Below are 57,290 nucleotides of genomic sequence, written 5' to 3' on the forward strand. Positions count from 1 at the left end.
CCAGGTTGTACTTCTGCATCTTGTGATACAAGGTCTGTTTCGGCAAGCCGAGCACTGTGCTCACTTCGCTGACGTTGCCGGAATATGCGCGCAATTCCTGTTCGATCAGCGCGCGTTCGAAGCCGTTGACCTGTTCCGCCAGCGACAGGGGACTGGCCAGTCCGGCCGCCAGCAGGCTTGAGGCGCCACCGGCGATGCCCAGCACGAAGCGGTCGGCGATATTGCGCAACTCGCGCACATTGCCGGGCCAGGAATGCGCCATCAGGTTGCGCATCTGCGCGCTGGAGACGACGGGCGCGGCGCGGTTGTAGCGGGCGGCGGCGGCCAGCACGAAGTGCTCGAACAGGATGGGAATATCCTCGCGCCGCTCGCGCAGTGGCGGCAGATGCAGCACGATCAGATTCAGGCGGTAGTACAGGTCGCTGCGGAATTTCTGTTGCTGCGACAAGTCTTCCAGGTCCAGCTTGGCTGCCGCGATGACGCGCACGTCGACGGGCGTGGGCACGTTCGAGCCCAGGCGCTCGATATAGCGTTCCTGCAGCACACGCAGCAATTTGACTTGCAGGGACAGGGGCAGGCTTTCGATTTCGTCGAGGAAAAAAGTGCCTTGATCCGCGTGTTCGATCTTGCCCACCTGCCGCTTGGCCGCGCCCGTAAACGCGCCCGGTTCGTGGCCGAAGACTTCGCTTTCAAATATGCTTTCCGGAATCGCGCCGCAGTTCACGGCGACGAAGTTGTGCTTGCGGCGGTGGCTGAAGTCGTGCAGGCAGCGGGCCACCATTTCCTTGCCTGTGCCCGTGTCGCCATAGATCAGCACGTCGGCCGGTTCGTCCGCAACGTCGAGGATCAGGCGCCGTATGTCGCGCATTGCCACGGAATTACCCAGTAACCGCGATTCGATGCCGCCGCCGTCTTCCAGTTGCCGGCGCAAGCTGTGCACTTCCAGGGTCAGGCGCCGCGTTTCCAGCGCGCGCAGGATGACGTCGACCAGTTGCTCGGACGAATACGGCTTTTCGATGAAATCGTAGGCGCCCGTGCGCATGGCGTGCACGGCCATCGTGATGTCGCCGTGGCCCGTGACGAGGATCACGGGCAGGTTGGCATCGAGTGTCTTGACCGCTTGCAGCAATTCCAGGCCGCTCATGCCGGGCAGGCGCACGTCGCTGACCACGATGCCGGGAAAATCCGGCGTCAGCAGTTTATAGGCCAGCTCGGCCGAGTGAAACGCCAGCACGTCCAGGCCGGCCAGCTGCAGCGCCTGCTCGCTGCCCTCGCGTACGGTGGGGTCGTCCTCGACCAGCAAGACCTTCAAGCCGTCAAACATGTTTTTCCTCCTGCGTTGCAATCTGTAGTTCGATGGTGAAGATGGCGCCGCCGCCGGGAGCGTTTTCGGCGCGCAGCACGCCGCCGAACTGGCGCGTGATCTGTTCGGAAATGGCCAGTCCCAGGCCCAGTCCCAGGCCTTGCGGCTTGGTGGTGAAGAACGGTTCGAACAGGTGTTCGCACACTTCCGTGGACAAGCCGGGCCCCGTGTCGGCCACGTGGATCAGCACGTGCTCGGGCGTGCATTCGACGGCCACGCGCAGGCTGCGCACGTCGCTGCCATTCATGGCGTCGAGCGCATTGGCATACAGGTTCACCAGCACCTGCTCCAGGCGGTTGCTTTCGCACATGGCGAAAATGTCTTCGGGCGGCAATTGCAGGGTGAAACGCACATTTTCCACCTGCAGCCGGCGTTCGACGAGGAACAGGGCGTTGCTGATCGCCGTGGGGATCGAGACGGAGGTCAGGCTGGTGGTCGACTTGCGCGCAAAAATCTTCAATTGGCCCGTAATGGTCCCCATCCTGGCCGCAATTTGCGAAATCTTCGCCAGATTGCGCCGCGCGTCGTCGAGCCGTCCCCGTTCCAGCAGGATGACGGCATTGTCGGACATGGTGCGCAGCGCCGTCAGTGGCTGGTTGAGTTCATGCGTGATGCTGACCGACATTTGTCCCAGTACCGCCATCTTACCTGCTTGAAACAGTTCGTTTTGCGTGATGTGGAGTTTTTGCTCGGCCTTGCTGCGCACCTCGATTTCCTGGCTCAGGCTTTGCGTCATGGCATTGAGTTCCGAGGTGCGCTCCTCGACCATGGCTTCCAGGTTGTCGTAGGCATGCTGCAGATCTTCGCGGGCGCGCAGTTTTTGCGCCACGGCCGCGCGGCGCTGGCGCAGGTAAAAGAACAGCAGCATGAAAAAGCCCAGCAGCACGCAAGAGAAGGCGGCCGCAGCGCGCGCGCTGGCCTTCGCTTGCGCCAGGTCGGACAAATAAATAAAAGTCCAGCCTTGCGGGGACTTGAGCTTGATCTGCGTCATGACGCTCGAGCTGATCTTCGGTGGCGTGTCGGCATGTTCCTGTTCGCGCACGCTGATCACGCGCGCGCCATTGCCCAGCTGGCGGTCGGAAACGAAGGGGATGGCTGCGAGCTGCTTCGAATAATACTGGCGCGTGCGGTTGAGTTCCTCGACGATCGCGGGCGACAGCGGCGCCAGGGTCTTGTACTTCCAGTCCGCCATGGAGCTCAGGAAGATCACGCCATGCTCGTCGGCCAGCATGACCTTGTCGGCGCCTTGCACCCAGCGTTTTTCCAGGTTTTCCAGATTCACCTTCACCGTTGCCAGGCCCAGCATGTGGCCATTCTGGTAGATGCCGTGGGCAAAGAAGTAACCGGGCTCCAGCCGCGTCGTGCCCACGCCATAGAAGCGGCCCGGCGTGCCGCGCAACGCGTCCTGGGCGTAGGGGCGGAACGAGATATTGTCACCAATAAAGCTGTCGGGCTGCTGCCAGTTGCTGGCGGCCCGCGTGTTGCCGTCGAGGTTGCTGATGAAAATGGTCGAGGATTTTGCTTGGTCATTCATCTGCTCGAGGTAATGGTTGACCGTATCGACCAGCACCGGGTCTTCCGGGTGCTGCAGCAGGCGAATCACGTCGCGGTTCAGCTCCAGCGTCTTGGGCAGGAAGTCGTATTTCTCCAGCGCATTTTCCAGGCTGCTGACATACACTTCCAGGCGTTGCGCACCGCTGGCCTGCAGCTTGCCGATGGCGATGCGTTCGGTCCAGAAATACACGAGCCAGACGGTGGCCAGGCAGGCGGCCAGCACCACGCCCCAGGCCAGCGTTTCGCGGCCCGACCGTTGCGACAGGCGCTGGCGCCAGGAAAGGGAGGGTTTCGTAGTACTGCTATTCATAAAATCAGCTGCCAACTTGCAAGAACCCACAGTATCGCATTTAAATATTGCGTAAAAAGAAAAAGCCGCCGGATATGCATCCGGCGGCTCACACTTCTATGTCACGGACAGCTCGACGTCCTTAGAAGGTATGGCGCATGCCCAGGTTGAAGCCGCTGTTGCCGGTGCCATTGTCGGTGGCATTGCCGACGACGAAGGTGGCGCCGTTCTTGTTGCTGATGTGGCCGTAACCGGTGTACAGGTCGCTGCGCTTGGACAGGGCGTAGAAGGCGCCGATGGCCCACTGCTGGGCGTCACGGTTGGCATTGCTCTTGTCGTTGTGGCGGATGTAGGACGCGACCAGCTTGGTGGCGCCGAACGGTGCGCTGAAGCCAAGCAGGATGTCGTTGCTCTTGCTGTTGTCGAGGGCGCGGTTGTCGGCGTAGCCGAAGTTGCCTTGCAGCACGCCAAAGTCGTAGCGCGTGGCCAGCAGGGTGTTGCGCGTTTGCTGGGTCGCCAGCGCATTTTCCTTGCGGTGGTGCGTCAGGGTCACGTTCAGCGGACCGTCGATGTAGTGCACGGCGCCGCCCATGCTGCGGTTTTTCGCATTGTCGCCAGCCACTTCGCCAAAGCCATACGCCAGGTCGGCCGACAGGTGGCTATAGGTTGGCGTGGTGTATTGCACCATGTTGTCAACGCGGATATTCGTCGCCATCAGGTTCGATGCCGTGCCGGCCAGGCCGATGACAAACGGATCGGCCACGTCGCGCAGGGCCAGGTAGTACGGAGAATATTGGCGGCCCAGGGTGACGGCGCCGGCGCTGCCGGTCAGGCCGACATATGCCTGGCGGCCGAACAGCAAGCCGCCCTGGCCCGAGGTGCCGGTGTCGATATTGAAACCGCTTTCCAGCACGAAGGTTGCGGCCAGGCCGCCGCCCAGGTCTTCCTTGCCTTTGAAGCCGATGCGCGAGCCCGAGGCGACGCCGGAAGCGACGCGGTTCAGGCGGTCTCCAGCCGCATCCTTGTCGAACACCAGGCCGGCGTCAGCCACGCCATAGATGGTCACGCTCGATTGGGCCAGCGCGCCGCCGGAAGCTGCGCCAAGGGCCAGCAGGGTAAACAGGACTTTTTTCATGAAAATCTCTCTAATAAGTTGGGATGACTACTGATCGCACTACCTGACTGCTTGTTACTCAACATGGACAACAAATAAATGGCCCGCTTGTGGCGGGCCATGGCGCTATCAGGCTTTGCTAGCGTGATCCGCTTCGCCCCAATGGCTTTCCGTGTTCTGGCTGGCCGCGTTGGCCGCGGCTGCTTCTTCCTCGGTGGCCAGGCCACCTTCCCACTTGGCGACGACGGCCGTGGCGACGGCATTGCCGACCGCGTTGGTTGCCGAACGGCCCATGTCGAGGAATTGGTCGACGCCCATCAGCAATAGCAGGCCCGCTTCCGGAATATTGAACTGGTTCAGGGTAGCGGCAATCACCACCAGCGAGGCGCGCGGTACGCCGGCCATGCCTTTCGAGGTCAGCATCAGCAGCAGCAGCATGGTGATCTGGGTGCCGATCGACAGGTCGATACCATAGGCTTGCGCAATGAACAGCACGGCAAAGGTGCAGTACATCATCGAACCGTCCAGATTGAAGGAGTAGCCCATCGGCAGTACGAAGCTGGAAATCTTGCGGTCCACGCCGAACTGGTCGAGCGCCGTCAGCAGTTTCGGATACGCCGCTTCCGAGCTGGCCGTCGAGAATGCCAGCAAGAACGGTTCGCGGATCAGGCCGACCAGTTTGAAGATGCGTGGGCCGATGACGACGAAGCCGGCGCCGATCAGCAGGGCCCACAGGCACAGCAGGCCTACGTAGAAGCCGCCCATGAACTTGGCAAACGTGACCAGCACGCCCAGGCCGTGGGTGGTGATGACGGAGGCCATGGCAGCGAACACGGCCAGCGGGGCCAGGTTCATGATGGTGCCGGTGATGCGCAGCATGACTTGTGCCAGTTGGTCGACGACGGCCGTCAGGGTCTTGCCCGATTCGCCCAGGCCGGCCAGTGCGCCGCCGAAGAAGATCGAGAACACCAGCACTTGCAGGATTTCATTGTTGGCCATGGCCTCGATCGGCGACTTCGGCACCAGGTGCGTGAAGAAATCTTTCAAGGTGAAGGCGGCCGTTTTCAGATTCGTCGACGCGTGGATGTCCGGCAATGGCAAACCGAGGTTGGTTCCCAGTTGCATCAGGTTCGACAGCACCATGCCCAGCGCCAGCGACACCAGCGAGGCAACCACGAACCAGCACATGGCTTTCAGGCCGATGCGGCCCGCCGTCTTGCCGTCGCCCATGTGGGCGATGCCGACGGTCAGGGTGGAGAACACCAGCAGCGCAATGATCATCTTGATCAGGCGCAGGAAGACGTCGGTGACGATGGAAATATTGCCAGCGATTTGAGCGCTGAGCTTGGCATCAGGGAAAGCGGTGTTGCATCCATAGCCCACGGCAATGCCGAGGATCATGGCAATCAGGATGTACAGGGTTAATGGCCGTTTCTTTTTCATTTTGACTCCTCCGGTGAAACGCCGCTGTGAGCGGATTATTGATAGCGAGCAACTCAAGCTTGGAGTCAATATTTCTCAAAAACAAGCCCTTGCGTGCCAGCGATTATTTGCAGCAAAACCTGTACATAGCAAAGGATATGCCTGAAATGGGAATTTGGAACCTAACTTCTTAAGTTGTTGATTTAAGGAAGCTTTTTTGTTGTTTAGATGTCGCAACTTGGCGTGCTTGCGCGAAATATTGGACGCGGCGGGATATCGCTGTATGACTTTTCATACGCTAGTCGCGGCAGGGCGGCGGTACGCCAAAAAGACAAGATTGGCAGGACAATAAAAAAGCCCCTCCGAAGAGGGGCTTGATGTGACGCAATGCGTGTTCTCTTGACGTTAGAACTTGATATTCGCCGTCAGGCTGAACGAACGGGGCTGGCCCGGGGTGTAGCGGAAGCCGGATTTGTTGATGGCCGCCACATAGGTCTTGTCGGCCAGGTTGTAGGCGTTCAGCTGCAAGTCGAGGTTCTTGTTGACGGTATAGGTTGCCATGGCATCGAAGACCCAGTAGGCATCCACGCGGGCCGGCGTGCCGACGGCGCCATCGGTGCCGCGCAGCATTTCACCCACGTAACGCGCGCCGCCGCCGATTTTCAGGCCGAACGGCAGGGTGTACGAGGTCCAGCTGGTGAACGCCTGTTTTGGCGTGTAGCTGAGGTTATTGATGCCGCTGGCCGTGACGACCTTGCCCGACTCGACCTTGGTATTCATGCGCGTGTAGCCGGCGCTGACCAGCCAGTTTGGCATGATCTCGCCCACCACGCCCAGTTCCAGGCCTTCCACGCGCTTCTTGCCGGTCTGGTAATAAATGGTCGGGATGACAGGGTCCTGTTCCACTTCATTCTTGACGGTGGTCTGGTAGACGGCGGCCGACAGCGACAGTTTTTGCTTCAGGAAGTCCCACTTGGTGCCGATTTCCTTGGTGATGGTTTCCTGCGGGTCATAGTTCGGGTTTTGCGCGCTGCTGGCGCCCGTGCTCAGGGCGAAGTTGACGCCAGGCGGCGCTTTCGACGTGGCCAGCAAGGCGTACACGCTGCTGTCCGGCGTCGGTTTGTACATGGCCGAGATCTTGCCGTTGGCCAGGGTGTCGCTCAGGGTCAGGTGGGTAGGAATCGGCGTGCCCACTGGCAATGGCTGTACCGCAGGCGCAGTCACGGCCGTTTGCAGGGTGATGGCGTCATACGTGGTATTGAAATGGTCAAAGCGCACGCCGCCGTTGAACAGCCACTTGTCGCCGAACTTGATGGTGTCGAAGACATACAGGCTTTGCGTGTTGACTTCGCCTTCCGTGAAGGCGCCGCTGCGCACGGGGTTATGGCCGGTGACGGTGTCGCGCGGATTCGGGTTGTACAGGTTCGCTGCCGGCAAGGTACCCAGGCTGGCGGGTACATAGCTGTAGTTGGTCTGTTTTTCGCTGGTGAATTCGGCGCCGGCCACCAGGGAGTGCTTCAGCACGCCCGTGTCGAATTGCGCGCTGACCACGGTCTGGTTGGTCAGGATCGTGTTTTCCTGGTCCTTGACGGTGCGCAGCGAGCGCGCCAGGGTCCAGGTCGATGGATCGGTGGCGACCGGTGTCTTCAGGTTGGCGGTGTTGGCCATGAAGGCCGTCAGCAGATAGTCCTGCTGGGTCTTGCCATAGCGCGTGGTGTTCTGGATTTGCACGTTGGGCGAGAAATCATGGTCGATGCGCAAGGTGCCCATGTCGGCCTTGATCTTGTCGTAGTCCGAGGTGGAACCGTAGAAATTCTTCGGATCGACCTTGGCCGCGCCGTTCAGGAAGGTGCGGATGACCTTGTTCGTTGGCGTGATGGTGTCCGGCGTCGAGTAGCCGGGCAAGCCGATGGTCGGCACGCCGCCGTCGGGCACGTTGTTCTGGTCCACGTGCAGGTAGCTGGCCGTGATGCGCGTCGGCTTGCCGATACCGAAGGTGACGGTGGGCGCGAAGGCCCAGCGCTTGTTCTTGACTTCATCGCGCGCCGCGTTGCCGCTGTCCTGCGTCATCAGGTTCAGGCGCAATGCCGTGCCGGTATCGCTGTCGAGGATGCGGTTCCAGTCGGTCGTGGCGCGTTTCTGCTTGCCGCTGCCCGCCGTCAGCAGGGAATTGAATTTGTTTTCCATGGTGGCCGTCTTGCTGACCAGATTGATCGAGCCGGTCGGCGAACCGCGGCCGCTGTCCGTGCCCGCCGGGCCCTTCAATACGTCGATCTGTTCGATGTTGAAGACGTCGCGCGAGATGGAACCCACGTCGCGCACGCCATCGACATAGATGCTGCCGGACGAATCAAAACCACGCATGTAGACGGCGTCGCCCGTGTTGGTGTTGCCGTTTTCACCGAGGAAGAAAGTGCCGACGCCCGGCGTGTTGCGCAGCGCGTCCGTCAGGGTCAGCGCGCCTTGCTGTTCGATCAATTCCTTCTTGATCACGACGATGGTTTGCGGCGTATTGACCAGCTCTTCCGTGTATTTTGGCGACGAGGCTTTTTCGGCCTTGAAGTCGTTTTCCTTGGAACCAATGACCTTGACTTCGTTCAGGGTTTGCTGCGATGCAGGCGCGCTTTGGCCGGCCGGATCGGCGGCCTGGGCGGCGACGGGCAGCAGCATCACGGCCAGGGCGGCGCCGATGTGCTGGTTGAAACGGGTTGGGGCGTGTTTGCGGCTCTTGATTGCCATCTTGCTCTCTCGATAAGGTCAGGGTAGTGGTTCCTGGCTGGCTCTGCGCCGCTATGCTTGGGCACGCGGGCAAGTGGCTGGCGATGGAGACGGAAGGCCGTATTGTAATAACTGGGCGCTATTTCGTAAATGAGAATCGTTATCAGTATCGTTTGCGCAACGAATTGGGTGTGCCGCAAAAAAAACACTGTCATGGCCCATGAATGCTTGCTTTGCGGCCTGGCCGCTGCTATGCGCGCAGGCGTCCGCCGGCGGGAGTATGATGAGCAACCTTTACAAATTTCCGCCAAGCATGCTGCAAACTCCCGAAGCCTTTGTCCCCCTGATCGATGCGCCCGAACCGGCCCCGGCGGCAGCCGACACGCTCACATTCGTCTTTCACCGCGGACGTTTATTGTTGCGCACGTCCGAGCTGTCCTTGCCCAATGCCGCCGAGGCGGCCGCGCTCGATATCGACCTCAGCCGCGCCCAGCCCGTGGGCCTGTGGCAGGGCCGTTATTGCCAGACCGTCTGGACGGATGAGGAGTTGTTGCCCGCCGATAGCACTCTGGCCTGGCACGCCATGCGTTCGCTGTTTAATGCCATCGACGATGCTTTCCTGGGCTTGGCCAGCCGCGCCGCGCAACTGGCCGAGTGGGCGCGCACGCACCGCCATTGCGGCGTATGCGCCACGCCCATGCAGCGCACGCCTGGCGAGCGCTGCTTCACATGCGCCGCCTGCGGCATGCTCGCGTATCCGCGTATTTCGCCAGCCATGATGGTACTCATCCGCAAGGGCGACCAGGTACTGCTGGCCATGCACAAGCATTCGCCATCGCAGCGTTTCAGTCCGCTGGCCGGCTTCCTGGAAGCGGGCGAATCGATCGAGGAAGCCGTGCACCGGGAAGTGATGGAAGAGGTGGGCTTGCGCGTGCATAACTTGCAGTACTTCATGAGCCAATCCTGGCCGTTTCCCCATTCGCTGATGATCGCGTTTACGGCCGACTACCTCGATGGCGAGATTCGCCTCGACGAGAATGAAATCGCCGAGGCGCGCTGGTTCGGCCCCGGCGATGCGTGGCCGGAAGCGAGTTCAAGCGTGTCGATTTCCGCGCTGCTGGTCGGCGCCCACCGTCCGCCGGCAGTGTCGTAAAGCGGGGACTGCTCGGGCAGCTTGCCGCATTTTCTATATACTGGCGGCAATTGAAAATTTTAGGGTGGTTTAGCATGTCTCAAGAAGAATTCTCCGAAAACGACTGGCGCCGGTTGATAAGCAGCCTTGGCGAAGATCCGCAGCGTCCTGGCTTGCTGGAAACGCCGGCGCGCGTGGCAAAAGCCTGGAAACACTGGACGTCCGGCTATGGCCAGGATCCGGTGGACTTGCTGAAAGCCTTCGAAGATGGCGCGGAACAGTACAACGAGCTGATCGTCGTGCGCGGCATCCCCGTCTACAGCCATTGCGAACACCATCTGGCGCCGTTCTTTGGCAAGGCCACCATCGGCTACGTGCCGAACGGCAAGATCGTCGGCCTGTCGAAACTGACGCGCCTCGTCGATTGCTTCTCCAAGCGCCTGCAAGTGCAGGAACGCATGACAATGCAGATTGCCAATGCCCTGATGGAAGTGCTGGAACCGAAATCGGTGGGCGTGGTCGTACGTTGCCGCCACCTGTGCATGGAAAGCCGCGGCATCCGCACGCCGGGCGAAGAAACCATCACTTCGGCCATGCTGGGCGAGATGCAGCCGAACCTGGCGCTGCGCACGGAATTTCTGGCGCTGGCGCGCGAAGTCTGATTTTCAGCGACGATGCAGGATGAAGGCGGCATATGCCGCCTTTTTTTATGCGTTTTATATTCTCTTGGATTCCCGTTCCGCCAGGTAGCGCGCCGGCGGCTTGCCCACGGCCTTGCGGAACATGGTGACGAAACCGCTGGTATTTTCATAACCGAGTTCCAGCGCCACCGCTTTCACGCTGCGCCCTTGCGCCAACCGTTGCAAGGCCAGGATGACGTGCAATTGCCGGCGCCAGCGGCCTACGCTCATGCCCATTTCCTCCAGTGATTGCCGGGTCATGCTGCGCTCGCTCATGCCGATGCGGCTGGCCCATTCGGCCAGGGTACTTTTATCGGCAGGCTGCGCCAGCAGCAGGGAAGCCAGGCAGCGCAAGCGTGCATCGCGCGGCATCGGCAGATGCAAGTCTTCCACGGGCGCGGCCGCCAGCTCGTCGAGCAAAGTGAGCACGAGGCGTTCCTGTGCGCCCTGCAGCACGGTCAGGGTGGGAAAACCGGCCGCCTTGGCGATCAGTTCGCGCAGCAAGGGCGAGACGGCCACGGTACAGCAGACGGCGGGCAAGGCTGGCGCCATGGCCGGTTCGATAAACAGGCAATAACATTCCGCCTCGCCCACGCCCTGCGCAGCATGCATCAGGCCGCCTGGTATCCACACGGCGCACTGCGGTGGCACGATCCACACGCCGCTTTCCACCTCGCAATGAATCACGCCCCGCGTGGCATACAGCAACTGCCCCTTGCGGTGCTGATGCGGCGCCTGCTCCGCATCCTCGGGCACGCTGGCCAGGCCCACGGCCAGCAAGGGGCGCAGCACGCCATCGACGTCGAAATCGAGGATGGAGGCGTCGTCGTCCAGACCCAGGTGGGACGTCAGCATGCTGGGCAAGAGGGGATGGGGCATGGGGTTACTTTGGCTGGATTGAATAATATTGTGGCTATTTTATGCAATGACGCGCAGCGCTGCCAACGCTATCGTATGGGCATCCGCCGCCCCGCTTCAACGGCAACCGCCGCCGCCCGTGTTCTGATGAAGGTGAGGAGGAACGGCAACCCCCTTGAAGGAGTCATTACCATGCAGCTTGATCTATCCACTTTCCCCCTCGTCTGGATGCGCCGCGAGGCCGCGCCTGTCCAGCCCGATATTCTGTTTGCCCAGTTCGACGCGCTGCTGGCGCGCCGCCAGGCGTTTGTCATCCTCAGCGAAGAAGGCTTTGACGAAGATGGGCATGAACACCCGCAGGAAGAGCGCAAGCGGGCTTCACTATGGATGAAGCAGAACAAGGCGGCCATCCGCGCGTATATCCAGGGCATGGTGCTGGTCGAACCGAGCGCCGCCAAGCGCCTGGCCGGCAAGGCCTTTGCCGTGATGTTCGGCAAGTTCTGGGGTTATCCCCTGCATTTCGGCACCAGCCGCGACGACGCGCTCGACATCGCCCAGCATTTGCTCAGGGCGTGGCTGCCGCCCCACAATGATCCGACAAGGCGTCGCGACGCTTGACCAAACCGACGCGCAGCAGGTTGGGTCAGGTGGGACTAGTAGCGATAGTCGTTGACGAAATGCTTGGTGAAGTTGTACTTGCTGCCGCCGTCGAGCAAGTCGACCAGGCGTTTCGGCGCCGAGGCCGACATGAAGGCGTCGGCCGCGCCGCCCGTGCTGCGGAACTTCATGCCGGGGCTGAGGATCTGGTTGGCGCCGATTTTCAGGTGCTGGAAGCTTTTCGTTTTTTCATTGTTGAGGATGAAGTGCAATTCCTGCTTGAACGTCAGGAAGGGAATCTTCAGCCACCAGCCTTCGTCCGTGCCATAGCTGGCGACGCTGGCAAAATGCGTGTTCTTGTCCGTCAGGGTGGGTTTGCCCAGGCGGTCGTTGATGCGTTTCATGGCTTCATTCTTGGTCATGCTGTTCTTTCGTGATTCGTCGAGTATACGGCGTGCATTTTGACACAGGCACGCCACCCCCGCCTGCCTTGCCGATGCCTATCTGCATGCTTTTTTACTGCAATGCAGCATCAATTCTCATCAATTGTCGCAACGCATTAACAACACTGGGCAAAATTCATTGCTTCCCGGCATTGTAAATATCGGTCGTTCGAGCGTATGCTGAAGCAGTCTGAACGGTGCCGCCAGAGCACCGTCGCCGCCGCATTCCTGGCTTGCAGGGCAGGAAGCGGGCCACGCCCCATCGCCGCAAATAGATAGTTGGAGACACAGCATGAAGAAATTGACGTTCCAGCAGAAGTTATGGATTCCCCTGATTTGCAGCTTGTTGTGCATCACCGTTATTTTTGTCTATAACGCGCTGGAAGTGCGCAAGATCCGCATCGAAGAGCGCAGCGCCGACCTGAGCAATGCCGCCGACCTGGGCCTGGGCGCCGTCAAGATGTTCGGCGACCTGGCCGCCAGCGGCGCCTTGACGAAGGAAGAAGCGCAGAAGCAGGCCACGGCCGTCATCAAGAGCATGCGTTTCGGTGAAACCGGCTATTTGTCCATCATCAACCTCGATGCCGTCGTCGTGATGAATCCCGCCGCACCGCAAACCGATGGCAAGAACATGTCGGATTTCAAGGATGCCAACGGCACTTATCTGTACCGCGACATCGTTGCCGTGGGTAAGACCGATGCGGGCAAGGGCTTCGTCCACTATTATTTCCCCCGTCCCGGCCAGAAGACGCCGGAACCGAAGATGAGCCGCGTGGTGGCCTACAAGCCATGGAGCTGGACCATCGTGACGGGCGTGTACATGGATGATATCGATGCTGCCTTCCGCCAGTCGCTGCTGACTTCGCTGGGCGTGCTGGTCCTCGTGTGCGCGCTGCTGGCCGCCGTCGTCGTCGTGATCAACCGCAGCTTGCGCCATGCGCTGGGCGGCGATCCCGAGTATGCGGCCGACGTGGCCGAAAAGATCGCGAATAACGATTTGAGCGGCGTCGTGCGCACGCATGCCAACGACCGCCACAGCGTGCTGTACGCGATGAAAACCATGCAAGCCAACCTCGTCGATGCGATCAGTGAAATCCGCCACAGCGCCGAGACGATTGCCACGGCATCGAGCGAGATTGCCAGCGGCAATATGGACTTGTCGGCACGCACGGAAATGCAAGCCAGTTCGCTGGAAGAAACGGCGGCCTCGATGGAGGAATTGACTTCGACCGTGACACAAAACGCGGGCAACGCCGTGCAGGCGAATGAACTGGCGCAGTCCGCTTCCGCCGTGGCCCGCCAGGGCGGCGCCGTGGTGGCGCAAGTGATCGGCACCATGGATACCATCAATGCATCGTCGCGCAAGATCGTCGACATTATCGGCGTCATCGATGGCATCGCTTTCCAGACGAATATCCTGGCGCTTAACGCGGCCGTGGAAGCGGCGCGCGCCGGCGAGCAGGGACGCGGCTTTGCCGTGGTGGCGTCGGAAGTGCGCAACCTGGCCCAACGGTCCGCTGGCGCGGCGAAGGAAATCAAGGAGCTCATCGGCGCTTCCGTCGACAGCATCGCGGCAGGCAGCACGCTCGTCGCACAGGCGGGCACGACCATGGATCAGGTGGTGGCTTCCGTTTCGCGCGTGACCGACATCATGGCCGACATCACGGCCGCTTCGCACGAGCAAAGCACGGGCATCGGCCACGTCAACCAGGCGATCACGGAAATGGATAGCGTGACGCAGCAAAATGCGGCACTGGTGGAAGAGGCGGCGGCCGCGGCGTCGAGCATGCAGGACCAGGCGGCCGTGCTGGCGCAACTGGTGGCGCGCTTCAAGCTGTCGGCGCAGGAGCCGGGGATGGGGACGTCGCCGCGCCTGGCGGCAAGTTCGGCTGGCGCGCCACGCGCCGTGGCGAAAAAGCCGCTGCGCAGCCTGGCAGCGCGCTAGGGGTTTCGTTAAGGACTTACTGGGCTGGCGCCGCCGCCTGCGGCGCCGGTTCGAATTCCAGCTTGTCATCGACGACCACGAATTGCCCGACCGGCTGGCCCAGGTCGGCTTTCGGGTCGTTTTCCATTTCCGTCAGCGCATTGCAGGTATTCGTTTCCGCCTGCCACAGCTGCTTGCCCATGCGGATATTCCAGATGCCATCGCCGGCGGCAAACAGCTCGACGGTGATGTCGGCTGGCGCATCCGTCGACAGGGTATGCAGGCGCTGGCATTGCGGCAAATTGGTCGCCATCAGCTGCACTTCCACGGTATCTTGCCAAAAATAACGTTGCTGGCGGCGCACGGTCAGGGAATGGTCCTGTCCATCGAACATGTAGATGGCGAAGTCCTGGACACAGCCTGACAGCAGGACGGACAGCGTGACGATCAGGAGTTTGCGCATGGTCGGCTTTCTTGGTTGGTGCTCGGGAATGTCGTGATGCCTGCGTGACGGCGCTAGTGAATGCTTGCGCCGTCTTGTTTTTCGCTTACGTGGCATTATATCCATGCATATCAGTTGCGGCGCGACAATAGTGATGCGGAGGCCGCCTGCCCTACTTATCTATCTGGAAAGACCACGATGATTGACCTGTATTACTGGACCACGCCCAACGGGCACAAAGTGACGATGTTCCTGGAAGAAGCGGGCATCCCCTACAACATTATTCCCGTGCATATCGGCAAGGGTGACCAATTCAAGCCCGAATTCCTCGCCATCGCGCCGAACAACCGCATCCCCGCCATCGTCGACCAGGCGCCGGAAGATGGCGGCGCGCCCTTGTCCCTGTTCGAGTCGGGCGCGATTTTGCAATACCTGGCCGAGAAAAGCGGGCAATTCCTGCCGGACGACGTGCGGGGACGCGCCGAAGTGATGCAGTGGCTGTTCTGGCAAATGGGCGGCCTTGGCCCCATGGCCGGGCAAAACCACCATTTCGTGCAATATGCGCCCGAAGCCATCGACTACGCCATCACGCGCTACGTCAACGAAACGAACCGGCTATACGGCGTGCTGAACAAGCGCCTGGCGGACCGCGCATTCGTGGCCGGCGACAGCTATTCCATCGCCGACATGGCGATCTACCCGTGGATCGTGCCGCACGAGCGCCAGCGCCAGAAGCTGGAAGATTTCCCGCACCTGGCGCGCTGGTTCGCGGCCATTGCCGCCCGTCCCGCCACCGTGCGCGCGTATGCGCGGGCGGCTGAAATCAATGTGCAGCCCACCGTCAGCGGCGACGCGAAGAGCGTGCTGTTCGGGCAGACGGCGAAGACGGTGGCGTGATCAACGGTCAGTTTCCTCGGTAAGTGGAAAAACCAAAAGGACTGAGCAGCAAGGGAATGTGATAGTGCTGGTCGGTCTTTTCCACGTGGAATTGCACGGGGATTTCCGGGAAGAAGGTTTCCTGTTTCAGGCGCGCATAGTGCTCGCCTGTCTTGAACACGATGCGGTAATCGCCCGCCTGCATGGGAGCATCCTCCGGATACATGGCCGCGATGCGCCCCTGCGCATTTGTCACGGCGCTGGCCAACTGTTGCCAGCCTTCGCCTTTCTTTTGCTCCAGGGTGACCGTCACGCCCGCTGTCGGCAGGCCGCTCTGCAAGTCGAGGATGTGCACGCTCAAGGGATTGGCGGCGGCCAGGGCCATGCTGGACAGGCTGGCGAAGGCCAGGGCGGCGGTGATCTTTTTCAGGTACGTCATCGTCGTGTCTTTCAAAGGGTGGGGGAATCGAGTTCGGGGATGGCGGCCAGGGCAGCCTGGGCGCAGGCACGGTCTTGCTGCGCGCCACCGCCACCGGCCACGCCGATGGCGCCGACCACTTCTCCCTGGGCTCGCAAGGGCAGGCCGCCGCCCAGCAGCAACAGTTCCGGCACGGTGGTCAAATTACTCATGTCCGGATTGTTGCGGGCCGCCACGGCCAGCGCATAGGTATCGCTCTTGGTGGACAGCGCTGTATACGCCTTGCGCCGGCTGGCTTCCGTGTTGTGCGGTCCGACGCCGTCGGCGCGCTGCACGGTTACGATATTGCCGCCACGGTCCAGCACCGTGACGACGATATGCCGCCCTTGCGCCTGGCAAGCGGCCATGGCCGCGTTGGCCAGCTTGTTGGCCGCCGCCAGCGACAGGTCATTGACGTTGCGCAATTGCGCGTGGGCGGCACTGGCCAGCAGGCACAGCAGGGTACTGCCGAAAAGAAGGGTTTTCATGTGGCGTCCAGGGAATCAAGTGACGCCAGTATGGCCAGTGTTGCCCTACGAGAAGATGATCGCCGCATGACATTTTTATCATCCGCGGCGCCCGGCGCGCGGCGTAGAATGGTCTTATATTCTCTTTAGAAAGTGGCCATGCGCATCCTGGTAATCGAAGACGAACCGAAGACGGGCGACTATCTGTTGCGCGGCCTGGCCGAGTCCGGCTTTACGGTGAGCCTGGCGCGCAACGGCCGCGACGGCTTGCACATGGCCGGTACGGAGTCACCCGATCTCATCGTGCTCGACGTCATGCTGCCCATCATGGATGGCTGGCAAGTCTTGCGTGCGCTGCGGCTGCAGGAGGGCGGTGCGGACGTGCCCGTGATTTTCCTCACGGCGCGCGACGAAGTGCAAGACCGGGTCAAAGGGCTGGAATTGGGGGCCGACGATTACCTTGTGAAACCGTTTGCCTTTGCCGAACTGGTGGCGCGCATCCGCACTTTGCTGCGGCGCGGGCCGCCGCGCGAGGACGACGTGATCCGTATCGGCGACATGGAAATCGACGTGATGAAACGCAAGGTCAGCCGGCAAGGCCAGCGCATCACCCTGACGGCCAAGGAATTCGGCTTGCTGCATCTATTGGCGCGGCGCCAGGGCGAGGTCTTGTCGCGCTCCATCATCGCCTCGCAAGTGTGGGACATCAATTTCGAGAGCGACACTAACGTCATCGATGCGGTCATCCGCCGCCTGCGCAGCAAGCTCGACGACCCGTTCGAACCGAAGCTGATCCACACCTTGCGTGGCATGGGCTATGTCTGCGAATTGCGCGCGCCCACCGTGCCCGACAGCGGCGCCACGCAATGAAGCTGGCGCAACTCCGCCGCTCGCTGACCCTGCGCGTCACGCTCGTGTTCGTGCTGATCGTGGCGCTCGTGTCGGCCGGGCTGGGCATGCATTTGTACCGCTCGTTCGTCGCGGAAATCGAGCGCCGCGACGATATTTTGTTGCTGGGAAAACTGCGGCAGATCCAGCAACTGCTGGGCAATGCGGGCACCCTCGACATCATCCGCGAGCGACCCCAGTATTTCCGCGACACCATGAGCGGGCAAGAGAATTCCCTGGTCCGCATCGTGCGCGCCGATGGCACGCGTTTGATCGATGTCAATCCAAACGGCGAGACGGTGGCGCATCCTGTTCCCGTGGCCGTCGATGCGCCCGTGACAAGCAGCGCCATCGTCAGCTGGACCAGCCGCGACGGTTATCCGGCCAGGGTGGTGGCGGCCAGCGCGCGCATTGGCGACCCGGCGCAGATGGCCGACATATCCGTCGCCCGGGTCTACGGCGACCGCACGGCCATGTTTGCCGCCTACCGCTGGCAGATCGTCGTGTCCGTCGCCGTCAGCGCGCTGGTGGCGGCTTTGTTGTCGAGCGTGATGCTGCTGCGGGGACTGCGGCCGCTGCGCAATATCGCCGCCCATGCGGCCCTCGTGCGGCCGGGCAAGCTGGAGCAGCAACTCGATGCGCGTGGCGCGCCGACGGAGCTCTTGCCCTTGATCCAGGCGCTGAACGCCATGCTGGCGCGGCTGCAGGAAGGCTATGCGCGGCTGTCGCAGTTTTCCGCCGATCTGGCGCATGAATTCCGCACGCCCGTCACCAATCTGCTGGGGCAAAGCCAGGTCATGCTGGCCCGGCCCCGCAGCGCGCAAGACTATGAGCAGCTGGTCTCGTCGAATGTGGAAGAGCTGGAGCGGCTGTCGCGCATGATCGACAGCATGCTGTTCCTGGCGCGGGCGCAGCAGGATGAAATGGTGCTCGTCAAGCAAGTCTTGCCCGTGCAGGACGAGTTTTTAAGGCTGGCGGATTTTTTTGAAGGCTTGGCCGAAGAGCGCGAGCTGGCGCTGGCTTGCCACGGTAGCGGCGCGGTGACGGCCGAACCGCAACTGCTGCGCCGCGCGCTGGGCAATTTGCTGTCGAACGCGATCCGCCATGCGGCGCCAGGCAGCACGATACTGCTGCGCTCGCATGCGACGAACGAGGGTGTGGAATTGAGCGTGAGCAACCTCGGCCCCGCCATTCCCGCGCGCCACCTGCCGCACCTGTTCGAGCGTTTCTACCGCGCCGACCCGGCCCGCAGCGACTCGGCCGCCTCTACCGGCCTGGGCCTGGCCATCGTCACGGCCATCATGCAGCTGCACGGCGGCAGCGCGACCGTGGCGTCCGATGCGGCCGCCACGACGTTTACCCTGGTTTTTCCGGCGTAATTGACTGGGGTGGTGTCGGATTACGCTACGCTAATCCGACCTACGCCGCATTCCGGCACAGGGTAGGTCGGATTAGCGAGGCGAAGCCAAGCGTAATCCGACAAGAGCCGTCAATAATATTGTCGGATTACGTGGTCCCGTATGGTCTCGGGGCCGTCAGCCCATTTCCACCAAAAACTCATGCATGCCCGTATGCGCCAGTTGCGCACACGCTGGCGCAAAGTGCGGCAACTGCCCCCACAGCAGCGGGTTGCCGACGATGTACACGTAATGCTGCGCGCGCGTCAGGGCCACGTTGAGCAGGTTCGGCGTACTGGCCGCCCATTGCGCGGCGCCGGCCGTGCTGTCGTCGGCGCCGAGGACCAGCATCACCACGCTTTGTTCCTTGCCCTGGAAGGTGTGCACGGTGCCTACCATCTGGCTGCTCCACTGGCGCAATTCGCGCGCCGTCGGCGCCTTGCCGTAGCCAAGGCGGCGGTCCCAGTCCAAGTCCATGATGCGCGAGCGCAATTCGTTGCGCACGGCCTTGAACGGCGTGATCACATACATGTCGGGCAGCTTGCCGTCGCGGCGGTACAGTTTCAGCAGCACTTCCAGCACGAAGTCGAGCTGTACGGGCACGACTTGCTTGTAGCTGACGGTGCCGACGGCGTCGATCCAGCGGCTGGGGCCACGCGTCAGGCCCCGCGCGCCATCCGGCGGCGTGCGGTCGCTCAAGCCATATACCATCTTGTCTTCGTAGGCGATGCTGTTGGCCAGCGAAAACATCGGTTCCACGCAGCGGCGGTGCACGCGCAGGGGGCTGCCGATCCACAAGGGTTTTTCGCCGTTGGCGCCGACCACGGCGCCGTAGCGGTTGGCCTTGTCGGCCAGGGTCTGCACGGAAACGGAGGTTGGCGCGTAGCTGCCGTCCTGCGTGTGCGGTGACAGGGCGGACAGGGTCTGCACCAGGCGGCCCGGCACGGTGAATACGGGTTCGATCTGCAGCGGGTCGCCCACGACGACGGCGCGCCTGGCGCGCCACAGGCTGCCCAGCGCCGTTTGCGGTGGTGCTTGGCCCGCTTCATCGATGAACAGCCAGCCCAGCGATTCGGGGCCCATGCCCTGGAACTGGCGCGCGAACGAGGCAAACGTGGTCGACACGACGGGTACGACCATGAACAGGCTGTGCCAGACCATGGCGATGTGCGACTGGTCGTAGGCGCGCTTGTTTTTCAGCAATTTCGACACGGCCAGCAAGTTGCCGCCAAAGCCGGGGCCGCCTTTTTTTGCCACTTCCGCCAGCCATGCTTCATGCAGGGCCAGGGCCTTGGCGAACAGGCGCGAGCGCAGGCGCGCCAGCGCCGGTTCATGCCACAGGCCGCCAATTTGCAGGGCGTCGCCGTCCAGCTCGTCCAGGGTGGCCGGCGCGATGATGGTGGGGAAACGCATGCGCGCGCGGCGCAGCAGTTCCGTGCTGTCATCCCATTCGCGCTGGCGCGATTGCGCCGTGCGCAGGGCGATGTGCAGGCTGTTGCGGGCGCGCTCGCAGCGCGGCTCCAGTTCGCCTTTCAGCAGCAGCTTGATGGCGGACACGTCGCGCGCGGCCTGGCGCTGCGCTTCCGCGTTGGCGACAACGGCATCCTTGAAGGCGCGCGCGGGTGCCGTGCGGAACAGCCGGGCAAAGAAGCCCGGCTGCGTCAGCGCCACCAGGCGTTCTTCTTCCAGCAATTCCTTCTTGCTGGCGAGTAATGTCTCTTGCTGCGCCAGCGCGGAGGTCAGGGCGCCATTTGCCGCGTCCATCTCTTGCTCGGCAGCAATCAGCGCTTGCTGGCTGGCCTGCATGAAGTCTGCTTCCGTGCAAGTGCCCACGGCTTGCCACAGGGCGGCATATTGGGCGTGTTCGGCCAGGGCCTTTTCCACCACGTGTTCCGTCTCGCGAAACTCGCGTGCCGCCTGCGCGAAGCTCACGCCCTGGTAGCTGGCCAGCCACTGGCGGATATTTTGCGCATTCGGCGTCTTGCGCGCCGTGGTCTTGTCCCAGTCGTCGTCATAAAAATTGCTGACGAAGCGGCGGCGGTTGGCGCTGTTTCCCAGCGCACAGGACATCAAGCCCCATGGCGCTTCCGCCTCGGCCAGGGCGCGGTTGGCGCCATTGCCGTCGGCCACGACCCGGCGCGCCACGCTTTCAAAATAGCGCGTGCGCGCCCATTCCTTGCCCAGCTGCTTCGGTTTCGGGAGGTCGCCGGAAATGTTTTCCACCGCCGCGTTATTCGACGAAGCGACGACCATTTCAAAGCCCGTCAGTTCTGGACGCAAGCGGGCGATGGTAATCGGGTCGCGCACGCCTTCGAAGGCCACGGCCACTTTGCCGATGAAGGCGTCGCCGGCGCGGTCCAGGCAGGACAGCACGCTGGCGCGGCGCACGATGTTGTCGGCGAACAATTCGCGCAGCAAGGTCGTCTTGCCCGTGCCCGGCGGGCCGTTGACGGAAAAGATGCCCCGTTCGTTCAAGCCCGTGCGCGCGCCGTGGATGGCGAACTGTTGCATCAGGCTCATGGCATAGCTGGCGTCTTCCAGCCAGTGTCCCCGGTTCATATTGGCCGGATTGAGCATGGCGGCCAGCGCCTGGCGTCCGGCAGGGCTGTACAGGTCGATGCGCTCATCCTGTGCCAGCGGCGTCAGGTAGGCGGCCACCGTCGCGGGTAGCTTGCCGCCACGCAAGGCGCGGATGATCTGCTCCAGGTCGTCGAGGTAAAAACTGTTGAGGATATCGATCGATGGTTCCACCGCGTCGCCGAAGTCCAGGCTGCGGTTCTGGCTGGACTCCAGCGCATCGGCTTCCGTCACGGCGGCGCGTTTTTTGCGCGTGCGCAATTCCAGCACGGCCAGCGGCTGGCCTGCCGACGGGTGGAAGCCAGCCCAGTCGCGCAGCAGGTCGGCCAGGGCCGCGATTTCCATGCCGGACAGGGGCGACGAGACATTGCCTGCCTCGTCCGTCACTTGCTGCGGGGCGCGGCTTGCCGCGAAGTTGCGCAGGGTGTCTTGCAGCGCCAGCTGGCTGTCGCTGAAGGCGTCCAGGCTCAGGCCGGACCAGTCCGGCGTGCGGGCGCGGCCCAGGGCCCACGGCAACGTTGACACGGAAACGGGGTCGAACTGCGGCTCGCCCAGCGCATTGAGGTTCAGGCGGGCAAAGCACGAGCGTCCCAGCAGTTCTGTTTTTTCTGTTTCGGCAATATTTTCCGGGCCATCGGCCGGCGGACAGGCCTTGTTGATTTCGGCCTTGTCGAACACGCCGAGGAACAGCGAGAAGCCGTCGATCTCGCGGTCGGACGGCACTTGCCATTGCGTGGCGAACTGCAGCGGCAATTGCGCCAGCTGTTCGCGGTGCAGGAGGCGCACGGTGGACTGGTCTTCAACGTCCGTGATTTGATTCAGGTCAAACGGGATAAAGAATTCGATCTTGTGCCAATACTCCAGGATAGCCAGGAGGCGCTGCTGTTCTGCCTGATTCATGATGACCAATATTTTGTAAAGCGAGCGAGGATTGTAAAGCGTATGCGCGGTGCACGTTTTGCACTTTTGCCTATTGCGCGGGCTTTGCCGCAAAAAAAGTGGTGATTGCGGACGAAAAAAAGCCAGGCAGCAACTTCCTGCCTGGCTTTCCCGTGGGGAGGACGTTGCTATTGGTTAAAACTCTTCCCATTCGCTCTCGGCGGCAGCATTGCTGCGGCGTGCCGGCGCGGCCGCGACAGCCTTGCGCGCGGGTGCTGGCTTGGCGGCGGGGCGTGCGATGGCGGGCGCTGCTGGCGCGGCGCGCACAGGCGCCAGCTTGGGTGCGCTGGCGACATGGTTGCCGGTTTTAAAGAAACCCACCACGTGCGCCAGTTCGCCCGCCTGCTCCTGCATGCTTTGCGAAGCGGCCGCCGCTTCTTCCACCAGGGCCGCGTTTTGCTGCGTCACTTCATCCATCTGGGCAATGGCCATGTTGATCTGCTCGATGCCGATGGTCTGCTCGTGCGTGGCGGAAGTAATCTCTCCCATGATATCGGTCACGCGCACGATGCTGTCGACAATGTCGCCCATGGTCTGGCCCGCTTCATTGACGAGGCGCGAACCCGTGTCCACGTTGGCGACGGACGCGGCGATCAATTCCTTGATTTCCTTGGCGGCCGAGGCCGAACGGTGCGCCAGGTTGCGCACTTCCGTTGCCACGACGGCGAAGCCACGGCCCTGCTCGCCCGCGCGTGCCGCTTCCACGGCCGCGTTCAAGGCCAGGATATTCGTCTGGAAGGCGATGCCGTCGATGACGCCGATGATGTCGACGATTTTCTTCGACGACTCGTTGATGGTGCCCATGGTGTCGACCACTTGCGAGACGATGCTGCCGCCGCGTACGGCCACTTCCGACGCGCTTTTCGCCAGCTGGTTGGCCTGGCGCGCATTGTCCGCGTTCTGCTTCACGGTCGAGGTCAGCTCTTCCATGGCCGACGCCGTTTCTTCCAGCGAACTGGCTTGCTCTTCCGTGCGGGACGACAGGTCGAGGTTGCCGGCGGCAATTTCGCTCGATGCCGTGGAGATCGCATCCGTGCCGTTGCGCACTTGCGCCACCACGCCCAACAGGCTGTCGTTCATGGCTTTCAGGGCGCCCAGCAGGCGGCCCGTTTCATCGCTGGAATTGACGACGATGTGCGACGACAAGTCGCCCGAGGCCACGGTTTCGGCCACGCCCACGGCTGCATTGATGGGGCGGGTGATCGAGCGAGTGATGATCCAGGCAACAAAAGCGCCCAGCAGCACGGCCACGCTGCCCAGGGCAATCATGGAGGCGCGCGCGCTGGCGCTCAGCGTCTCGGCATCCGTCGCCGCCTGCGCCGCCTGCTCGCCTTCATACGCGACCAGGCTGTCGAGTGCGCCCAGCACGCGCTTCAGGCTCGGTGCCGCCTGCTGCGTCAAAAAGGCGATCGCTTCTTCCGTCTGGCCCGCATTGCGCAGCTCGATGACCTTGTTGTTCAGCGGCGCGCCCGATTTCAGGGCAGCGTCCAGCTCGGCCATCAGTGCCGTTTCCTTGTCCGTCGAGATTTTCTTTTGCAAGGTTTCCTTGGCGGCACCATATTTCTTGCGCGCCTCGCCGATCTTTGCCAGCTCCGCCTGCACCAGCGCTTCCGTCGGCGCCACCACGATGCTCGTGATCGCCAGCGTAATGTTGCGCACGTTGTCGCTCATGGTATTGGCGGCCGCCATCTTGACGTTCTTGTCGGCCACGATGTCGTGCGTGCGCGCGCTCAGTTGCCCCATGGAATACAGGCCGACGAGCAAGACGGCCACCAGCAGGCCGAGGACGACAGCAAACCCGATCCCGAGCCGGGTGCCGATTTTGAATTGTGTGAGTGACATGATTGCTTTCGTGTTGCGGAAGTGAAGGAAAACGTCGACAGGCCCGGGCTACGGGTTTATACGTAAGGGCGGCCAGCCTGTAATTGTTCCTCAAAATTCCGCACTGCAATACAAAAACTTGTATCAAGTCCCCGAAAAGTTAAAAAATTGGTAGCAAATTAAATAAGTTGTCGTGTGGAAACAACGAGCGCGGCGCTGGAGGCGGCTCAGTTTTCCGGAAACACGTGCGTGGCCAGGAAATCGATGAAGGCGCGCAGTTTCGGCGTCAGGTGGCGGCTGCTGGGCCACAGGATGCGAAAGGCGCCGTCGTGCTGGCGGTGCGCGTCCAGCACCGGCTGCAAGCGGCCTGCGGCGAGCGCCGTGCGCACGGCAAAGTCGGGCAGGGCGGCGATGCCCAGGCCGCTTTCGGCAAAGTGCAGCAGGGTGTTCACATTGTTGCAGTTGAGCAGCGCCGGCAAGCCGGCTGCCTGCAGGCTATTCCACTCGGGCAAGGGCCAGGCTTCGACCTTGCCGCTGCTGGGAAATTTATACAGCAGGCAAGTGTGCTGCGCCAGGTCGGCGGGAAGCAGCGGCGTGCCATGTTGCGCCAGATAGGCAGGCGCGGCCACCAGTTGCAGCTGAAACTGGCCCAGCTGGCGGCTCATCAAACGGCTGTCGGCACTTTCTCCCGCGCGCACGACGGCGTCATAGCCTTCCTCGATCACGTCGACCCGGCGGTCGCTGAAATCGAGGTCGAGTTCCACCTGCGGATAGGCGCGCGCAAATGCGGCCAGCACGGGATTGAGCAGGCTGCCCACCTGCGGCAGGCTGACGCGCAGGCGTCCTTGCGGTGCGCTCTTGCTATTCGATAACTCCAGCTCGGCCGCCTCGATCTCGCCCAGGATGCGCCGGCAGCGCTCGAGAAACACAGTCCCCTCGCTCGTCAGCGCGATGCTGCGCGTACTGCGGTGAAACAGGCGCACACCGAGGCGCTCTTCCAGCCGCGCGATGCTCTTGCCCACGGCCGAGGCGGAAATACCCAGCACCCGGCCCGCCGCCACAAAACTGCGCGTTTCGGCCGCCTGCACGAAGGCCGTGAATCCCGCCAGGTTATCCATTTTCCACCCTTTATTGCGGATGCAAATGTCCGCACAGACAGAAACTATAGCCTGTTTTTCTTTGATCGTACCTGGCTTACCTTGGCAGTCTGATCATTTGAAAGGTTACGTCATGATGTACAACTTCTCTCCCGCGGCCCTGTCCGCCCGCATCGATCCCTTGCTCGATGCCGTCTTGCGCCAGCAGCGCCTGGTGGGCGCCGTGGTGCTGGTGCGCCAGCGCGGCCAGGACGTGTACTGCCGCGCGGCCGGCCACCTGGACCGCGAGGCGGGCACGCCCATGATTGAGGACGCCGTCTTCCGCCTGGCGTCCGTGAGCAAACCCATCGTCTCCACGGCCGCGCTGGCGCTGGTGGGACAGCACCGCCTGAGCCTGGACGACCTGGTGACGCGCTGGCTGCCGTATTTTGCGCCGCGCCAGCCGGACGGCACGGTGGCGGCGATGACCGTGCGGCACTTGCTCACGCACACGGCCGGGCTCGACTATGGCTTTTTCCAGCCGCCGGGCGGCGCGTATGCGCAGGCGGGCGTGTCGGACGGCATGGATGCGTCCCGTATTTCCCTGGCAGACAACCTGCGCCGCCTGGCCACGGTGCCGCTCGCATATGCACCGGGCGAGCGCTGGGCCTACTCGATCGCCACCGACGTGCTGGGCGCCGTGATCGAAGCGGTGACTGCTTTGCCGCTGGCGCAGGCCGTGGCACAGCTGGTGACGGCGCCGCTGGCCATGCGCGACACGGGTTTTTTGGCTGCCGACCCGGCGCGCCTGGCCGTGGCCTATGCGGACCGCGCAGCGGGAGAGTCCCGGCCGCGCCGTTTGCTGGACGAGGGCGAAGACCATCTGCCGTTTCTCGACGGCATGGCAGGTTTTGCATTATCTCCGGCCCGCGCCCGCGATGCGCACGCGTATCCGTCCGGCGGCGCCGGCATGGTCGGCTCGGCGCCCGACTTCATGCGCTTGCTGGAGACCCTGCGCCTGGGTGGCGCGCCGTTGCTGCCGCCGGCGCTGGCGCGCCAGATGGGAGCAAACCAGACGGGCGGCTTCGACTTGCCGTTCTGGCCCGGTCGTGGCTTCGGCCTGGGGTTTACCGTCTTGACGGACCCGCTAGCCGCCGCCACGCCGGAGTCCGTGGGCACGTGGCGCATGGGCGGCACGTATGGCCATTCGTGGTTTGTTGACCCGGCGCAAGAATTGTCGGTGGTGGCATTCACGAATACGGCGCTGGAGGGCATGGCGGGGCCATTCGTGACGGAACTGTGCCAGGCCGTGTATGGCGCCAAGGAAATGCCATGACGCGCCCGCACCCCATCGTCTTTCTGGCGCTGGGCCTGTTCGGCGTGTATTGCATCGAGTTTGGCGTCGTCGGCATCTTGCCGATGATCATGCAGCGCTACGGCGTGACGGCCGCGCAGGCGGGCTTATTGGTGAGCCTGTTCGCGCTGGTGATCGCCGTGGGCGGCCCCTTCCTCGTGCTGCTGGCCACGCGCTGGCGCCGCAAGCGCGTGCTGATCGTTTCCCTGCTGGTGTTCGCGCTGGCCAGCGTGGCATCGGCGTATGCACCGCGCTTCGGGCTGCTGCTGGCGCTGCGCATCGTGCCGGCCCTGTTCCACCCCGTGTATTTCTCGCTGGCCATGGTGGCGGCCGTCGCCCTGTATCCGCCGCAGCAATCGGCGCGGGCCGGCGCGCATGCGTTCACGGGCACCAGCATGGGCATGGTGCTGGGGATTCCGCTCACTACCTGGATTGCCGCGCAATATGGTTACGAGGCATCGTTCCTTGCCTGCGCGCTGATGAATGCGCTGGCGGCGCTGGGTTTGACCCTGTTCTTGCCCGACACGCCGCAGGAGGCGCCCATGGCATATGGCCGCCAGCTGGCCGTGCTGCGCAAGCCTGCTCTGTGGTTCAATATTGCCGCTGCCGTGCTGGTGTTTGCCGCCATGTTTGCCGTGTATGCGTATGCGGCCGCGTATCTGCAACAGGAAGCGGGCTTGTCGGCGCGCCAGACGGGGCTGGCGCTGGTGGTGTTTGGTATCGGTGGCGTAGCGGGCAATCTGTTCGCGGGGCGCCAGCTGGGCACGCATGTGCTGCGCACGGTCTTGCTGCAGCCGCTCTTGCTGGGGCTGGCGTACTGGTTGTTGTACCAGTATGCGGGTGGCGATATCGGCTGGGCGGCGCTGGTCGTGCTGCTGCTGTTCTGGGGCGCCGCGCACACGAGCGGGCTGATCGTGACGCAAGTGTGGCTCAGCAGCGAAGCGCGCGAGGCGCCCGCGTTCGCCATCGGCGTGTATATTGCCGCCATCAACCTGGGCGTGACTGTAGGCGCGCTGGCCGGCGGCGTCGCCATTGAGCACTACGGCATGCAGGGGGCGCTGGCTTGCGGCGGGCTGCTGGGGGCGGTGGCGCTGGGCTTGATCTTGCTCAAGGCGTGGCTGTACCGCCCGTCGTCAGTCGGCAATATGGTTGGGGATGCGAAACAGTAGATCCGTGTCGCCGATGTCCACGCCCGCTTGCGACAGCAGGGTGCTGGCCTGGCCCCGGTGGTGCGTCTGGTGGTTGAAGAAATGCATGAGCAGGCTGAAAAACTCGCGCCGGTTCGGCCCCTTGCTATTGCGGTAGTCGAGCAAATGGTCGAGGTCGGCTTCCGTGATCGAGGCTGTCCAGTCGATGATGAGCTGGTCCAGCCATTGCCGGTGCGCGTGCATGGCGGCAAAATCGTCGGCCGCGAACAGCGGGTGCGTGAGCGAGGCGGGCGGGGTGATGGCGCGGATGGGGTCGAGCAGGGGAAAGCCGGCCGGGTGCTTCGCATAGCGCTGCAGCCACAGCGTGTCGCCCACCATCACGTGGTTCAGGGTGGCCAGCAGGGAGCCGAAGAAGGCGCCCCGCTCGCGCTGCAGCTCGCCGGGTGGCAGGCTGGCCGCCGCCGCGTACACCTTGGCATTCATCCACTGGTTGTAATCGGCCATCAGGCAAAGGTGGGCGCAACGGCTCATGGTGATGAATGTTCTATTCAGACGGATTTCAAAAACGCGCGTATGCCGGCCAGCAGCATTTCAATGGCCATCGCCGTCAGTATCAAGCCCATCAGGCGTTCAAACGCCGTCATGACTCTTGGACCCAGGGCCCGCTGCAAGCGTTCGGCGCACAGGAAGACGGCCAGCCAGACGACGGCCACGGCCGTCAGCCCCGCCACGTGGGCAATGACTTCGTTCATTTCATGCGAGGAAAACAGCAGCACGGTGGCCAGCGCCGACGGGCCGGCCAGCGCGGGGATGGCCAGCGGCACGATGAACGGTTCGCCGCCCATCTCGTGGTCGCTATTGCCGGCGTTGGGCTGCGGAAAGACCATGCGCATGGCGATCAGGAACAGGATCACGCCGCCGCCGATGCGCAGCGCCACTTCCGACAATTGCAAGGCGTTCAGGAAATGGCGGCCGAAGAACATAAACAGCAGCAAGATGCCGAAGGCGATCAGGCATTCGCGCACCACGACTTTCCAGCGCCGCTCGATGGGCACCCGTTTCAGGGCATTGACGAACAGGGAAACGTTGCCGAACGGATCGGTCACGAGCAGGAGCAGGATAAATGTCTGGAAAAAATTCTGTGTCATGGTGATGTGATTGAGGTCAACACCGCTGCCAGGATGGGCGCGGTGCGATAAGGCTTGCGATGATAACAAGAGCGGCGGCTATCGCCCATGATTATTGATGCATAGCAGCATTTTTTTTACGCAGCGATGACTTTTGCCTGGTAAAACGCGCTGGGCGTGGTGCCGAAATGCTTCTTGAACATGGCCGTGAACGCACTCTGGCTCGTGTAGCCATTGTCCATGGCCACGTCGATGACCTTGCTGCCGTGCGCCAATTGTTCCAGCGCCCGCAGCAATCGCGCCTGCTGGCGCCACTGGCCAAAGCGCATGCCCGTCTGTTTCTGGAACAAGCGGTGCAGGCTGCGCTCGGTGATCGCCAGTTCCTGCGCCCAGTGCGCCACCGTCTGCTGTTCGCCCGGCTGCGCCATCAGCCGCGCGCAAATGCCGCGCAGGCGCGCGTCAAAAGGCAGCGGCAGATACAGGGGCAGCACGGGCAGGCTGTCGAGCTCGTGCAACAGCAATTGCAACAGATGCCAGTCGCGGCTGCCTTCCGTGAAATCGGGCGCGATGTCGACGGCCGCCACGATCAATTGCCGCAACAGGGGGCTGATGTCGAGCACGCAGCTGTGGCGCGGCAGCAGCGGTGAGCTGGCGCAGTCGATGAAGACGGTGCGCATTTTCACCGCGCCGCTCATGCGTACCTGGTGCGCGATGCCGGGCTGCAGCCATACGCCGCGCGTGGGCGGCACCACCCAGCGCCCGCCTTGGGCCTCGATGGTCATCACGCCCTCGATGGCATACAGCAATTGTGCATGCGTGTGGCGGTGCACGGAAATCACGTGTCCATGCGCATAGTCGACGGCCAGCGCCATGGCGCGCGCCGTGACGGGCAGCAATTCCTGAAAGGCGGGGGAGGTGCAATCCATGAAAATGATGTCAGTTTTGCGATAGGTCCAGACATTTTAGCGCGAGAAGGCGCGGCGCACCTGCGGCATGATGGTTTCCCGCAACTATTACTGGAGCTTCGCATGCCTGTGCGCGCCTATCTGTATCCGTTTCTGGCCATGCTGCTGTGGGCCGGCAACGTCGTCGTCTCGAAGCTGGCCGCGTCCAGCATCGCCCCCACCGCCATCACTTTTTACCGCCTGGTGCTGGTCTTGCTGGTGATGACGCCGTTTATCGCCCGCCCCCTGTGGCGCAACCGCGCCGCCATCCGCCGCCAGTGGTGGCAGCTGGCCCTGTGCGGCGTGATGTCGATGGCGCTGTTCCAGAGCCTGTCCTACCGCGCCGCCGAATCGACGACGGCGACGAATATGGCCATCGTCACGGCGCTGGCGCCGCTGATGACGGCCTTGCTCAGCGTGCTGCTGCTGGGCGAGCGATTGACAGTCGGCATGGCGGCCGGCGGCGTGCTGTCGTTTGGCGGCTTGCTGTACCTGGTGGGGCGCGGCGACGTGCTGGCCTTGCTGCATCAAGGCGTGCATGCGGGCGATGCGCTGATGCTGCTGGCTTGCCTGAGTTTTGCCCTGTATGGCGTGCTGCTGCGCCGTTGGCGTTTATCCATTCCCGCCTGGCAAGCCATTTATTGCCAGGCCTTGGCAGCCCTGGCGTGCATGCTGCCGCTGTTCCTGCTGCTGCCGGCCGGCAGCGCCAGGCTGGACGCTACGACCTTGCCGCTGATCGGCTATGCCGGCATCGGCTCGTCCATCGTGCTGTCCTACCTGTGGATTGAAGGGGTAAAACTGCTGGGACCGAACCGCTGCAGCATTTACGTCAACCTGCTGCCCCTGCTGACGGCCTTGCTGGCCATCGTCTGGCTGCACGAAAGCATGCATGTGTACCACTTGGTCGGCGGCGGCATTTCGCTGCTGGGCGTGCTGCTGGCGCAGACGGTGCAGCGGCCCCTGTGGCGCCAGCGTCCTGGCGTGTCCGGTCTTGCCTGAACGGCCATGCATAATGGCGGTTTTCAGGCAGTGGAGTTGGCATGCGGCAAACATTTTGGATCAGCACGATGGCGGCGCTGCTGGCGCTGGGCACCTTGGCGCCGGTGCAGGCGGCAGTCCGGTTCTACGAGGGTAAACCGATGGCCACCGCCAGCGTTGTCGAGCGCCGCGATGGCGGCGTGGTGCTGGCCTTCCTGCGGGAAAATGGCGAAGTCAACGGCTACTATTGCCAGTGCAACGGGGATAGCGAGAAGCGCATGAACCTGGACAAGTATGGCAAGGCCAGCATCGCGGCCGTGTTCCAGCTTGACCTCGACAGCGAAGGCGAAACCACGTTCGTGCTCAGCCGCAGCAGCGATAAGCTCTTTGGCTTGCATGCCTACCGCTATGAGCGCAGCGGCGGCAGGATGTTCAAGGTGGCCACCCTGCAGCCGACCCTGGATGCCATCATGCGCGGCGCGAAAACCATGGACGAGGCGCGGGTGCGCGCCGCGCTGGCCCGCTTGCAGCTGATCGACTACAGCATCGCGTACGCACCCACGGGCGTGGCCGAGTTCGACGCCATCGAGCATGGCCACGGCACCCTGGTCGGCTATTTCAATATCGATGGCGAGTTATTGCCCGGCAAGCCGACGGACGCCCCGGCGTTTGCCTATAAAAAAACTTTCCAGGAAAAAGAGGGCCATTTCCTCACGGTGACCTATCTGCTGGGCAAGGGCTGGGAAGGCGGGCGCGCGCCCAGCTATCACGTCAAATGGATCACCTGGGAAACGCAGCCGCAGCGCTTTGCCGCCAGCCAGGATGGGCTGCTCATCGAATACGACGTGAATTGCTGCACGGGCAACGTGTATGCCCGTGGCCGGTATGCGCAAGGCAAGCGCACTGGGCAGTGGCACTATGAAGAGCCGCTCACCATCCGCTCGGTTGGCGCGTTTGTCGACGACAAGGCCGAAGGGCCGTGGACGTATGAAAGCGGCGAGGAAACGACAACGGGCATGATGCAACGGGGCCAGCGCACGGGCCGCTGGGAAGTGAGCCCGGGCGTGGACGAATGGCGCGACGAGGGCAAGGGCAATTACGAGGGTTTCGATACCTACGTCAAAGACAGGCTGGACGGCCCCAGCGAGCGCCGTATCGGTACGCTGGTGCACTGGCAGGGCAACTATGTGAATGGCAAGAAGCAGGGCCAGTGGATCGAGCCGGGCGGTGGCGGCCTGTATGTCGATGACATCAAGCAGGGGCCGTGGAAGAAGGCGACGCCGGATGGCGGCTGGCAAGTGCTGACCATGCGCGATGGCGAACCGGAAGGCAAGCTGGAACAATATGCGGCCGGTGGCCAGCTGGAACTGGTCGAACATTACCGCTTTGGCGAGCTCGACGGCCCGATGGAGAGTTTTTATCCGGGTGGCAAGCGGCGTTACCAAGGCGCGTTTGCCAGCGGCAAGCGCGATGGGGCGGAAACCCTGTTTTATCCCGATGGCGAAGTGCCGCAATTTCACCGCAACTGGCACAAGGGCGTGCTGCATGGCGTCAATATCGAACATTTCCAGAACGGTAAACCAAAGCGGATAGGCGCCTACAACATGGGCATGAAAACGGGCCGGTTCCAGTATTTCCGCGACGATGGCCAGCTCATCGAAGAAACCATGTATTAACTTGTTAGCTAGCATAAATGGCATTCCCACGCGACCTTGCACGGCAGCGGAATGCCAGTTCTGCGCAAAAAACATCATCCGCTTGTTACAAAGCGTGAAAATCAATACTGGATGTTGCTACTAGTAAACTTTCCCTGTATCTTGCAGTCAGGAAATTAAAAGTACAGGAAACCTCGACCTCGTTGCCCTGTATTGCACTCCTGACGATATGCGCGGGCCGCCTTCCCCCCTGCCGCCTTACACGCCGTATCGATCTGTCCTGAACAATTCACGTGACCCGCCCATCTGGCGCTTGTTGCTATCCCGTTTGGTGAGCGCAGGCATGGTTACGCCCCTACCAAGGAAACTGCATGCTGTCGAACATAACAATAAAAATGCGCCTGATTGCCACCATGAGTGTGCTGGGCTTGCTGATCGCCGTGTTGGGCGTCATGAGTATCATCAGTCTGAAATCGGCCAACCACAACCTCAACGAGGTCTACAGCAATCAGCTGGTATCGACGCAAGCCATCGGCGAGTCGCAGATTCTGCTGGGCCGCGCCCGTTTCACGATGGACCGCGTGATGGTGCATCCCGATGCGGCCGACGCCAAGGATATCCTGGCCCGTGCCGAACAATTCATGGAAGCCTCCAACAAGTCCTGGAAGGTGTACCTGGCCTTGCCGCAAAGCACGGACGAAAAGCGCCTGTCCGACGACATGGACAAGAAACGCAGCGATTACATGAGCAACGGCTTGCTGGTCATGAGCAAGGCTTTGCGTGAAGGCAACGTCGCTCAAGCGGACGGTTTGATGATGACGGGGCTGACGCCGCTGTACCGCACCCTGGACCAGGCAGCCGAAACATTGACGCAATACCAGGCCACGTCGGCCGCCGCGATGTATGCGACCAGCCAGTCCAGTTACCGCACCCAGGTGGCCATGGCCATCGGCGGTATGATAGTCGGCGCCTTGCTGACGATTATTTCCAGCATCTTGCTGCTGCGCGCCATCTTCGGCCCGCTGGACCAGGCCCTGCGCCATTTCGGCGCCATTTCCGACGGCAACCTGGCCAATGACATCGTCATCACGCGCAACGACGAGATGGGCGCCTTGCTGACGGGCTTGCAGAAAATGCAGGAACGCCTGTCGAACACCGTGCGCGGCGTGCGCGACGGCAGCGGCGCCATCGCCACGGCCAGCAATGAAATCGCTTCGGGCAACCTGGATCTGTCCAGCCGCACGGAGCAGCAAGCGTCGAGCCTGGAAGAAACGGCTTCCTCACTGGAAGAGCTGACCTCGACCGTCAAGCAGAATTCCGACAATGCGCGCCAGGCAAACCAGCTGGCCGTGTCCGCATCGGACGTGGCCGTCAAGGGTGGTGCGCTGGTGGCGCAAGTGGTCGATACCATGGGCACCATCAGCGAATCGTCGAAAAAGATTGCCGACATTATCGGCGTGATCGATGGCATCGCCTTCCAGACCAACATCCTGGCCTTGAATGCGGCCGTGGAAGCGGCGCGTGCCGGCGAACAGGGACGTGGCTTTGCGGTCGTCGCCACGGAAGTGCGCAACCTGGCGCACCGCTCGGCCAGCGCCGCCAAGGACATCAAGATGCTGATCGAAGCGTCGGTACAGAACGTGGGCGCCGGTAGCGAACTGGTCAGCCAGACGGGCACGACGATGGACGAGATCGTGGCCAGCATCCGCCGCGTGACGGACATCATGGGCGAAATCAGCGCCGCCGGCCGCGAGCAGGAACTGGGCATCGGCCAGATCAATCAAGCCGTGGCGGAAATGGATACCGTGACGCAACAGAATGCGGCGCTGGTGGAGGAAGCGGCAGCCGCTTCGGAATCTATGCAGGAGCAGGCGGCCGCGCTGGCCGAGATGGTCAGCATTTTTAAACTCGACGCCAACCATAGCGGTCCGGCAGCGGCCAAGCCTGCCTTGCGCAAGCCTGTCGTGGCCGCCGCCAGCACGGCCTTGAAACGCCCGGCGCTGCGCCTGGCGCCGGCCCGCGCCGCTGCTGCACCTGTCGCTGCCGCAAAACCGCGTCCCGCCAAGCCTGCTGCCGATAACAGCGGCGAGTGGGAAGAGTTCTAAGTTACTGCGCTTCCAGGGCAACTTTGCTGCCCTGTTCCTGCAAGCGCGCCGCCTCGGCCAGGGCCTGGGCGCGCGCTTCTTCCGCCGCCTGTTCCGCTTTCTCATGCGCATCATGGCGCGCCTGCAAGGCCGCCCTGGCACGCACGAAGACGATCTTGATGGCCGCCATCACGGGCACGGACAGGAAGATGCCGACCACGCCACCCAACTGGTCGCCGGCCAGCAAGCCGACGATCACCATCAGCGGGCTTACTTCCACGCCTTCGCTCATCAAGTATGGGTTGACCACGTAATCCTGGAACAAACGGTAGGCGGCAATAAAGCCGATCAGCCAGAACACGTGCTCGAAGCCGCTGAAACCGGCCACGACCACGGCGATGACGGCCGCCGCCAGCGGGCCGGCAAACGGGATGAATTCCAGCAAGGCGGCCGCGCCGGCCAGGAGCAGGCTGTACGGCACGCCCATCAGGGAAAAGGCGATGCTGTAGGACACAAAAGTGGCGATCGACAACAGGAGCAGGGCGCGCACATAGCGCGACAGCAAGATGTCGAGGTCATCGATGATGGCGCCCCAGAGTTTCTTGTTCGGGCGGTTCAGCAGGGAGAGCAAGCCGTCGCGCATGTCCGGGCCTTCCTTGATCAGCAAAAAGCTCAGCACGGGCACCAGCACCAGATAGATCAGGTTGCTGGCCGCATGCATGACGGTCAAGCCCAGTTCTTTCGCCAGCGGCATGGCTTGTCCCGTACCGCTGCTCAGCTGTGTCTGCATGAACGACAGCAGGCGCGCGCGCAACGGTTCCATGAATTCCGGCAAAGGAATGCGCTCGGCAAAATTATTCCCCTTGAGTAAGGTCGGCAATTGATCGCTGAGCTTGATCGCCTCTTCCTCGATCCGCGCCCCGAAGATCGACCCCAGCACCGCCACCAGCAAGATCACCACCAGGAAGACGATGCCGATACTGGCCGTGCGCGGCAGGCGCTTCGGCCCATACCGCTCCAGCAGCCCGATCAGCGGATACACGAGGTAGCTGAAGAACACCGCGAACACCACCACGATCAGGGTCGACGACACCTTGTACGTGATGAATAACAAAAAAGCGACGAGAAAAGCCGTCCACACCATCTTGGCGACGCGCAAGTTAAAACCGAACATATGAATTCCTTAGGGCAGGATGCTACGCAAGCGTGACTGGCTTGAAGGACAGGGTGGGCAAGGCAGGGATCGGGCCGCGCCGCACGGCCGGAAATCATACCGCAAAATGCCAAAATGCCATGCCCTTGTGCGGAATGGCAATGTTTTCCCTGCTCATCCCGCTTATTTTGTCCGCCAGCTGGCCACGGTGATGAACACACTGTCTTTCTTGCCCTGCTCGCGCAGGGTCACCGTGTAGCGGCCGCTCGTATCGCTGCCCGTAAACACCACCTTGTCGTCATGGCCCTTTACTTGCGCGCCCTTGGCCAGCTTGGCGTAGGTGTTGAGCACCCAGTGGAAATCGGCATAGCTGCGCAGGGTGATGCTGGCATCGGGCATGGGCTCGTCGCCGGCCTCGGCCATTTCCGTGGGTGTGCGCATGGGCAAACCGGCCAGGCCCGCTGGCGCGATGAGTTTGCCGCCGCTGGAACTGCTGTTGAGTTCCGCATTCGGCAGCAGCAGGTGCAGCAAGCTGGCGGGAAAGCCGGGCGGCACGTCGCGCTGTTCCCAGCCGGGCTGGTCGGGGCGGGTGGTGATGTATTCCACCACAGCAATGCTTTGCCGCTGTTCCGGCGCAGCCTGTGCCAGCATGGGCGGCAGTTGCCGCGCCCAGACCAGCAGCGGCGCGGCCGTCTCGTCCTCTGCGCCTGGCGGCACGAACACCGTCAGCACGGCATGCGTGGACGGCAGGCAGGCGGGCGCGGCGTCGCCGATGGCGGCCTGGCAATGGCCATTGACAAGGCCCAGCGCCAGCAGCTTGCGTTGCGGATCGAACAGCATGGCGGCGCGCCATGCACCGTCGGTGCTGGCATCGATGGAGGCCAGCACCGAGCGCCCGTCGGGCAGCATGGTGCGCGTGATGTTATCGAGCGAATGCATGCTGTCGAGCACCTGGCGCGCGACCAGGGTATCGCCCTGCGTATAGTCGCCACGCGCATAGCCGAGCAGCTTGAAGACGTCGGCGCGGATTTCGGGATGCGCGCTCAGGGGCAGCGGTGGCGATGGCACGGGCACGGTGGCGGCCACGAAGGCGGCATCCTCGGCAGGAATGGCTTGCGCCATGCTGGAAAGCGGCAGGCACAGGGCGGCGCACAGCGACAGCATGCGAAAAGTGATGTTTCCTGGGGTGTTCAATGGCTATCCTTGTCGAGACGCCATGCCGGACGGCTTGCCTGCATGCGCGGGCAGCGATCTTAGCATTTCAGGAATAAATCTCTTTCTGCTAAGCTTGGCTATTGAATCACTGTTCCCGTTGCCATGGCCCAGATTACTATTTCCTGCAGTATCCCTGTCGACGATGCTGCAGTGACCGAGTTCCTGCACAAGTACGTGGTCTACTCGCGTCTCGGCGCGGCCAGGAAATTGCACATGGGAGAGAAGGGCTGCTTCTATGCCTGTTCTTTGTACCAGGAAGACCACGCCAAGGTGAGCCGTTTGCTCCGCCGCATGGTGGCCTTCTTTGAGAGCAAGGACATCCCCTTGACGATCCTCAAGATCGGCGCGCAGGACAGCTGGTACGAGGTAGATCCCAAGCAGCGCGATCCCTGGAAGATTTCCCCCCAAGCCTTGCTGGCGCTGCTCGATGCCAAGCAGGACGCCAATGCCTAGGCGGCGTTGAGCACGTAGCGGTTCTTGCCGTTTTTCTTGGCCTGGTACAGGGATTCATCGGCGCGCCGGTAGCTGTGCGACAAGTCCGTCTCCTTGATCAGTTCCGCGATGCCGATGCTGACGGACACCTTGCGTTCCGGCACAAAGGCCGCTTCGACGGCATCGACCAGTTGCGCGGCAAAGGCGCAGGCCGCGTTCTTTTCGCCCAGGTAAATGACGGCAAACTCCTCGCCGCCAAGGCGTCCGCACAGGTGCTCACCCGCTAGCCCTCCGATGACCTCGGCGATCTTTTTCAGCACCTCGTCGCCCACATCATGGCCATACACATCGTTGATCTGCTTGAAGTCGTCGATGTCGATCATCAGGAAATACGCGGGTGTGCGCGCCGTGCGCTGCAAGGTGCGGGCGCTTTGCGTGAACATGCGCCGGTTGTTGAGTCCGGTCAAGCCATCCTTGTAGGCCATGGTCGCCAGTTCGCGCTGGGAACGGTAGTTATGGATGCGCAAGACGAGAAAATAGATGTTCAGCGCCAGGCCGATGATCACGTTGATGGTGACGGCCAGCACGGGCCAATGCTGGTCAGCCTGGCCCGCATGCACGGGAAACTGCCCCAGCCCAAGGATGGCCCACACGCACAGTGATACGCCCAGGTAGTACGCGATGCCGCTGAAGATGGGCGCCGTCGTCAGGGTGATCATCACGCCCAGCGGCAATACCCAGAAAGCGGGATCGTCCGTCCCCAGCATCAGCACGCGAAAGCTGAAAGCGATGAACAGCACGCTGATCGTACCGCTGACGATGATCGCTTGCAGCGACTTCGCATACCTGGTCAGCAGCAGCCCGACTACCATGCCCGTCACGCCCAGCGCCGCTTGCGCATGATCGAGCGAAGCGCGCGACAAGGTCAGGCTGAACGTGACCAGCCAGCAAGCCAGGCCAAACGTCAGGATCGCTATCGAAATGAAATGCAGTTCCTTGAAAAAGCGCTGCTGCTGCTCCCGTTCTCCTGAAAAGAACAGGTAATAGAAGGCAGGAGACAGGCTGCGCGAAGTGAACATGACATTTGTCCAGGCAGACAACACGCCTTGCGGCAGGGGCGCCTCCCGGCAACGGCAGGCGGCATGGCGCGCGCACAAAATTAGTTGCGCTCAGGAACTAGTGTACTGGTTTTTGAAGAAGGATGGCAAGGCATGTGAAGGCCTGATTTTAATGATATTAAGGCAATAATTCTGATTTTATATTTCCCCATCGCACAACCGTCAGATTTGCCAAAAAATAAAATGCTACTTTTGCAATTTTAGAATTTTTACGGCATGAATTTATATTGCGGTTGAAGGTAGCGATTGCATGAAAATGGCAATCACTGATGTAACGTTTTCTCATTAAGTAGTTATAAACCTATCTAATATGAATTATTCGGATATATTTTTTTAAGCCTAGATCGCATCGACTTCCAGCTTGAAAAATTCAAAGCCAATTTGCAACAGAGTGTAATTGCGAAAAATAGAAGAATGCTAAGTGGAGCGAAAAATACCCTTTGCGTGTAAAGGGAATTTTTGATGAATTTTTCGTCATTGCCTTTATTTATGGAATTGCATATTAACTCAATATCTTTTTTTTCTAATTTTGTCGCATGCTCTGTTTTTTCGTCAGGACTGATGCAGCTTTCCTTGTCGAGCGTAGTGTATGACTCTGAACTGAAAAAAATTATACGTCTTGCACTGTCGTTACCAAGTAGAATCCAATTTTCAGAGGCGGTAATTTTGAGAAGGGCTCTGTTCGTAAAGGAAAAATAAGTAGTGGGTATTAACGTAAAGCAAAAAGCTGAAAATGCTAGAGGCAGGATAAAGATATACATTGCCATCATTTTCTTATTTAGTTTCTTCAGATCTGGTATTTCAAGATCAAATAAGTGACCACATTTTCCTACGTCTCCAAGATCCTCGCTGTTTTTGTTTGTCCATCGGATTAATGGTCCTATTTGCTTTCTTAATCTGATTGGTATTCCAGTGGTAAAGCGGAATTGCATTAGTGCCGACCTCGAGTCAAGTATTTTATTTATTTCAACATCATCGTAAACTACATTTCCATTAAATATTCTCCAGAATCTTGACATTATGGAGTGTGTTGATCTTGTTCTTATGTACACCAAGAAAAATAGAGAACATATGAATAATAGAAATGGTGTTATTGTTCCCACATCTAAAACTTGCCCTATATTTAAGAAGTCATCCTTGTTTTCCATAGTATTTATGCTTTCGATTAAGTCTGGTTGATATTTCAATCATTTTGGATTTCAAGGATATTTTGCAAGAATAATCGTTAAGAAATCCATGAGTTGAAAGAATGGCAGTATGAAATAAAAAAAGCCAGCTTTGCAGGCTGGCTTTTTGATGCTGACTAAATAAACTAGGAATTACACGTCAATATTCCCCGCCCGCAGCGCGTTGTTTTCGATGAAGGCGCGGCGTGGTTCCACGTCGTCACCCATCAAGGTCGTGAAGATCTGATCCGCCGCAATGGCGTCTTCGATCTGCACTTTCAGCAGGCGGCGGACGGTTGGGTCCATCGTCGTTTCCCACAGCTGGTCCGGATTCATCTCGCCCAGACCTTTGTAGCGCTGTTTCGAGACGGTGCGCTCGGCTTCGTCGCGCAGCCATTGCATGGCCTGGTGGAAGTCGACCACGGCGATTTCCTTGATGCGCTCGCCTTCGCCGCGGCGGACAAACGCGCCTTCGCCGATCAAGCCTTCGAAGGTGGCGGCGCCGCTGCTCAGTACGGCGTAGTCCGGGCCTTGCACGAAGTCGGCGTCGATGGCGCTGACTTTCACGTTACCGTGGTGCATGCGCTCGATGCGCAGCATGTGTTTTTCCGACAAGTCGTCGGAACGCACGTGCACGCGCACGGCGCTGTCGTTGATGGCCGTCTGCAGGGCCAGGGCGGAGGTTTCCGCCAGGTCCAGAGTCGACAGGTCCAGCTGCACGCCCGTCATGATGGCTGTCAGGGCGGCGCGGTCGATGACGCGCGTCAAACGCGTCATGATGGTGTTCGACAGGTTGAACTTGCGCACCAGTTCCGTCAGGGTTTCGCCGGAAATGCCTTCCGCGCCTGTGCGCGGCACCAGCACGGCCGTGTTCAGCGCCACGGTCATCATGTAGCTCGCTTCCTCGGCGTCATCTTTCAGATAGCGCTCGTCGCGGCCGGCTTTCACCTTGTACAGCGGCGGTTGCGCGATGTAGATGTGGCCGCGCTCGACCAGTTGCGGCATCTGGCGGTAGAACAGGGTCAGCAGCAAGGTGCGGATGTGGGCGCCGTCGACGTCCGCATCGGTCATGATAATGATGCGGTGGTAGCGCAGCTTTTCGACGTTGAATTCGTCCGGTCCGATCGAGGTGCCGAGCGTGGCGATCAGGGTGGTGATCTGCTCCGACGACAGCATTTTCTCGAAACGGGCTTTTTCCACGTTCAAGACTTTACCGCGCAGCGGCAGGATGGCCTGGAACTTGCGGTCGCGCCCCTGTTTTGCCGAGCCACCTGCCGAGTCACCCTCGACGATGTACAGTTCGCACAGGGCGGGGTCTTTTTCCTGGCAGTCGGCCAGCTTGGCCGACAGGCCCAGGCCGTCCATGATGCCTTTGCGGCGCGTCAAGTCGCGCGCCTTGCGTGCGGCTTCGCGCGCGCGCGCCGCTTCGACGATCTTGCCGCAAATGATCTTGGCGTCGTTCGGTTTTTCCTGCAGGTAGTCGGCCAGGGTCTTGGCGACGATCTCTTCGACGGGACCGCGCACTTCGCTCGACACCAGCTTGTCTTTCGTCTGCGACGAGAATTTCGGTTCCGGCACTTTCACCGACAAGACGCAGGTCAGGCCTTCGCGCATGTCGTCGCCGCTGATTTCCACTTTCGCCTTCTTGGCGAACTCGTGTTCATCGATGTATTTGTTGATCACGCGCGTCATCGCCGCGCGCAAGCCCGTCAGGTGGGTACCGCCGTCGCGCTGCGGGATATTGTTCGTGAAGCACAGCACCTGTTCGTTGTAGGCATCGTTCCACTGCATCGACACGTCGACCGAGATGTTCGTGCCCTGGTCCGACAGGCGTTCGCCCGTGGCTTGGAAAATGGTCGGGTGCAAGACCGATTTGGCCTTGTTGATGTATTCGACGAAGCCGCGCGTGCCGCCTTCGAAGGCGAAGATTTCTTCCTTGCCCGTGCGCTGGTCGGACAACTTGATGTTGACGCCATTGTTCAGGAAAGACAGTTCGCGGATGCGCTTGGCCAGGATTTCGTAGTGGAATTCCACGTGCGTGAAAATCTCTTCATCGGCCCAGAAATGCACGTCGGTGCCGCGCTTGTCCGTGTCGCCGATGACCTTGATCGGCGAGGTGGCGATGTCGCCGACCATGACGATCTGGCGGTCTTGCGGCACGCCGCGCACGAATTCCATGTGATGCACTTTGCCGTCGCGGCGGATGGTCAGTTTCAGCAGTTTCGACAGGCCATTCACGCAAGACACGCCCACGCCGTGCAAACCGCCCGAGACTTTGTACGAGTTCTGGTCGAACTTGCCGCCCGCATGCAGCTCGGTCATGACGATTTCCGCCGCCGAACGCTTCGGATCGTGCTTATCGTCCATTTTCAGGCCGGTCGGCACGCCGCGGCCATTGTCGGTGATCGAGATCGAGTTGTCGCTGTGGATGGTGACGTGGATTTCCGTGCAGTGGCCGGCCAGCGATTCATCGATCGAGTTGTCCAGCACTTCGAATACCAGATGGTGCAAGCCGGTGCCGTCCGAGGTGTCGCCAATGTACATGCCCGGGCGTTTGCGTACGGCTTCCAGGCCTTCCAGGATCTGGATGGAGGCGGCGCCGTATTCTTCCGTTTTGGCCTGGATCGGGGTGTCTTGTGGATTCTCGGACATGGACTGCTTTCTCAAATAACGATTGCTGATTGATTCGGGGCTGCTGGCTGATGACCGTCTGTCGGGTTAGCCGGAACGGCATAACCCGACAGACGGCGATTCAGCATGTCGGATTACGCTGCGCTAATCCGACCTACGTCACTGCTGTGGTCTTTAGATGCGCATCGGCATGACGACATACTTGAAGTCGGCATTGTCCGGGATGGAGATCAGGGCGGACGAGTTCGAGTCGCCCAGCGCGATGTTGACGTATTCGCATTTCAGGTTGTTCAGCACGTCCAGCAGATACGTCACGTTGAAGCCGATGTCGACGGAGTCGCCGCCGTAGTCGATTTCCAGCTCTTCGACGGCTTCTTCCTGGTCCGCATTGGTCGAGCTGATCTTCATGCTGCCCGGGGTGATGATGCAGCGCACGCCCTTGAACTTGTCGCTGGTCATGATGGCGGCACGTTGCAGCGAGCGCAGCAATTCATCGCGGCCGATGGTGAAGTCGTTTTTGTAGCCTTTTGGAATCACGCGCGTGTAGTCGGGGAACTTGCCTTCCACCAGCTTCGAGATCAGCTCGATGTCGGCAAAGGTCAGTTTCACCTGGTTGGCGGCGATGTCCAGCTGCACCGGCTCATCGTTCTCTTCCAGCAGGCGCTGCAGTTCGATGATGGTCTTGCGCGGGATAATTACTTCCTGGCGCGCAAACGTCTGCTCGGTGGCGACCTGGCAAAACGCCAGGCGGTGGCCATCGGTGGCCACGGCGATGACATTATTGCCATCCAGAACCAGCAGCAAGCCGTTCAGGTAATAGCGGATGTCTTGCTGCGCCATCGAGAAATGCACCATGTTGAACAGGTGCTTCAGCGTTTTCTGCGGCAGGGTGACGGACGCGTTGTAGCTTTCTGCCTGTTGCACGGTTGGAAACTCTTCCGCCGCCAGGGTTTGCAGGGCGAAGCGCGACTTGCCCGTTTGCACGGTCAGGCGCTTGTTCAGCAGGGTCATCGTGACGTCGCCCGATTCGGGCAGGGCGCGCAAAATGTCCAGCAGCTTGCGCGCGGCCACGGTGGTGCCGGTGACGTCCGCGCCGGAACCGATTTCCGCGTGCGTGGTGATCTGCACTTCGGTGTCGGTCGACAGGAAGGAGACATTTTCACCGTCTTTGCGGATGAGGATATTGGCCAGAATCGGCATAGTGTGCCGACGCTCGACAATACCGCTCACGATCTGCAGTGGCCGGAGAAGGGTATCTCGGGTGGTTTTGACCAATTGCATATTTATCCTCAATGTATAGGTTGAACAGTACGACGTTTAACGTATTAATTTAACAATTGTTGCCATGGGAAGCCCCGACAGACCGGCTGCGGTGCCCTCCCAGATAATAAGGGTAAAGCACGTTTTGAGCCAGTCTTGCCAAGTTGTGCTTAACGCCGAACAAAACCGTAGCGAGCGGCAGTGAGTTGTGGCTAAGAAGCGCAACCGTGCTAGAGCACGGTGAGCATCGCAGGCCGCAAAGCGCGTCGCGCAGCAGGTTTTGTCAGGTGTTGTTAGCCCTTCAACGTTTGCTCCAGTACATGCAACTCGTGGTTGCATTCCGGGTTTTTGGTACGGTCCAGCGCGATCTTGCGCACGGCATGCAGCACCGTGGTGTGGTCGCGGCCGCCGAACAGCTCGCCGATTTCCGGCAGGCTCTTCTGTGTCAATTCCTTGGCCAGGTACATGGCGATCTGGCGCGGCCGGGCGATGTTCGCGGGCCGGCGCTTCGAATACATGTCGGCAACCTTGATATTGAAGAAGTCGGCCACCGTTTTCTGGATGTTCTCCACGGAAATCTGGCGGTTCTGCACCGACAGCAAGTCCTTCAGGGCTTCCTTGACGATATCGATGGTGATGTCTTTGCCATGAAAACGCGAATACGCGAGGATCTTGCGCAGCGCGCCTTCCAGCTCGCGCACGTTCGAGCGCAAGTGCTTGGCGACAAAGAAGGCCACGTCGTCAGAGAAAGTCACGCCTTCCTGCTTGGCTTTTTTCAGCAGAATCGCCACGCGCATTTCCAGTTCCGGCGGTTCGATGGCCACCGTCAGGCCCGAGTCGAAGCGCGAGATCAGGCGGTCGTCCATGCCCGTGATTTCCTTCGGATAGGTATCCGAGGTGATGATGATCTGTTTCTTTGCGGCAATTAATGCCTCGAACGCATAGAAAAACTCTTCCTGCGTGCGGCTCTTGCCGCCAAAGAACTGGATATCATCGATCAGCAGCATGTCGAGCGAGTGATAGTAATGCTTGAAGTCGTCGAAACCCTTGCGCTGGTAAGCGGTCACTACGTCGCGAACGTACTGTTCCGCGTGGATGTAGCGGATCTTCGCGCCCGGATTGTCGGCCATCACCTGGTTGCCGATGGCGTGGATCAAGTGGGTCTTACCCAGGCCGACGCCGCCGTAGAAGAACAGCGGGTTGTACGACACGCCCGGATTGTTCGCCACCTGGATGGCGGCGGCGCGCGCCAGCTGGTTGGCCTTACCGGTCACGAAGCTGTCGAAGGTCAGGTCGGTGTTGATGCGGCTCTGCTCGCGGCGCGGCGCGGCGCCGATGCTCAGTTCCGGCACGCTGGGCTGCGGCTCCGCGGCGCGCGCGCTGGGCGCGCCGCCATTCGGATCGCTGGCCGGGGTGCTGGTGGTGACGGGTTTCTTCGGCAGGGCCAGGCGCGGGTCGAGCACGAACTGCACTTCCGTCGGCGCTTCGAAGTATTGAATGGCCAGGGCAGTGATGCGGCTGGCGAACTGGGTCTTGACCCAATCGAGCTTGAAGCGATTGGGCGCAGCAATGCGCAGCTTGCCCTCTTCGTAATCGAGAGGGATAAGCGGTTTGATCCACGCACTGAATTGTTGCGGTGTCAGCTCCAGTTCCAACTGCGCGGAACAGGCCTGCCAGAAATTATCCATGTATGTCTATGTGAAAAGGTGTGGGAGGGCGTATCGATTCTGCCCTGCGTTCACCGTGTTGCAAGGCCGGCGTCGCGCGAGGGCTCGCCACACGTAACGCGCTATTCTACTCCCGACTGCGAAAGTTATCCACAGGCACGGCTGTTATTTTTGTATGGCGGGGTGGGGCGCCGTGTGCATAAGAGGCGACTTATCCCCCGGTTATCCCGTTACAGGCAGTGCTGGCGCGGCCTGTGGCGGGGCCTTGCCGGCAGATGGGGGGCGGCGCGCAAATTTCCAGGCGATCACGGCAATCCTTGACAAGAGGGGGGCATATGCTGAATAATTCAGGGTTCCCCGCCCGTATTCCGTGTTTATTCATTTGGAACGACAATATGGACTAAGCGTGGATTAAGCGGGCGATGAGATTGGCCAGCTTGTGCCTTGGCATAAGTGCGCGATTGTCATTGGCACCAAAAACTGACGGGACGTCAGACCCGATTTTGCATTTTTTTTGTTTTTAGCGAGACCAACATGAAACGTACTTACCAACCTTCCGTCGTTCGCCGCAAGCGTACGCACGGCTTCCGCGCTCGTATGGCTACCCGTGGTGGCCGTGATGTGCTCAACGCACGTCGCGCAAAGGGCCGCAAACGTCTGGCCGTCTAGGCTTGTCGTTGACAGCTGATCGCGTGGCTAGCTGTACTCCAGTCGGCAATCAACGCGAAGGTTCACACGACTTCGCGCGCGTTCGGCGTATCGTTAAAACGGATGAATTTTCATCCGTTTTTCGTTTGCGCCCTTCGCAAAAAACAGCGCATTTTGTGCTGTACACCCGACACAATCAATTGCCGCATGCGCGGCTGGGCGTCGTTGTGGCCAAGCGTTTCGCGCCGCGCGCGGCGACCCGCAACACGATCAAGCGCGTCACGCGCGAGCTGTTTCGCAACAGCGCGATGCCGCCGGTCGACTGCGTGGTGCGTTTGTCGCGCGCCGTCAACAGCAAGGATGGCCCGGCCACCACGACCCGGCTCAAAGCCGAGCTGCGTGAGGAATTGAGCCGCCTGTTCGCGGCGCAAATCGCCGCCCAGGCCCGTTCTGTTGCTGCGCCACCACCATCCGCGCCATGAAAACCCTGCTGCTGTTCCTGCTGCGCGCTTATCAGTTGCTGATCAGCCCCATGCTGGGACAGAATTGCCGTTTCTATCCGAGCTGTTCGCATTACGCGATGGAAGCGCTGCGCGTGCACGGTACGGCCAAGGGCAGCCTGCTGGCTGCCAAGCGCCTGTGCCGTTGCCACCCCTGGAATGAAGGGGGCGTCGACCCGGTGCCGCCGGCCGATGGCAAACAATCTTCAACGACCGCTTGCGGTTGCAACCACTCCTGACAAATACCCTAATGGATATCAATAAACGTACCATCCTGTGGATCGTGTTTTCCGTCTCGCTGGTAATTCTCTGGAACGAATGGATGATCTCGAACGGCAAGCCGTCGATGTTCTCCGCGAACACGGAACAAACCGCCAAGGCGCCTGCGACCCCTGCCAAGACGGCTGCCCTGCCAGCTGCGGCAGGCGTGCCTGCCCTGCCGGGCGAGGCTGTCGATCCCGCCGCGTTCAAGCGCGAAGTGATTACTATCACCACCGACGTCATCAAGGTCGATATCGACACCCTGGGCGGCCAGGTCAAGCGTCTGGAATTGCTGAAATTCAAGGGCGCGGGCAATCCTGGCTGGTTCGGCGGTTGCTTCGGCCTGTTCAAATGGTGCCAGCCGGACGATGGCAAGCAAAACGAAGTGCTGTTCGACGAAGGCGCGAACCACACCTACTTGGCGCAATCGGGCCTGGTCGGCGGTCCATTCCCTACCCACGCGAGCGGCTTCACCGTGCAGCCTGGCGTACGTACCCTGGCCGATGGCAAGCAGATCCAACTGGTGATGGAAGCGGTCGAAGGCGGCGTCAAGCTGACCAAGACGTTTACCTTCAAGCGCGGCGACTACGTCATCGACGTGCGCCACGACGTGTCCAACGTGGGCGCGGCGCCTGTCACGCCGCAGCTGTATCTGCAACTGACGCATGACGGCAACAAGCCGGTCGGCGATTCGTTCTTCAACAGCAGCTTTACCGGTCCTACCCTGTACACGCCACAGGACAAGTACCAGAAGCTGACGTTCGAGAAAATCGAAAAAGCGGCCGCAGAAGACGAGAAGAAAGGCAACGACAATGCCATGAAGGGCTTGCATCCGGCGACGGCGAATGGCGGCTGGTTTGCGATTTCGCAACACTTCTTCGTGTCCGCATTCGTTCCGCCTGAGAACGCCAAGCGCGACATCTTCACGAAGAAGGTCGGCCCCAACCTGTACGCCATCGGCAACGTGCTGCCCCTGCCAACCCTGGCGCCAGGCGCCTCGGCCAGCATGGACAGCAAGCTGTACTCGGGTCCGCAAATCGCGCACCTGCTGGAAAACGTCTCGCCTGGCCTGGAACTGGTCAAGGATTATGGCTGGCTGACCATCATCGCCAAGCCGATGTTCTGGGTCATGGAACAGATCCACAGCGTGCTGGGCAACTGGGGCTGGACCATCATCGCCTTCACGATCCTGATCAAGCTGCTGTTCTTCCCGCTGTCGGCCGCCGGCTACCGCAGCATGGCCAAGATGAAACTGGTCACGCCGAAGATGCAAGCCATCCGCGAACGCTTCAAGGGCGATCCGCAAAAGATGAACCAGGCCACGATGGAGCTGTACAAGACGGAAAAGATCAATCCGCTGGGCGGCTGCCTGCCGATTTTGATCCAGATGCCCGTCTTTATCGCCCTGTACTGGGTCTTGAACGCGTCCGTGGAAATCCGCGGCGCGCCATGGATCGGCTGGATCACCGACCTGGCCCAGCATGACCCATGGTGCATCCTGCCCGTGCTGTACGCGATCTCGATGTTCATCACGACCAAGCTGAACCCGGCCCCGGCCGATCCGATGCAAGCGAAGATGATGCTGTTCATGCCACTGGCATTCTCGGTGATGTTCTTCTTCTTCCCGTCGGGCTTGGTACTCTACTGGGTCGTCAACAACGTCCTGTCGATCGGCCAGCAATGGGTGATCACCAAGAAATACGCGCCTGCCGTCAAGTAAGTCCGGCCAGCGACCATAAAGCCCGCCTAGTGCGGGCTTTTTAATTCTTGTAGGTCGGATTAGCGCGGCAAGGCCACGCGTAATCCGACACTATCGCCAGCGTGTGCTGCGTCGGCTTACGCGCTGCGCGCTAAGCCGACCTACGTTGCTGCACCTTCCCTTGCCGTACCTATTACAATATCCCCATGAAACTCGACTCTTCCCCTATCGCCGCCATCGCCACCGCTCCCGGACGCGGCGGCATCGGCGTGGTACGCGCCTCCGGCAAAAATCTCGCCCCTTTGATGGCTGCCCTGTTCGGCGCGCAGCAACTGAAACCGCGCCACGCCACCTATCTGCCATTCACGGAAAGCGATGGCGCCATCATCGACCAGGGCATCGCCATCCACTTCAAGGGTCCGCATTCGTACACGGGCGAAGACGTGCTGGAATTGCAGGGCCATGGCGGCCCCGTGGTGCTGCAGCTGCTGCTGGCGCGCGTGCTGGAAGCGGGCCGTGACAGCGGCTTGCGCCTGGCCGAACCGGGCGAATTTACACGCCGCGCGTTTTTGAATGACAAGCTTGATCTGGCGCAAGCCGAAGCCGTGGCCGACCTGATCGATGCCTCCACGGAGGCGGCCGCCAAGTCCGCTTCGCAATCGCTGTCGGGCGCGTTTTCCAACACGATCCACGCGCTGGTGGAGCAGGTGACGGGACTGCGCATGCTGGTTGAAGCGACCCTGGATTTCCCGGAAGAAGAAATCGATTTCCTGGAAAAATCGAATGCGCGCGGCCAGTTGAAGGCCGTCATCGAAGCATTGCATAAAGTGTTTGCGCAGGCGGCGCAGGGCGCGCTGCTGCGCGAAGGCCTCAATGTCGTGCTGGCGGGCCAGCCCAACGTCGGCAAGTCGTCGCTGCTGAACGCGCTGGCGGGCGCCGACGTGGCGATCGTTACGCCGATCGCCGGCACCACGCGTGACAAGGTCAGCGAAACCATCCAGATTGAGGGCATTCCGCTCAACATCATCGACACGGCCGGTATCCGCAGCGCGGGCGACACCATCGACGCCGTCGAGCGCATCGGCATCGAACGCACGTGGGGAGAGATTGGCAAGGCCGACGTGATCCTGCACCTGTTGGATGCCGACCATGGCCCCACCCTGGCCGATGAAACCATCGTCGCCGCCTTCCCCGAAGGCGTGCCCGTGGTGCGCGTGTGGAACAAGATCGACCTGTCGGGCCACAAGCCCAGCGTCGACAGCCTGCCCGATGCCACGCACGTGTATCTGTCGGCGCACGAGCACATCGGCATTGACCTCTTGCGCGCCGAGCTCTTGCGCATCGCCGGCTGGCAGCAGACGGGCGAATCGCTGTACCTGGCGCGCGAACGCCATCTGATCGCCTTGAAATCGGCCGGCAAGCACCTGGACATCGCCGCCGAGCACGCGTCCCAGGACGACCAGTCGCTGGACCTGTTCGCCGAAGAGCTGCGCCTGGCGCAAGTACAACTGTCGAGCATCACGGGCGAGTTTTCGCCTGACGATCTGCTGGGCGTGATCTTCAGCCGTTTCTGCATCGGCAAGTAAGGGGAAGCGATGAAAATGTTGATCGCTGCCGCACTGTGCTGTCTGCCCTTGCTGGCTCAAGCAGAGGAAAAGCTGCCGCGCGACGTGGCGCAGTTCATTGAGCATGCGCAAATGTGCGAACACTTTGCCGGCGAATGGGATGACAACGACAAGGCGCGCCAGCGCGAGATCACGCAAGCCGTCGCCAGCTCATGTGGCCAGGCGCAGCGGCAGTGGAAACGGCTGTCCGCCAAGTATGCAGGGCAGCCGACGCTGCAAAAAATCATTGCCGACAATGCCAATGACGCGGTGCGCAGTTTCCGGAAATAGCGGCTGCCCTGACTTGTGGCAGCTCAGCTCTTCTTGTGCTTGGCCTGCTCTTCCCTGAATTTCTGAAAGGTATCGATATGTTCAGCCTGGCGCAGCACGCGCGAGTGCGGGTCGAGCGTGTACGTGGCGCCAGCCGGCAGGGGCAGTTCGCCAAAGCCCAGCGACATGGAAACGGTATGGATTTCCTTGCCGATACGTACTTCCACCGGCATCGGGAAGGCGATATCGGCAGGCGTCTTCCATAGCAGGCGCAGGGTGTCGCCGTCACGCACGGCGGACAGTTCCGGCAGCGCGGCCTGGTACAGATAGGCCTGGAAGAACCAGTCGTAATTGCTGCCCGTGACTTTGTTGACGATGGCCATGAACTCCGTCGTGCTGCCATAGCGCGGCTGGAACTGGCCCGGCTGCGGCTGTTCCGTGCCGTAGACGAGCAGGCGCACGGCGCGGAAGAACGCGTCGTCGCCGATCAGGCCGCGCAAGGTGTGCAGCACCAGCGCCCCTTTCACATAAATGTCGCCGCCCGGCCCGCCCTTCTTCAGGTCGTAGACTTCTTCCTCGCTTTTCGGCTTGCCCGAGACCATGGGGGCCTTGTTGACGATGCCAGCGCGCATTTGCTGCAACGAAGCAAAATACTCCTGTTCTCCCCGCAGATACTGCATGTACAGCGGTTGCATATACGTGCCGAAGCCTTCGTGCAGCCACATGTCGTCCCAGTTGCTGTTGGTGAGCTGGTTGCCGAACCATTCATGGGCGAATTCATGTTGCAGCAGCTCATCGTAGCCATAGCTGGTCTTGGCGAATTTGTTGCCATAGGCATTGATGGTCTGGTGTTCCATACCCTTGTGCGGCGTTTCGGCGATACCGACTTTTTCATCGCCAAATGGGTAGGGGCCGATGACGCTTTCAAAAAAATCTAGCATGGGCGGCAATTCCGCGAACAGGGCGCCCGCCTTCGCCTCGCTTTCCGGCAAGTACCAGAACTGCAGGGGGATGCGGTTGCCGTAGCGGCTAGCATATTCGCCCTGCAGGCTGCGGTAGGGCGCCACGTTGAGGGCGATGCCATACGTGCTCGGGTGTTTGGCGCGCCAGTGCCAGGTGCGCCAGCCGTCGGCCTCATCCATGCCAAGCGCGATGCCGTTGCCGGCCGCCACCAGCGGCGCCGGTACCTGGATATGCTGGTCGATCAGCTGGGCCTTGCCCATCGGATGGTCGATGCAGGGCCAGAACAGGTCGCAGCCCTCGCCCTGCACGGCGCTGGCGATCCACGGCGCGCCATCGGCCGTGCTCGACCATACCATGCCGCCATCCCACGGCGCTTTCACGGCGACGTGCGGCACGCCGTGGTAGACGATGCGGATGGTGGTGCGCGCGCCTGCCGCGAGGGTGGCCGGCAAGGTCATGCTCAGGCGCCCGTCCGGGTTGGCATAGTCTTGCGGCCGCAGCGGCTTGCCGTCGATTTCGATGGCATCGACCGGCAGATTGCGGTCCAGGTCCAGCGCGAAACGCGAGATCGGCTGCGTGGCCAGGAAGGTCAGGCGCGCGTCGCCGGCGATGCTGCGGCTGGCCGGGTCGATGCGCAAGGTCAGGTCGGCGTGTTCGAACACCACTGCCAATTGCTCCGGCGTGCGTTCGGCGCCCGAATTGAGGGTGTAGGCAGTGGGCGCGCGTGTGGCGCAGGCGCTGAGCAGCAGGCAGGAGAGCAGCAGAGGGATGTGTTTCATGGCGAGCGCGCAAGTGAACGGAACACTGATTGTAGTGTGAAGTGGCAACGTTGTCGTTTGGAAATTTCAAAGTGCCGATGGGGCAAGCGTGGCCGCCGTTGAGAAATGTCATGGGCTTCAAACTGTGCTGACGTAATCTTGCTGAGCGGCCTTGAAGTGCCGCTAGGAAAGGAAGCGCCATGGACAGCAAACAGCCGGACGTCGTGGAACGCGAGGGAGAGGTGCTGGCGGCATTGCCCGCCATGCCGGAATTGATCGCTACCTTGCCGCCAAAAGGCGCGTGCTGGTACTGCGACAAGCCGCTCGACGCCGTGCGCCGCTTTTGCGGCAAGAGTTGCGGCATGGCTTACGCGGAAGAGGCGCAATACCACCGTTGAGCGTGGAGACTAGCGGCGCCGCAGCAGTGCCGCCAGCGCGCCGTCGAAATCGAACTCGTGCGCGGCGGCTGCCACTTCCTGGTAGACGTTGACGCCCAGGCTGGCCGCCAGCAGGCTGGCCGAGTTTTCCAGGATGTCGATGGCCGCCCCGTCGCCTTCGCGCAGATGGCTGGCCAGGCGCGCCAGCAGCAGCTGGATGGCGGGCGCGGCCGGATCGGGCGCCACGTCCTGCGCCGCCGTGTGGGTTGCCTCCGGCGTGCCCAGCATGCTGCTGACCGCGCCCAGCAATTGATCCTGCGCCAGTTCCAGCTGCAGCATTTGCCGGGCCAGGTCGGGCGCTTGCGCACGCAGTGCCGACTCCAGCGTTTCGGCCAGGCCATGCACGTGGCGCGCACCGATCATGCCGGCGGCGCCCTTCAAGGTATGCGCCTTCAGGCGCGCGGAGGCATAGTTGCCCGTGTCGAATTCGGCGCGGATCTGGCACGGCGTGGTGCCGTGGTCATGCAGGAAGCGGCGCAGGATTTTCAGGTACAGGATGCGGTCGCCCATGATGCGGCCCAGTCCGTTCTCGACATCGAGAATGCGGACCATGTCGGATGCCGCAACGGCGGCATCATCATCGCAAGTGGCGTGTGGTTTCAGCATGCTGTGCAGAGCGCCCGAAAACTTGTCAATTGCCGTAAAGCAGGAACAGCTATTCTACATCCAGTCGTCCCCGACGCTGCGCCCGCTTGGCAGTCGGCAAAATCGCTAGCGTGTCGTGAATGACCAGCTCTGCGTGACGTCCGTACCATTGACTTTGCCGATGAAACTCACGTCATAGGCCGTGTTCGCCAGCAGCGGCGCCAGCGGGATGATGGACGCGGCCGAGACTGGCGTATGTGCATCATTGCCGCTGGTGAGCAGGCGCACCGTCAAGTCCGCGGCGGCACCGCGCTGGCGCACGCTGAACGCCGTCACGCTGACGGTCGTGCCGTAGTTGGCATGCACGCTGATCGGGTAGCCGACCACGTCCTGGTTCGGCACGGGATCGGGTGCTTCGTTATCGCTGGAAAAACTGACGGCTACCTTTTGCTGGCCACCGAATGGGTAGGTGACGATTTTCCCTGCCGCCAGCCCGGAGCCATAGCTGCGGTTACCGGCCAGGTCGGTGGTGAAATACGCATAGCCGGCGCCACTGACGGCCGCGCCCGCGCCCCCTTCCTTGAAGAGGGGCTCGAAAATGACGAAGCGGTGATAAATGGCCGTGACCAGTTCCTCGGCCAGGTAAAAGCCGGACGTGTTGCTGGCGCCGGCGATGACTTCCCCCTGCAGCGACGTGACGACGTAGCCGGCCTTGGCCAGGCGGTCGCCCAGTTTGACGCCGGTAAAGCCGGGCTTGCCCTGCACTTGCTCGTGCGCCACTGTATTGTTGAGATTCAAGTAGTTGGAATGGCCCAGGGCCGCGCTGTCGATCAAGCCATTGCGCACCATTGGCGACAGGCCGATCTGGCTGCGCCGGTAGTTGAACCAGTTGAAACCATCGGTGGCAATATTGTTGCTGAGGACGGGAGCACCGGGCTCCTGTGTCAGCTGCCCTGCCGGGGTCGAGGTGCTCAGCGACGTCTTGTCGCCGCTATCGCCGCCACCACAGGCGCTCAGCAGGGCTGCGCTCAGCAGGGCGGATATCCAGTATTTCCAACGCAGTGACGAGACAATCAAGTTGACTCCTGTATAGGTAGGCGGACAGCGGTAAGCCAACGTGCTGCCCTGTAAAACGATTCTAAGGCATTTTTATATGCCGTAGAGCATCCATGACAAGATATGTCGCGCGCTCGTGCGCGGACGGTGCCGCAGCTGCGCAGGGTAGAATGAGCATAGTGCAGCGTTTGCCGCTGCGTAGCCTCATTACCGATTTCTTTGATTGCCCACAAATTTGAACACATCGCCCAAGTCGCGCCTGCAGCGCGCCAAGTACGCCTTGCCCAGCATGGTGACTTTGCTTTCGATAGCCTGCGGTTTTGCCAGCATCGTCATTTCCGTCGATAACGCGACTGTCGGCGACGCGGATGCCTACCGTCTGGCCGCCGCCTTGCTGGTGCTGGCCGGTGTGTTCGATGCGCTCGACGGCTATGTCGCGCGCCTGACGAACACCAGTTCGCAGTTTGGCGTGCAGCTCGATTCCATCGCCGACGTGATGAATTTCGGCTGCGCCCCGGCCGTCCTGTTGTACTGCTACGGTTTTGTGCAGATGGGCGTGCACGATCCGCTGCTGCTGCGCTTTGGCGGCATGGCCAGCTTCTTCTTTGTCGCGTGCGGCGCCATGCGCCTGGCGCGTTTCAATGTGAACGTGGGGCGTACCGATCCCCTGTATTTCGTCGGCATGCCGATCACGGCCGGGGCCGCTTGCGTGGCGGCCGTGGTGGTGGCGTGGCCGGCGCCCATCGATTCCATGCTGCACAGCTATCTGCTGATGCTGCTGCTGGTGGGCGTGGGCAGCCTGATGGTGTCGACCTTGCGCTTCCCCAGCTCCAAGCAAAAGAAAAGCCTGGCCGCGCTGCTGGTGCTGATCGTCGCCATCGCCCTGCTGGTGTGGCTGAAGACCAGCTTCTTCGCGCTGTTCTTCGCCGTCTACATCGCCGCCACCCTGCTGCTCAACCTGGCGTGGTACCTGGGCTGGCGCGGTATTGCGTTGCCGCAGGTATTCAACGACCCTGACGAGATCGACTAGAACGCCTAACAACCTACTGCGCGTCGCGATTTGCGGCCTGCGATGCTCACTGACTCGGCGTCCCCGTGTATTCGCACAGCTGCGCTTCTCTGCCACAACTCACTGCCGCTCGCTACGGTTGTTAGACCTTCTAAGTATTAAGCCACCTCGTGCCCGCGCGCGGCACGCAGGATGGCGAACCAGTCGCTGCGGCTGAGCGTGAACTGCGTGCCTTCCACGGCCACGCCCACGGCTTCGATGCGGCCCGTGCCCGTCAGCGGCAGGGGACGGCATGGCAATTGCATGATCCAGGCAAACACTACGCTGGCAAACGGACGCTGCAGCTGGTCGGCGATCTGCTTGATGACATTGCGCAAATTCTCCACATTCGCGTCGCCGCCCTGGAACAGGCGGCCGCCCGCCAGCGGCGACCAGATCATCGGCGCCACTCCCACATCCTGCAAGCCGTCGAAGGTTTCATCGAACAGCGGCGCCACGTGCAGCGGCGAAAATTCCACCTGGTTCGTCACCAGCGGGAAGCGCCGGTGCAGGCACTCGAACTGGTGGCGGCTGAAATTCGACACGCCAAAGTGCAAGACCTTGCCCGCCTGCTGCAGCTGGGTGAAGGCGCCGGCGATCTCGTCAAAATCCATCAGCGGGTCGGGACGATGGATCAGCAGCAAGTCCAGGCGGTCCGTGTGCAACTGGCGCAAGGTGTGTTCCACGGAACTGGTGATGTGCGCCGCGCTCGTGTCGTAATGCTGGATGGCGTGGCCGGGCCGGTGCGGCGACAGCAGCTTGATGCCGCATTTGCTGACCAGTTCCATCTTGTCGCGCAAGCCCGGCTGCAGGGCCAGCGCTTCGCCGAACAGGCCTTCGGCGCTGTAATCGCCATAGATATCGGCATGGTCGAAACTGGTCACGCCCAGCGCCAGGCATTGCTCGATAAAGGCCAGGCGCTGCTGCGCCGACATATTCCACTCGCCGATGCGCCACATGCCGGCGACGATGCGCGACAGTTCGGGACCGTTGCTGCTTAAACGGCTGCGCGGCGCTTGCAGGCTGGCGGGAAATACATGGCTCATGGGCTGGCTTTCTGATGGTGGCGAAGAAGGTGATGCCCCGATTATATCCAGTGCTACAGCATGCTGCGGATAAAGCGGCAGCAACGTTCCTGCAGGGCAGCGTCGAGCTGGCCGCCCAGTTGCATCTGGTACACGAGCGCCGATTGCAGCATGAAGGCAAACAGGCGCAGGTCGAGGTCGGCGCGCACGCCGATGTTGACCAGGCGCTGCACCACCAGGGTGATCCACGGTGCGACGATCTGCTCGCGGAAGCGCAGCTGCGCCGCCGCATCATTGTGGATCAGCACCAGGAGATCGCAGGTGAAGCGGCCGTCGGCGTTCAGGTTGTCGAAGATGCGTGCGCAGATCGCCTCGATTTCCTGGCCGTCCGGCATGTCGAGCGCGCGCTGCAGCTTTTCCGCCGTGCGCTTGACGAGCGCGTCAAGCAGCATGTCTTCGCGGCGCGGCCAGCGCCGGTAGATCGTCTGACGCCCCACGCCGGCCACGTCGGCCACCATCTGTATCGTCACGGCGTCGAGCCCATGCTGGCGCACCAGCATGACGATCGCTTCCAGTACCGCATCTTCCACGCCCGCCTTGCGCGGGCGGCCACGCACCGCTGCCTCTTTTTTAATCACGTCGAACCTGTCTCTGAATGTTTCTTTTAATTATGGTACGATGCGCACCGTAAATGCAAAGCAACTGCTTGTCAATCATGTTGGTCAATTAACCGGCAGGTTGATGCAGCGCGCCGCGATACTCCAGTCATCTCTACGTGAAATCTGCAATCTCAGCGGCGCGTGCCCGCATTTTCTTTCTGACTCCCACATCCATCACTGTGGCGGCTCGTGCCGCCTGAGGAAAACCTATGAAAATCATCGGGATTTCGCCCCACCGGCGTAACTTCCTGCGCAAGGCCGTCGGCGCCGCGCCTGCCGTGGCCTTGCTGGCCGGCGCCGGCGGCGGCCTGGCCATGGCCGTCTCCAAGGACCAGCCTGCCTACAAACCGCGCTTTTTCGACGCCACCGAATGGGCCACATTGAGCGCACTGGTCGACCGGCTGATCCCGGCCGATGGCGAAGGGCCGGGCGCGCTGGAATCGGGTGCGCATGAATTCATCGACTTGCAGATGAACACGCCGTACGCGTATGGCGCGCTGTGGTACATGCAGGGGCCGTTCGTGCCCTCGATCGAACAGTTCGGCTACCAGTTCCACATGGCGCCGCGCGAGCTGTACAAGAGCGCCCTGGCCGGCGTCAATGCAGCCGTCAATAAACAGTCCGGCAAGCCTTTCGTGCAGCTGAACGCGGCCGAGCGCGATGCCGTCATCACGCAATTGCAAAAGGGAAGCCTGGACATCGGCGCAGTGCCGGCCAAGGTCTTCTTCAACCAGCTGCTGCAAAACACGCGCGAAGGCTACTTTTGCGACCCCGTCCACGGTGGCAACAAGGACATGCTGGCCTGGAAGAT

Annotated in this window: 50 protein-coding genes (2 of these 50 cut by a window edge); 22 read left to right on the top strand and 28 right to left on the bottom strand. The window is 61.4% G+C overall.

Annotation, left to right across the window (positions count from 1 at the left end; translation table 11 throughout):
• From IGS58_RS27800 to IGS58_RS27820, 5 genes are all read right to left on the bottom strand, one after another.
• A protein-coding gene (locus tag IGS58_RS27800) for a sigma-54-dependent transcriptional regulator (RefSeq protein WP_034781227.1) crosses the window boundary here: on the bottom strand, window positions 1–1,324 show its 5' portion. Its footprint begins 20 nt before the window's first position; the window shows 1,324 of its 1,344 coding nt (coding positions 1–1,324); it begins with the start codon at window positions 1,322–1,324; the stop codon falls past the left edge of the window.
• Complete coding sequence (locus IGS58_RS27805; RefSeq protein WP_230523215.1) at window positions 1,317–3,227, bottom strand: sensor histidine kinase; 1,911 nt, start codon at window positions 3,225–3,227, stop codon at window positions 1,317–1,319. The genes IGS58_RS27800 and IGS58_RS27805 overlap by 8 nt, the downstream gene beginning before the upstream one ends.
• Before the next feature lie 121 nt (window positions 3,228–3,348).
• Window positions 3,349–4,341: a porin gene (locus IGS58_RS27810; protein WP_070258677.1), complete on the bottom strand. Its 993-nt coding sequence runs from the start codon at window positions 4,339–4,341 to the stop codon at window positions 3,349–3,351.
• 108 nt (window positions 4,342–4,449) lie between these two features.
• The gene (locus tag IGS58_RS27815; protein WP_034781235.1) at window positions 4,450–5,763 is read right to left on the bottom strand and encodes a dicarboxylate/amino acid:cation symporter; all 1,314 of its coding nucleotides are present in this window, start codon (window positions 5,761–5,763) and stop codon (window positions 4,450–4,452) included.
• Window positions 5,764–6,147: 384 nt separating this feature from the next.
• Entirely contained in the window at window positions 6,148–8,481 is a 2,334-nt protein-coding gene (locus IGS58_RS27820; protein ID WP_230523216.1) for a catecholate siderophore receptor Fiu, read from the bottom strand.
• 292 nt (window positions 8,482–8,773) lie between these two features.
• Between IGS58_RS27820 and nudC the strand changes: the two genes are divergently transcribed.
• Both nudC and folE read left to right on the top strand, forming a co-directional pair.
• The gene (gene nudC, locus IGS58_RS27825; protein ID WP_230523217.1) at window positions 8,774–9,613 is read left to right on the top strand and encodes an NAD(+) diphosphatase; all 840 of its coding nucleotides are present in this window, start codon (window positions 8,774–8,776) and stop codon (window positions 9,611–9,613) included.
• 74 nt (window positions 9,614–9,687) lie between these two features.
• Window positions 9,688–10,254: a GTP cyclohydrolase I FolE gene (gene folE, locus IGS58_RS27830; protein ID WP_034781250.1), complete on the top strand. Its 567-nt coding sequence runs from the start codon at window positions 9,688–9,690 to the stop codon at window positions 10,252–10,254.
• Window positions 10,255–10,308: 54 nt separating this feature from the next.
• Here the strand turns inward: folE and IGS58_RS27835 are convergent, their stop codons facing one another.
• The gene (locus IGS58_RS27835; protein ID WP_442908386.1) at window positions 10,309–11,127 is read right to left on the bottom strand and encodes an AraC family transcriptional regulator; all 819 of its coding nucleotides are present in this window, start codon (window positions 11,125–11,127) and stop codon (window positions 10,309–10,311) included.
• Window positions 11,128–11,322: 195 nt separating this feature from the next.
• Between IGS58_RS27835 and IGS58_RS27840 the strand changes: the two genes are divergently transcribed.
• On the top strand, window positions 11,323–11,748 hold the full coding sequence (locus tag IGS58_RS27840) for a hypothetical protein (RefSeq protein WP_070258683.1): 426 nt from the start codon (window positions 11,323–11,325) through the stop codon (window positions 11,746–11,748).
• Between the two features lie 35 nt (window positions 11,749–11,783).
• Here the strand turns inward: IGS58_RS27840 and IGS58_RS27845 are convergent, their stop codons facing one another.
• The gene (locus IGS58_RS27845; protein ID WP_034781254.1) at window positions 11,784–12,149 is read right to left on the bottom strand and encodes a hypothetical protein; all 366 of its coding nucleotides are present in this window, start codon (window positions 12,147–12,149) and stop codon (window positions 11,784–11,786) included.
• 313 nt (window positions 12,150–12,462) lie between these two features.
• Between IGS58_RS27845 and IGS58_RS27850 the strand changes: the two genes are divergently transcribed.
• Window positions 12,463–14,115 (top strand): methyl-accepting chemotaxis protein, encoded by a 1,653-nt coding sequence (locus IGS58_RS27850; protein WP_034781259.1) that lies wholly within the window; start codon window positions 12,463–12,465, stop codon window positions 14,113–14,115.
• 16 nt (window positions 14,116–14,131) lie between these two features.
• Here the strand turns inward: IGS58_RS27850 and IGS58_RS27855 are convergent, their stop codons facing one another.
• A complete protein-coding gene (locus tag IGS58_RS27855) occupies window positions 14,132–14,557 on the bottom strand; it encodes a hypothetical protein (protein WP_034781263.1) in 426 nt (141 codons plus the stop codon).
• 177 nt (window positions 14,558–14,734) lie between these two features.
• Between IGS58_RS27855 and IGS58_RS27860 the strand changes: the two genes are divergently transcribed.
• Window positions 14,735–15,433: a glutathione binding-like protein gene (locus tag IGS58_RS27860; protein WP_230523219.1), complete on the top strand. Its 699-nt coding sequence runs from the start codon at window positions 14,735–14,737 to the stop codon at window positions 15,431–15,433.
• A gap of 7 nt (window positions 15,434–15,440) precedes the next feature.
• Here the strand turns inward: IGS58_RS27860 and uraH are convergent, their stop codons facing one another.
• Both uraH and IGS58_RS27870 read right to left on the bottom strand, forming a co-directional pair.
• Entirely contained in the window at window positions 15,441–15,851 is a 411-nt protein-coding gene (uraH, locus tag IGS58_RS27865; protein WP_230523220.1) for a hydroxyisourate hydrolase, read from the bottom strand.
• Window positions 15,852–15,862: 11 nt separating this feature from the next.
• Window positions 15,863–16,357: a GlcG/HbpS family heme-binding protein gene (locus IGS58_RS27870; RefSeq protein ID WP_230523221.1), complete on the bottom strand. Its 495-nt coding sequence runs from the start codon at window positions 16,355–16,357 to the stop codon at window positions 15,863–15,865.
• Window positions 16,358–16,495: 138 nt separating this feature from the next.
• On the opposite strand from IGS58_RS27870, the gene IGS58_RS27875 reads away from it, so the two are divergent.
• Both IGS58_RS27875 and IGS58_RS27880 read left to right on the top strand, forming a co-directional pair.
• Window positions 16,496–17,206 (top strand): heavy metal response regulator transcription factor, encoded by a 711-nt coding sequence (locus IGS58_RS27875; RefSeq protein WP_230523222.1) that lies wholly within the window; start codon window positions 16,496–16,498, stop codon window positions 17,204–17,206.
• A complete protein-coding gene (locus IGS58_RS27880; protein WP_230523223.1) occupies window positions 17,203–18,603 on the top strand; it encodes a heavy metal sensor histidine kinase in 1,401 nt (466 codons plus the stop codon). Before IGS58_RS27875 ends, IGS58_RS27880 begins: the two co-directional genes overlap by 4 nt.
• A 156-nt stretch (window positions 18,604–18,759) precedes the next feature.
• Here the strand turns inward: IGS58_RS27880 and IGS58_RS27885 are convergent, their stop codons facing one another.
• The 3 genes from IGS58_RS27885 to IGS58_RS27895 all read right to left on the bottom strand — a co-directional run bounded on the left by IGS58_RS27885 (window position 18,760) and on the right by IGS58_RS27895 (window position 25,076).
• A complete protein-coding gene (locus tag IGS58_RS27885) occupies window positions 18,760–22,098 on the bottom strand; it encodes a DEAD/DEAH box helicase (protein WP_230523224.1) in 3,339 nt (1,112 codons plus the stop codon).
• Window positions 22,099–22,272: 174 nt separating this feature from the next.
• The gene (locus tag IGS58_RS27890; RefSeq protein WP_034781286.1) at window positions 22,273–23,979 is read right to left on the bottom strand and encodes a methyl-accepting chemotaxis protein; all 1,707 of its coding nucleotides are present in this window, start codon (window positions 23,977–23,979) and stop codon (window positions 22,273–22,275) included.
• A gap of 206 nt (window positions 23,980–24,185) precedes the next feature.
• Window positions 24,186–25,076: a LysR family transcriptional regulator gene (locus tag IGS58_RS27895; RefSeq protein ID WP_230523225.1), complete on the bottom strand. Its 891-nt coding sequence runs from the start codon at window positions 25,074–25,076 to the stop codon at window positions 24,186–24,188.
• Between the two features lie 112 nt (window positions 25,077–25,188).
• Here IGS58_RS27895 and IGS58_RS27900 point away from each other — a divergent pair, with 112 nt between their 5' ends.
• Both IGS58_RS27900 and IGS58_RS27905 read left to right on the top strand, forming a co-directional pair.
• Complete coding sequence (locus IGS58_RS27900; RefSeq protein ID WP_442908385.1) at window positions 25,189–26,370, top strand: serine hydrolase domain-containing protein; 1,182 nt, start codon at window positions 25,189–25,191, stop codon at window positions 26,368–26,370.
• Window positions 26,367–27,557, top strand: a complete 1,191-nt coding sequence (locus IGS58_RS27905; protein WP_230523226.1) for an MFS transporter — start codon at window positions 26,367–26,369, stop codon at window positions 27,555–27,557. The genes IGS58_RS27900 and IGS58_RS27905 overlap by 4 nt, the downstream gene beginning before the upstream one ends.
• On the opposite strand, the gene IGS58_RS27910 is transcribed toward IGS58_RS27905, so the two are convergent.
• The 3 genes from IGS58_RS27910 to IGS58_RS27920 form a co-directional block, all read right to left on the bottom strand.
• Entirely contained in the window at window positions 27,522–28,067 is a 546-nt protein-coding gene (locus tag IGS58_RS27910) for a DinB family protein (protein ID WP_211552152.1), read from the bottom strand. The genes IGS58_RS27905 and IGS58_RS27910 overlap by 36 nt on opposite strands.
• Window positions 28,068–28,084: 17 nt before the next feature.
• A complete protein-coding gene (locus tag IGS58_RS27915) occupies window positions 28,085–28,684 on the bottom strand; it encodes a MarC family protein (protein WP_034781292.1) in 600 nt (199 codons plus the stop codon).
• Between the two features lie 116 nt (window positions 28,685–28,800).
• Window positions 28,801–29,589: an AraC family transcriptional regulator gene (locus IGS58_RS27920; RefSeq protein WP_115057387.1), complete on the bottom strand. Its 789-nt coding sequence runs from the start codon at window positions 29,587–29,589 to the stop codon at window positions 28,801–28,803.
• 102 nt (window positions 29,590–29,691) lie between these two features.
• Between IGS58_RS27920 and IGS58_RS27925 the strand changes: the two genes are divergently transcribed.
• From IGS58_RS27925 to IGS58_RS27935, 3 genes are all read left to right on the top strand, one after another.
• On the top strand, window positions 29,692–30,606 hold the full coding sequence (locus IGS58_RS27925) for a DMT family transporter (RefSeq protein WP_034781295.1): 915 nt from the start codon (window positions 29,692–29,694) through the stop codon (window positions 30,604–30,606).
• A 41-nt stretch (window positions 30,607–30,647) separates the two neighbouring features.
• The gene (locus IGS58_RS27930) at window positions 30,648–32,261 is read left to right on the top strand and encodes a toxin-antitoxin system YwqK family antitoxin (protein ID WP_230523227.1); all 1,614 of its coding nucleotides are present in this window, start codon (window positions 30,648–30,650) and stop codon (window positions 32,259–32,261) included.
• A gap of 350 nt (window positions 32,262–32,611) precedes the next feature.
• Window positions 32,612–34,345 (top strand): methyl-accepting chemotaxis protein, encoded by a 1,734-nt coding sequence (locus tag IGS58_RS27935; protein ID WP_070280108.1) that lies wholly within the window; start codon window positions 32,612–32,614, stop codon window positions 34,343–34,345.
• A gap of 1 nt (window position 34,346) precedes the next feature.
• Here IGS58_RS27935 and IGS58_RS27940 read toward each other — a convergent pair whose 3' ends face one another.
• Window positions 34,347–35,498 (bottom strand): AI-2E family transporter, encoded by a 1,152-nt coding sequence (locus tag IGS58_RS27940; RefSeq protein WP_034781298.1) that lies wholly within the window; start codon window positions 35,496–35,498, stop codon window positions 34,347–34,349.
• 162 nt (window positions 35,499–35,660) lie between these two features.
• Window positions 35,661–36,671, bottom strand: a complete 1,011-nt coding sequence (locus tag IGS58_RS27945) for a hypothetical protein (RefSeq protein WP_230523228.1) — start codon at window positions 36,669–36,671, stop codon at window positions 35,661–35,663.
• A gap of 123 nt (window positions 36,672–36,794) precedes the next feature.
• Between IGS58_RS27945 and IGS58_RS27950 the strand changes: the two genes are divergently transcribed.
• Window positions 36,795–37,145 (top strand): hypothetical protein, encoded by a 351-nt coding sequence (locus IGS58_RS27950; RefSeq protein WP_230523229.1) that lies wholly within the window; start codon window positions 36,795–36,797, stop codon window positions 37,143–37,145.
• Here IGS58_RS27950 and IGS58_RS27955 read toward each other — a convergent pair.
• The 5 genes from IGS58_RS27955 to dnaA form a co-directional block, all read right to left on the bottom strand.
• A complete protein-coding gene (locus IGS58_RS27955; protein ID WP_230523230.1) occupies window positions 37,142–38,203 on the bottom strand; it encodes a GGDEF domain-containing protein in 1,062 nt (353 codons plus the stop codon). The two genes, IGS58_RS27950 and IGS58_RS27955, sit on opposite strands and share 4 nt — an antisense overlap.
• A 344-nt stretch (window positions 38,204–38,547) precedes the next feature.
• Window positions 38,548–39,390, bottom strand: coding sequence for a DUF6216 family protein (locus IGS58_RS27960; protein ID WP_230523231.1), 843 nt, complete (start codon window positions 39,388–39,390; stop codon window positions 38,548–38,550).
• Between the two features lie 171 nt (window positions 39,391–39,561).
• Window positions 39,562–42,060: a DNA topoisomerase (ATP-hydrolyzing) subunit B gene (gene gyrB, locus IGS58_RS27965; protein WP_034781301.1), complete on the bottom strand. Its 2,499-nt coding sequence runs from the start codon at window positions 42,058–42,060 to the stop codon at window positions 39,562–39,564.
• Between the two features lie 153 nt (window positions 42,061–42,213).
• A complete protein-coding gene (gene dnaN, locus IGS58_RS27970) occupies window positions 42,214–43,320 on the bottom strand; it encodes a DNA polymerase III subunit beta (RefSeq protein ID WP_034754341.1) in 1,107 nt (368 codons plus the stop codon).
• A 272-nt stretch (window positions 43,321–43,592) separates the two neighbouring features.
• Window positions 43,593–44,987, bottom strand: coding sequence for a chromosomal replication initiator protein DnaA (dnaA, locus tag IGS58_RS27975; protein ID WP_230523232.1), 1,395 nt, complete (start codon window positions 44,985–44,987; stop codon window positions 43,593–43,595).
• Window positions 44,988–45,500: 513 nt separating this feature from the next.
• On the opposite strand from dnaA, the gene rpmH reads away from it, so the two are divergent.
• From rpmH to IGS58_RS28005, 6 genes are all read left to right on the top strand, one after another.
• Entirely contained in the window at window positions 45,501–45,635 is a 135-nt protein-coding gene (gene rpmH, locus IGS58_RS27980) for a 50S ribosomal protein L34 (RefSeq protein WP_010401996.1), read from the top strand.
• Window positions 45,636–45,643: 8 nt separating this feature from the next.
• The gene (gene rnpA / locus IGS58_RS27985) at window positions 45,644–46,096 is read left to right on the top strand and encodes a ribonuclease P protein component (protein WP_080753306.1); all 453 of its coding nucleotides are present in this window, start codon (window positions 45,644–45,646) and stop codon (window positions 46,094–46,096) included.
• Window positions 46,093–46,353, top strand: a complete 261-nt coding sequence (gene yidD / locus IGS58_RS27990; RefSeq protein WP_034754335.1) for a membrane protein insertion efficiency factor YidD — start codon at window positions 46,093–46,095, stop codon at window positions 46,351–46,353. The genes rnpA and yidD overlap by 4 nt, the downstream gene beginning before the upstream one ends.
• 11 nt (window positions 46,354–46,364) lie before the next feature.
• Window positions 46,365–48,095, top strand: a complete 1,731-nt coding sequence (yidC, locus tag IGS58_RS27995; protein WP_070258727.1) for a membrane protein insertase YidC — start codon at window positions 46,365–46,367, stop codon at window positions 48,093–48,095.
• A gap of 185 nt (window positions 48,096–48,280) precedes the next feature.
• Window positions 48,281–49,660, top strand: a complete 1,380-nt coding sequence (gene mnmE, locus IGS58_RS28000) for a tRNA uridine-5-carboxymethylaminomethyl(34) synthesis GTPase MnmE (RefSeq protein ID WP_230523233.1) — start codon at window positions 48,281–48,283, stop codon at window positions 49,658–49,660.
• A gap of 9 nt (window positions 49,661–49,669) precedes the next feature.
• A complete protein-coding gene (locus IGS58_RS28005) occupies window positions 49,670–49,969 on the top strand; it encodes a hypothetical protein (protein ID WP_070258731.1) in 300 nt (99 codons plus the stop codon).
• Window positions 49,970–49,992: 23 nt separating this feature from the next.
• Here IGS58_RS28005 and IGS58_RS28010 read toward each other — a convergent pair whose 3' ends face one another.
• Window positions 49,993–51,690, bottom strand: a complete 1,698-nt coding sequence (locus IGS58_RS28010) for a M1 family metallopeptidase (protein WP_211552140.1) — start codon at window positions 51,688–51,690, stop codon at window positions 49,993–49,995.
• 179 nt (window positions 51,691–51,869) lie between these two features.
• Here IGS58_RS28010 and IGS58_RS28015 point away from each other — a divergent pair, with 179 nt between their 5' ends.
• The gene (locus IGS58_RS28015) at window positions 51,870–52,067 is read left to right on the top strand and encodes a hypothetical protein (RefSeq protein WP_034781317.1); all 198 of its coding nucleotides are present in this window, start codon (window positions 51,870–51,872) and stop codon (window positions 52,065–52,067) included.
• Between the two features lie 9 nt (window positions 52,068–52,076).
• Here IGS58_RS28015 and IGS58_RS28020 read toward each other — a convergent pair whose 3' ends face one another.
• Window positions 52,077–52,712, bottom strand: a complete 636-nt coding sequence (locus IGS58_RS28020; protein WP_034781319.1) for an Hpt domain-containing protein — start codon at window positions 52,710–52,712, stop codon at window positions 52,077–52,079.
• A 105-nt stretch (window positions 52,713–52,817) separates the two neighbouring features.
• Complete coding sequence (locus tag IGS58_RS28025) at window positions 52,818–53,768, bottom strand: CAP domain-containing protein (RefSeq protein WP_268989985.1); 951 nt, start codon at window positions 53,766–53,768, stop codon at window positions 52,818–52,820.
• Between the two features lie 214 nt (window positions 53,769–53,982).
• On the opposite strand from IGS58_RS28025, the gene pssA reads away from it, so the two are divergent.
• The gene (gene pssA, locus IGS58_RS28030) at window positions 53,983–54,777 is read left to right on the top strand and encodes a CDP-diacylglycerol--serine O-phosphatidyltransferase (RefSeq protein ID WP_230523234.1); all 795 of its coding nucleotides are present in this window, start codon (window positions 53,983–53,985) and stop codon (window positions 54,775–54,777) included.
• A gap of 137 nt (window positions 54,778–54,914) precedes the next feature.
• Here the strand turns inward: pssA and IGS58_RS28035 are convergent, their stop codons facing one another.
• Both IGS58_RS28035 and IGS58_RS28040 read right to left on the bottom strand, forming a co-directional pair.
• Window positions 54,915–55,841 (bottom strand): aldo/keto reductase, encoded by a 927-nt coding sequence (locus IGS58_RS28035; RefSeq protein ID WP_070258735.1) that lies wholly within the window; start codon window positions 55,839–55,841, stop codon window positions 54,915–54,917.
• Between the two features lie 53 nt (window positions 55,842–55,894).
• Complete coding sequence (locus IGS58_RS28040) at window positions 55,895–56,458, bottom strand: TetR/AcrR family transcriptional regulator (protein ID WP_070258737.1); 564 nt, start codon at window positions 56,456–56,458, stop codon at window positions 55,895–55,897.
• 230 nt (window positions 56,459–56,688) lie between these two features.
• Between IGS58_RS28040 and IGS58_RS28045 the strand changes: the two genes are divergently transcribed.
• On the top strand, window positions 56,689–57,290 hold the 5' portion of the coding sequence (locus IGS58_RS28045; protein WP_176385873.1) for a gluconate 2-dehydrogenase subunit 3 family protein. 91 nt of this gene lie beyond the right edge of the window; the window shows 602 of its 693 coding nt (coding positions 1–602); it begins with the start codon at window positions 56,689–56,691; its stop codon lies off the right edge, out of view.

The sequence above is a fragment of the Janthinobacterium sp. EB271-G4-7A genome, from assembly GCF_020858075.1.
Taxonomy (GTDB): domain Bacteria; phylum Pseudomonadota; class Gammaproteobacteria; order Burkholderiales; family Burkholderiaceae_D; genus Janthinobacterium; species Janthinobacterium lividum.

Coding starts and splice junctions, on each gene's coding strand:
- IGS58_RS27915 (WP_034781292.1), bottom strand. CDS start 28,684: ATGACACAGAATTTTTTCCAGACATTTATCCTGCTCCTGCTCGTGACC.
- IGS58_RS27875 (WP_230523222.1), top strand. CDS start 16,496: ATGCGCATCCTGGTAATCGAAGACGAACCGAAGACGGGCGACTATCTG.
- IGS58_RS27925 (WP_034781295.1), top strand. CDS start 29,692: ATGCCTGTGCGCGCCTATCTGTATCCGTTTCTGGCCATGCTGCTGTGG.
- IGS58_RS27935 (WP_070280108.1), top strand. CDS start 32,612: ATGCTGTCGAACATAACAATAAAAATGCGCCTGATTGCCACCATGAGT.
- IGS58_RS27840 (WP_070258683.1), top strand. CDS start 11,323: ATGCAGCTTGATCTATCCACTTTCCCCCTCGTCTGGATGCGCCGCGAG.
- IGS58_RS27895 (WP_230523225.1), bottom strand. CDS start 25,076: ATGGATAACCTGGCGGGATTCACGGCCTTCGTGCAGGCGGCCGAAACG.
- IGS58_RS27880 (WP_230523223.1), top strand. CDS start 17,203: ATGAAGCTGGCGCAACTCCGCCGCTCGCTGACCCTGCGCGTCACGCTC.
- IGS58_RS27960 (WP_230523231.1), bottom strand. CDS start 39,390: ATGGAAAACAAGGATGACTTCTTAAATATAGGGCAAGTTTTAGATGTG.
- dnaA (WP_230523232.1), bottom strand. CDS start 44,987: ATGGATAATTTCTGGCAGGCCTGTTCCGCGCAGTTGGAACTGGAGCTG.
- yidD (WP_034754335.1), top strand. CDS start 46,093: ATGAAAACCCTGCTGCTGTTCCTGCTGCGCGCTTATCAGTTGCTGATC.
- IGS58_RS27890 (WP_034781286.1), bottom strand. CDS start 23,979: ATGTCACTCACACAATTCAAAATCGGCACCCGGCTCGGGATCGGGTTT.
- IGS58_RS27955 (WP_230523230.1), bottom strand. CDS start 38,203: ATGTTCACTTCGCGCAGCCTGTCTCCTGCCTTCTATTACCTGTTCTTT.
- IGS58_RS27940 (WP_034781298.1), bottom strand. CDS start 35,498: ATGTTCGGTTTTAACTTGCGCGTCGCCAAGATGGTGTGGACGGCTTTT.
- IGS58_RS27910 (WP_211552152.1), bottom strand. CDS start 28,067: ATGAGCCGTTGCGCCCACCTTTGCCTGATGGCCGATTACAACCAGTGG.
- IGS58_RS27850 (WP_034781259.1), top strand. CDS start 12,463: ATGAAGAAATTGACGTTCCAGCAGAAGTTATGGATTCCCCTGATTTGC.
- IGS58_RS27905 (WP_230523226.1), top strand. CDS start 26,367: ATGACGCGCCCGCACCCCATCGTCTTTCTGGCGCTGGGCCTGTTCGGC.
- IGS58_RS28015 (WP_034781317.1), top strand. CDS start 51,870: ATGGACAGCAAACAGCCGGACGTCGTGGAACGCGAGGGAGAGGTGCTG.
- IGS58_RS27835 (WP_442908386.1), bottom strand. CDS start 11,127: ATGCTGACGTCCCACCTGGGTCTGGACGACGACGCCTCCATCCTCGAT.
- IGS58_RS27820 (WP_230523216.1), bottom strand. CDS start 8,481: ATGGCAATCAAGAGCCGCAAACACGCCCCAACCCGTTTCAACCAGCAC.
- IGS58_RS27845 (WP_034781254.1), bottom strand. CDS start 12,149: ATGACCAAGAATGAAGCCATGAAACGCATCAACGACCGCCTGGGCAAA.
- IGS58_RS27805 (WP_230523215.1), bottom strand. CDS start 3,227: ATGAATAGCAGTACTACGAAACCCTCCCTTTCCTGGCGCCAGCGCCTG.
- IGS58_RS27860 (WP_230523219.1), top strand. CDS start 14,735: ATGATTGACCTGTATTACTGGACCACGCCCAACGGGCACAAAGTGACG.
- IGS58_RS27810 (WP_070258677.1), bottom strand. CDS start 4,341: ATGAAAAAAGTCCTGTTTACCCTGCTGGCCCTTGGCGCAGCTTCCGGC.
- IGS58_RS28020 (WP_034781319.1), bottom strand. CDS start 52,712: ATGCTGAAACCACACGCCACTTGCGATGATGATGCCGCCGTTGCGGCA.
- mnmE (WP_230523233.1), top strand. CDS start 48,281: ATGAAACTCGACTCTTCCCCTATCGCCGCCATCGCCACCGCTCCCGGA.
- dnaN (WP_034754341.1), bottom strand. CDS start 43,320: ATGCAATTGGTCAAAACCACCCGAGATACCCTTCTCCGGCCACTGCAG.
- IGS58_RS27900 (WP_442908385.1), top strand. CDS start 25,189: ATGATGTACAACTTCTCTCCCGCGGCCCTGTCCGCCCGCATCGATCCC.
- IGS58_RS27815 (WP_034781235.1), bottom strand. CDS start 5,763: ATGAAAAAGAAACGGCCATTAACCCTGTACATCCTGATTGCCATGATC.
- IGS58_RS28035 (WP_070258735.1), bottom strand. CDS start 55,841: ATGAGCCATGTATTTCCCGCCAGCCTGCAAGCGCCGCGCAGCCGTTTA.
- IGS58_RS27930 (WP_230523227.1), top strand. CDS start 30,648: ATGCGGCAAACATTTTGGATCAGCACGATGGCGGCGCTGCTGGCGCTG.
- IGS58_RS27870 (WP_230523221.1), bottom strand. CDS start 16,357: ATGAAAACCCTTCTTTTCGGCAGTACCCTGCTGTGCCTGCTGGCCAGT.
- gyrB (WP_034781301.1), bottom strand. CDS start 42,060: ATGTCCGAGAATCCACAAGACACCCCGATCCAGGCCAAAACGGAAGAA.
- yidC (WP_070258727.1), top strand. CDS start 46,365: ATGGATATCAATAAACGTACCATCCTGTGGATCGTGTTTTCCGTCTCG.
- IGS58_RS27920 (WP_115057387.1), bottom strand. CDS start 29,589: ATGGATTGCACCTCCCCCGCCTTTCAGGAATTGCTGCCCGTCACGGCG.
- rpmH (WP_010401996.1), top strand. CDS start 45,501: ATGAAACGTACTTACCAACCTTCCGTCGTTCGCCGCAAGCGTACGCAC.
- IGS58_RS27855 (WP_034781263.1), bottom strand. CDS start 14,557: ATGCGCAAACTCCTGATCGTCACGCTGTCCGTCCTGCTGTCAGGCTGT.
- IGS58_RS27885 (WP_230523224.1), bottom strand. CDS start 22,098: ATGAATCAGGCAGAACAGCAGCGCCTCCTGGCTATCCTGGAGTATTGG.
- nudC (WP_230523217.1), top strand. CDS start 8,774: ATGCTGCAAACTCCCGAAGCCTTTGTCCCCCTGATCGATGCGCCCGAA.
- IGS58_RS27950 (WP_230523229.1), top strand. CDS start 36,795: ATGGCCCAGATTACTATTTCCTGCAGTATCCCTGTCGACGATGCTGCA.
- uraH (WP_230523220.1), bottom strand. CDS start 15,851: ATGACGTACCTGAAAAAGATCACCGCCGCCCTGGCCTTCGCCAGCCTG.
- IGS58_RS28010 (WP_211552140.1), bottom strand. CDS start 51,690: ATGAAACACATCCCTCTGCTGCTCTCCTGCCTGCTGCTCAGCGCCTGC.
- folE (WP_034781250.1), top strand. CDS start 9,688: ATGTCTCAAGAAGAATTCTCCGAAAACGACTGGCGCCGGTTGATAAGC.
- IGS58_RS28005 (WP_070258731.1), top strand. CDS start 49,670: ATGAAAATGTTGATCGCTGCCGCACTGTGCTGTCTGCCCTTGCTGGCT.